We start from the raw sequence: 56,282 nt of genomic DNA, 5'->3' as shown, positions 1-56,282 counted from the left end.
GGTCGTGCGTGTGGAAACCCCACGCGGCGAGCGCCATCGCGGCGATCTCGAACAGCTTCACGTAGCGGATGATCCGCGTCTTCTCGAACTTCTCCGCCAGCTGGCCGGCGGTGGCCGAGAACAGGAAATACGGCAGGATGAACAGCGCCGGTGCCAGGTTGGTGTACAGCGACACCTCGCGGTCCGGCAGCCCCATCTGCACCGCCGCCAGCATCACCATCGCGTTGCGGAACGCGCTGTCGTTGAACGCGCCCAGCGCCTGGGTCCAGAAGAACGGCGCAAAGCGGCGCTGGCCGAGCAGGGCGAATTGGCTCATGCAGGTCCCGTGGGAAAACGCCGGCGCCTAGCCTAGCAGCCTGTCGGACTTTGCTGGTCGAGGCGAGAAGTCGGCTGTGCGAGGACAGATTTTCGACGTTTCGTCGGCCCATAGTGGTTCTATGGGTCGGCGAGGCGGCGGAAATAGGGACCGCACAGCCGGATTCGCAGCCCGGTCGAGCAAAGCCCGACAGGCTGCTAGCGTGAATGGACCACCGCACGCGCCGTGATCGGTGCGGCACCGGCAAGAGCGGGAGCCATCTGCCTGCATGCGCTCGGCCGGAGCATGCGAGCCGCCTGGCAGCCCGCGTGTGGCGACGGCGGCGATGGTGCACTCGACAAGCCTCATCGCGTGTCGCCGCCCAACGCCGGAGTCGGTGCTGTCGGCCTTTCCCGCGCGCTCATGCGGACGGGCACGGCCGCAGGCGCAGGCACGCCGACCTCAGTGTCGGTGCAGCGCGCGATGCGCGATGTCGCGGCGGTAGAAGGCACCGTCGAAGCGGATCTTCGCCGCCGCCGCGTAGGCGTTCTCGCGGGCGGCGGCGATGTCCTTGCCCAGCGCGCAGACGGTGAGCACGCGGCCGCCGGCGGTCACGGCGCGACCCTGTGCATCGAGCGCCGTACCGGCGTGGAATACCCTGGCCTCCGGCGCCAGCGGCGCATCGAGGCCTTCGATCACGTCGCCGCCCCTGACCTTGCCCGGGTAGCCGCCGGCCGCGATCACCACCCCCAGCGAGGGGCGCGGATCCCACTGTGCCCTGGTGTGATGCAGCTCGCCGTCGAGCGCCGCGTCGATCAGCTCCACCAGGTCGGACTTCAGGCGCAGCATGATCGGCTGCGTCTCCGGATCGCCGAAGCGCACGTTGAACTCGATCACCTTCGGGTTGCCGGCCGGGTCGATCATCAGTCCGGCGTAGAGGAAGCCGATGAACGGCGCGCCCTCGCCGGCCATGCCGCGCAGGGTCGGCTCGATCACCTGCCGGAGGATGCGCTGCTCCACCTCGGGCGTGACCACCGGCGCGGGCGAATACGCGCCCATGCCGCCGGTGTTGGGGCCCAGGTCGTTGTCGTCGCGGCGCTTGTGGTCCTGGCTGGAGGCCATCGGCAGCGCGTGGCTGCCGTCGCTCATCACGATGTAGCTGGCTTCCTCGCCGTCGAGGAACTCCTCGATCACCACCCGTGCCGAGGCGTCGCCGAACGCACGTCCACCGAGCATGTCGTGCAGCGCCTGCTCGGCGTCGGCCAGGGTCAGCGCCACCACCACGCCCTTGCCGGCGGCCAGGCCGTCGGCCTTGATCACGATCGGCGCGCCGTGCTCGCGCACGTAGGCCAGCGCGCGGTTCAAGTCGGTGAACACGGCGTAGCGCGCGGTGGGGATGTTGTGGCGCAGCAGGAAATCCTTGGCGAAGGCCTTGGAGCCTTCGAGCTGCGCGGCGATCGCGCGCGGGCCGAAGATGCGCAGCCCGGCGGCGCGGAACCTGTCCACCACGCCGGCCACCAGCGGCACCTCGGGACCGACCACGGTCAGCCCGACTTTCTCGGCCTTGGCCAGCGCGAGCAGGCCGGCGATGTCGTTCGCCGCCACGTCGGCGTTGCGCACGCCACGCTCGTGCGCGGTGCCGGCGTTGCCCGGCGCCACGATCACCTCGTCGACCCGCGGCGACTGCTTGAGCTTCCACGCCAGCGCGTGCTCGCGCCCGCCGTTGCCGATGACCAGAACCTTCATGCCTGCTCCGAAATGCCGAAATGCCCCACGCGCCCGCGGCGCAGGCGCGCATTGTAGCGGCAGGGCCGGCGTCGGCCGCCGTGCGAGAAGGGGTTGGCTCAGCCGCGCGCGGCGAGCAGGGCCAGCAGGGCTGCACGCGGCAGCTTGCCGGTCTCGTTGCGCGGCAACGCGTCGACGAGGCGCAGCGGGCGCGGCAGGAACAGCGGATCGATCGCGCCGCGCAGCGCATCGAGGATCTGCGCCTCGCCGAGACCCGGCGCCACCGCCAGCGCGGCGATGCGGCGCACGCCACAGGCGTCCGGCTCGTCCAGCTGCAGCACCACGCCGTCGCGCACGCCGGGGATGGCGAGCAGGCGGTGGGTAAGGTCGCCCAGCGAGGCGCGCTTGCCGGCGATCTCCAGCAGGTCGGCATGGCGGCCGCACAGGCGGAACGCGCGACCGTCCTCGTGCAGCGTGACCAGGTCGGCCAGCACCACCGGCGCGGCCAGTTGCGGCGCGTGGACCTGGGTACCGTCGGGCTGCGGGTGCAGGGCGACATCCTCGTACAGCTGCCACAGCTCGCACGTCGCCGGCCGCCGGCTGGCGAACACGCAGGTTTCGGTGGAACCGAACACTTCCAGCAGCGGCGCGCCGTAGCGCCGCTCGGCCTGCGTCGCCAGTTCGATCGGCATCGGCGCGGTGGCCGACAGCATCGCGGCGAGCGGCGGCAGCGTCACGCCGGACTCCACCAGCGCACGCAGATGCACCGGCGTGGTCACCAGCACGCGCGGCGCCGGCACGGCGGCCAGCGTGGCCGCCACGTCGGCCGGGAAGAACGGCCGGCTGCCGCACACCGCCACGTCGCCGAGCAGGGGCAGCAGCACCGACATCTCCATGCCGTACATGTGCTGCGGCGGCACGGTGGCGACCACGTTGAACGGACCGTCGACGTGCTCGCGCAGCAGGCGCAGGTTGCCCGCGTTGCTGACGTGGAAGCTGCGCCAGGTCTTCACGTGGGCGGCCGGCTGGCCGGTGGAACCGGAGGTATAGCCGATCGCCACGATCTGGTCGGCGTCGATCTGCGGCCATTCGGCGGGGCACGCATCGGCCCGGGCCGACAGCGGCGGCAGGCGGTGGTAGTGCGGCGGCACCGGATCCAGCGCCAGCTCGCCCAGCGCGTAGCAGCCGGGGTGTGCGGCCATCACCTCATCGATGGCGCGCGGTGCGCGCGAGGACGGCAGCAGGTTGGTCTGCCCACGCAGCACGATGGCACTGAATGCCACGAGGAAGGCGTAGCGGTCCTCGCACAGGTTCACCGCGGCGCAGGCATGCGGCAGCCGGTCGGCCACGTGCTGCACGTCGGCCAGGAACGCGCGCGCGCTGACCGGCGCACCGTGGCGCCAGGCCACCGTGCGAACGCCGGCGGCATCGGCCACCAGCAACGGAAGCTGTGGCAGCGGTTGCGCCTCGCGCGCAGGCGTGTCGAAGAAGACTGTGGCCAAACCGGAGACTCCCGCGATCCCTGCCGCCAAGCGGCGGCGTGTGCGCAGCATCCCCCGGCCGGCCGAAGCCAGCATGAATGAGATACGGCGCGTGATCCCGCCCGTTTCGCCCCGTGGCCGCCTGCCGGCGCCCCGACGCGCCCCCGCGGGCGATCAGGGGCGGATGATAGCGCCGGTGAGGGCGTCGCGGATGGGGCAGGGCTGCCCGGCGCCGCCCAGCGGCGCGGCGAGCAGGCCGTCCAGCGCATCGCCGAAGTAGCCGGTGACCTCCTGCGGCGAGCGCGCCGGCGCCTGACTGTGCGGGTTGGCGCTGGTGGAGACCAGGGCGCCGCCGAACGCGCGGCACAGCGCCGCAACCGTCGGGTGGGCGCTGACGCGCACCGCGATGCCCTCGTGCGCCCCGGCCACCCAGGCCGGCGCGGCGGCCGCGCGCGGGAATACCCAGGTGTGCGGTCCGGGCCAGCTGGCCCGCACGGCGTGCAGTTGCGCGTCGCTCACCTGGTCCAGCGCGAGGTAGCGTTCGATCTGCTCGAAATCCGCCGCAACCAGCAGCACGCCCTGCTCGGCCGGCCGCTGCTTGAGTGCGAACACCCGCTCGAACGCGGCCAGATCCTGCGGATCGCAGCCCAGCCCGAACACCGCCTCGGTGGGATAGGCCAGCACGCCGCCGGCACGCAGCAGTTCCGCCGCGCCCTGGATCTCGCCGGGGCCGTAGCGATGCAGCAAGGCGATCAGCCCTCGCCGGCGCGCGCGGCCGCCTTCTTCACCGCGGCTTTCCTGGTGGCGGTCTTCTTGGCCGCGGTCTTTTTTGTCGTGCTCTTCTTGGCGGCGCTCTTCTTGGTGGCGGTTTTCTTCGCCGCCGTCTTCTTCGCGGTCGGTTCTTTCTTCGCGGCCGCCTTCTTGGCCGCGGTCTTCTTGGCGAAGCGGCCCTTCTTCACCGGTGCGGCGGCGAGCAGTTCCAGGCATTGCGCCTCGGTGAGGTCCTTCGGCTCCACGTCCTTCGGGATGCGCGCGTTCTTTTCGCCGTCGGTGATGTAGGCGCCGTAGCGGCCGTTGAGCACCTGCACGCCGTTGCCGAAATCGGTGATGACGCGGTTGGCGAGCATCTCCAGCTTCTCGGCCACGATCTGCAGCGCGCGCGGCAGCTCGATGGTGTAGGGATCGTCCTCGGGCTTGAGCGAGGCATAGGTGCTGCCCTGCTTGACGAACGGCCCGAAGCGGCCCACGCCCACGCTCACCTCGTCGCCATTCTCCGCCTGGCCGAGCTTGCGCGGCAGCTTGAACAGCTCGATCGCCTGCTCCAGCGTGATCGTGTGCATGCTCTGGCCCGGGCGCAGGCTGGCGAACTGCAGTTTCTCGTCGCTGTCCTTGTCGCCGATCTGCGCATACGGCCCGTAACGGCCCAGGCGCACCGACACCGGCTTGCCGCTTTTCGGATCGACACCCAGCTCGCGCGCACCGGTGGCCTCGCTGCGGTCGACCGATTCTGTCTTCTCGTCCACCTGCTGCTTGAACGGCTGCCAGAAGCGCTCCATCAGCGGCACCCAGGCCTCTTCGCCACGGCTCACTGCATCGAGTTCGTCCTCGAGCTTGGCGGTGAAGTCGTAGTCGACGTAGCGGGTGAAGTGCTGCACCAGGAACTTGCCCACCGCGCGACCGACGTCGGTGGGCTTGAAGCGCCGCGCGTCGAGCAGCACGTATTCGCGGTTGAGCAGCACCTGGATGATGCTGGCGTAGGTCGACGGTCGGCCGATGCCGTATTCCTCCAGCGCCTTGACCAGGCTCGCCTCGGAGAAGCGCGGCGGCGGCTCGGTGAAGTGCTGCTCGGCCAGGATGTCCTTGAGCGGCACCGTTTCGCCGGCCACCAGGCGCGGCAGGCGGCGGCCTTCGTCCTCGTCCTCGGCGGCCTTCTGGTCGCGGCCCTCCTCGTATACGGCCATGAAACCCGGATCGATCACCGTGGTACCAGTGGAGCGGAACGAGGCGTCACCGCCGGCAACGTCCTTCAACGCGAACTCGACCGACACGGTGTTGAGCGTGGCGTGGATCATCTGGCAGGCGACGGTGCGCTTCCAGATCAGCTCGTACAGCTTGCGCTGTTCGTCGCTGAGGAAGCCGGCGACCTCGCGCGGCGTGCGCAGCGCGGAGGTGGGACGGATCGCCTCGTGCGCCTCCTGCGCATTCTTGGACTTGGTCTTGTACACCTGCGCGCCGTCGGGCAGCGCCTTGGCGCCGAACTCGCGCTCGATCACCTGACGCAGCTCGGCCACCGCGTCGTCGCCGAGCATGGTGGAGTCGGTACGCATGTAGGTGATCAGGCCGACGTTGCCTTCGCTGCCCAGCGCCACGCCCTCGTACAGGCCCTGCGCCACCTTCATGGTGCGGCTGGTGGAGAAGCCGAGCTTGCGCGCGGCCTCCTGCTGCAGCGTGGAGGTGGTGAACGGTGGCGACGGCCGGCGCTTGCGCTCCTTCGAGCCGACTTCGCTGACGGTGAGGCTGCCGCGGGCCGCTTCCTTCAGCGCGGCGCGCGCGGTCATCGCGTCGTGTTCGTTGGTGAGGTCGAACTGCTCGAACTTCTTGCCGTTGAGCCTGGTGAGGCGCGCGCTGAAATCGCCCTCGGCGTGCCTGAGCTGGGCCTCGACGCTCCAGTACTCGCGCGCCACGAACGCCTCGATCTCCTCCTCGCGCTCCACGATCATGCGCAGCGCCGGACTCTGCACGCGGCCGGCCGACAGGCCCCGCTGCACCTTGCGCCACAGCACCGGCGACAGGTTGAAGCCGACCAGGTAGTCCAGCGCGCGGCGCGCCTGCTGGGCGTCCACCAGGTCGTGCGACAGCTGGCGCGGCGCGGCCACCGCCGCCTTGATCGCCTTGGGCGTGATCTCGGAGAACACCACGCGGTGCATGCGCTTGCCCTTGTCCAGGCCGCGCTCCTTGAGGATCTCGCTGATGTGCCAGCTGATCGCCTCGCCCTCGCGATCCAGGTCGGTCGCCAGATAGATGTCGTCGGCCAGCCTGGCGGCTTTGGCGATCGCGTCGACGTGCCTCTCGTTGCGCTCGATCACCTCGTACTTCATGGCGAAACCGTGCTCGGGATCGACCGCCCCCTCCTTCGGTTTGAGGTCACGCACGTGGCCGTAGGAGGCCAGGACGTGGAAGTCCTTGCCGAGGTATTTGTTGATCGTCTTGGCCTTGGCGGGCGACTCGACGATGAGCAGGTTTTTTGCCATGTGGCGGGGAGTTCCAGGGAGGAAATTACCGTCGGCAGGCGACGGACACATATATCTAGGGATGCTCTGATCAACTAGGCGCAGGCGTCACCGGCTCTGTTTGTTCACAGGCCACAGGGGTGACGGCGAAGGCAGACTGGACATCTGTCGAGTCGGCACACCGAAGGCCTGTGGACAAACAGAGCCGGCCCCAACCCGTTGAATCTCATAGAGAAGGGGTGATGTCCCAAAGGCTGTCATGCTGCGCCGCGCGGCTTGGACAGACGGCCAGTCTGCCCGGCGCCCCGCGCCACACCCTGCCAGCCTTTGGAACATCATGCCGCCTACGCCTAGTTGATCAGATCATCCCTAGTTGAGCCACGTTGCCGCGACGACTGTCAAGCCGAACCGCACGGAACTGAGGCCTGGCGCGGCTTCGCTCAGCCCGCCAGACGCTGGTAGCGGTTGCCGGGCAGGGTGCCGACGCGTCCTTCCAGCTCCAGCATGAGCAGCATCGAGGACAGCTCGGCGGCCGGCTGGCCGGTGCGCGCGACCAGCTCGTCCAGCGGCACCGGATCGTGACCCAGCGCATCGAGCAGGCGCCGGTACTGCGGGTCCGCGTGGCCGTGCGGGCCGGACCCGCCGACGCCGGCATCGGCGGGTGCCGCCGCCAGCCGCAGCGCCAGTTCCGCCCCCAGCGCCCGCGCGGCCGGCGCCAGCGCCTCCACCACCTCGCCCGGCTCCTCCACCAGCCGCGCCCCGTCGCGGATCAGCCGATGACAGCCGCGCGCGAGCGGGTTGTGGATGGAACCGGGCAGGGCAAACACCTCGCGTCCCTGCTCGCCGGCCAACCGTGCGGTGATCAACGAACCGGACTGCAGCCCCGCCTCGATCACCAGCGTGCCGAGCGAAAGGCCGGCGATGATACGGTTCCGCCGCGGAAAATGATCGGCCCGCGCCGCGGTGCCGGGCGGAAACTCGCTGACCAGCGCGCCGCCGGCCGCGATGCGCCGGGCCAGCGCATGATGCTTGCGCGGGTAGACGCGATCCGGCCCGGTGCCCACCACCGCGACGGTGGGCAGGCCGGCATCGAGCGCGGCCAGGTGCGCGGCGCCATCGATGCCGTCGGCCATGCCGCTGGTGACCAGCAGGCCCGCCTGCCCCAGCGCCCGGGCAAAGGCGCGCGCGTTGTCCAGTCCCGCGGGACTGGCGCGGCGCGCGCCCACGATCGCCACCTGCGGATGCAGCAGCAGCGCCGCGTCGCCGGCCACGAACAGCGCCACCGGCGGCTGCGGGATGGTCTCCAGCGGCGGCGGGAAGTCCGCCTCGATGCAGCGCAGCAGCCGATGCCCCGGCTGTGCCAGCCAGGCCATATCCTCGGCCAGGCGCGCCTCGTCGGGCCGGTCCAGCCAGCGGCGGGCCGCCTCGCTGGCGTTGCCCGGCTGCCGGTGCACCGCAGCCAGTGCGTCGCCCATGCGGCCGGCATGTTCGGCCAGAAGCTCGCGCAGGCCGCCGGGGCCCAGCCCCGGGGTGCGCAGGGCGATGAGCCAGTCGCGCAGATCGTCGGCATCGTTCATGCGCCGAGTCTAAAGGCGCCGGCCAAACAGAAACGGCGCGGCAGCACCGCGCCGTCCTGTGGGTTTCGTCCGATCCGCGCCCTATTCGGGCATGCGCAGCGTGTCGCCGCGATGGACCGGCCGCAGGCTGTCCATGATCAGGCCGTAGCTGACCCGGTCGAAGGTGCGGAACACCATCACGTGGCCCACGAACTCCTCCGGCAGTTTGACGTGCGGGGAGGTGCCGCGATCCCAGCTGTTGCCGGCCACGTCGTCGGCGATGGTCTCGCCCGGCTGCCACACCGCGTAGGTCTGGCCGTTCTCGGCGCCATCCTGCTTGCCGATCGACAGCGCCACCACCTGGCGCTTGCCGGCCGCATCGAGCGCGTCGGCAAAGGCGATCACGCGGGCGTGCGGCGGCACCGACTTGGGCGCGTGCGGGTAGAAGTACGGGTCGTACGGATGGTCGTCGACCGGCATCACGCGGTCGCCCTTGCGGATTTCCATGGTGGAGTCGAGCAGCAGCAGGGTCGACACGTCGCCGGTGCGCAGCGTCTCGGCAGTGCCGATCACCGACACCTCCACGCCCAGGTCGTCACCGCGGCCGTAGTGGCCGTCGTGGCGGAAGTCTTCCGACCACGGGCTGCGCACCATCGAGACGTCGGAGTCCAGCATGTGGCCGACGATGCCGCTGTCGGCGTCGCCCTTGTCGTCCTGCTCGTATCCGCGGAACGCATGGGTGGGGCGCACGATCGCCCAGCGCTGGCCGGGCTCGGCCTGCAGCTTGCGCACGTACAGGTTCTGGCCCGGCGTGCCGCGCAGGCGGGCCTCCTCCATGCCGACGACGTAGGGCGCCGAGCTGACGTCCTCGGACTTCATCACCCGCATGTCCTTGAGGAACATGGCCAGTTCGGACAGCGGAATGGCCGGCACGGCATCCTCGCTGGAATGCACCCCGGGCTCGAGCTTGAGCGTGGGTCCGTTGATGAAGGACAGGTTGAGCACGTCGCCGGGATAAATGAGGTGCGGGTTCTGCACCTGCGGGTTGGCCTGCCAGATTTCGGGCCACAACCAGGGCTTGGAGAGGAACTTCGCCGAGATATCCCACAGCGTGTCGCCGCGGCGGACCGTGTAGGTATCCGGATGGCTGGCCCGCAGCTGCGCGCCGGCGGCATAGACGGCAAACGTAACCAGCATGCCGGCCAGCAGCCCGATGGACTTCTTGATCATAAGCGGGAATCCCCCTCCCCCGGTGCAAGCGCGAGTGTAGCCGAACCGTTAACCCGTGCAACCGGAGCCAGTTGGCAAAACTGTCTGCCTTACGCGGGCTTGCCGACGTACAATGAACCGCATTCTAGGGATGCTCTGATCAACCAGGCGTAGGCGGCATGATGTTCCAAAGGCTGGCAGGGTGTGGCGCGGGGCGCCGGGCAGACTGGCCGTCTGTCCAAGCCGCGCGGCGCAGCATGACAGCCTTTGGGACATCACCCCTTCTCTATATTCAACTTGTGGGGGCCGGCTCTGTTTGTCCATAGGCCTTCGGTGTGCCGACTCGACAGACGTCCAGTCTGCCTTCGCCGTCACCCCTGTGGCCTGTGAACAAACAGAGTCGGTGACGCCTGCGCCTGGTTGATCAGAGCATCCCTAGATCGCGTCCGGGTTGGGTTTCGCAACGATGCCCACAGTTCCGGCACCGAGGTGAACCCATGACCGTACTCCACATCATCGAATTCCCCGACCCCCGCCTGCGCCTCCGCGCCGAGCCCGTGCGCGTGTTCGACGCCGCGCTCAGGCAGTTCGTCGCCGACATGTTCGAAACCATGTACGCGGCCAACGGCGTGGGCCTGGCGGCCACCCAGGTGGCGGTAAGCCAGCGGGTGCTGGTGGCCGACATGAGCGACGCGCGCAACCAGCCGCTGGCGCTGATCAACCCGCAGATCCTGGAGAAGACCGGCTCGCAGGTCTACCAGGAAGGTTGCCTGTCCTTCCCCGGCATCTTCGCCGACGTCACCCGCGCGATGACGGTGAAGGTGAAGGCGCACGACGTGGACGGCGAGGAAGTGGTGATGGAGTTCGAAGGCCCGCTGGCGGTCTGCATCCAGCACGAGATGGATCACCTCGAAGGCAAGGTGTTCGTCGACTACCTGTCACCGCTCAAGCGCACCATGCTGCTCAAGCGCATGGAGAAGCAGCGCAAGCAGGCGGCCAGCGCTTGAGCGGGGCGTCCCCGCTGCGCATCGTCTTCGCCGGCACGCCCGAATTCTCCGTCCCCTGCCTGGCGGCCTGCCGCGCCAGCGGCGCCGAGGTGGTGGCGGTCTACACCCAGCCCGACCGCCCCGCCGGCCGCGGCCGCAGGCTCACCCCCAGCCCGGTCAAGCAGGCCGCGCTTGAAGCCCACATCCCGGTCGAACAGCCCGAGTCGCTGAAGGATGCCGTCGCCCGCGAGCGGCTGGCAGCGTATGCGCCCGACCTGATGGTGGTGGTGGCCTACGGCCTGATCCTGCCACGCAAGGTGCTGGCCATTCCCCGGCTGGGCTGCTGGAACGTGCACGCCAGCCTGCTGCCGCGCTGGCGCGGGGCCGCGCCGATCCAGCGCGCGATCCTGGCCGGCGACGGCGAGAGCGGCGTCGCCCTGATGCAGATGGAGGCCGGCCTGGACACCGGCCCGGTGCTGCTGGAACGGCGCACGCCGATCCACCCCGACGACACCGGCGGCAGCCTGCACGACCGCCTGTCGCAACTTGGCGCCGAGGTGCTGGCCGAGGGCCTCGGGCGCGTGCTCGCCGGCGACATGCTGACACCCGTGCCGCAGCCGGAAGCGGGCGTGACCTACGCGCACAAGCTCGACAAGGCCGAGGCGCGGCTGGATTTCAACCGTCCGGCGCGCGAACTGGAGCGCCAGGTGCGCGCCTTCGATCCGTGGCCGGTGGCCGAAGCGGCGATCGCCGGCGAGCCGCTGCGGGTGTGGTCGGCGCGGGCGCTCGATGTCGCCCATCACAGCGCGCCGGGCAGCGTGCTGGCCGCCGGTCGCGACGGCATCGACATCGCCTGCGCCGAGGGCGCACTGCGCATCACCGCGCTGCAGCGCGCCGGCGGCAAGCGCATCGGTGCGCTGGACTACCTCAACGCCCGCCCCGACCTGCGCCCGGCGCGATGAAGCCCGATACCCGCGCCCTCGCCGCCAAGGGCCTGGCCGAGGTCGCCCTGCGCGGCGCCTCGCTGCGCGAGGTGATGGAACGCAGCGCACCGAAGCTGCCCGACCCGCGCGACCGTGCCCTGCTGATGGCATTGCTGAGCGAAGGCGCGCGCTGGTGGCTGCGCTTCGACGCGGCGATCGACACGATGCTGGCCAGGCCGATCCGGCACAAGGATCCGGCCATCCACGCCCTGCTGGTATTGGGCCTGGTGCAGCTGGAAATCCTTGAGCTCAGCGACTACGCGGCGGTGGCCGCCACGGTGGAAGCCACGCGCACGCTCAAGCGCCCCGCGCTGGCCGGCATGGTCAATGCCGTGCTGCGCCGCTGGCAGCGCGAGCGCGACGCGCACATCGCCCGTCTCGATGCCCAGCCGACCACCCGCCACGCGCATCCCGCCTGGCTGGCCGCCGCGCTTGCGCGCGACTGGCCGGCGCAGGCCGAGGCGGTGATGGCCGCCGACAATCGCGAGCCGCCGCTGATGCTGCGGGTGAACCGCCGGCGCAGCGAACGCGGCGCTTTCATCGCCCGGCTGCAGGCCAGCGGCCACGAGGCGCACGCGCATCCGTGGATGGCCGATGCGGTGGTGCTGCCGCACAGCACCGACGTGACCCGGCTGCCCGGCTTCGACGAGGGTGCCTTCGCGGTGCAGGACGGCGCCGCGCAGGTCGCCGCCGACCTGGCCGACCTGCGCGACGGCCTGCGCGTGCTCGACGCCTGCGCCGCGCCGGGCGGCAAGGCCTGCCACCTGCTGGAGCGCGCGCGCATCGATCTCACCGCGCTGGAGTTCGACGCCAAACGCGCCGAACGCATCGGCGACAACCTGATGCGCCTGCGGCTGGATGCCAGGGTGGTGATCGGCGATGCGGGCGCGCCGCCGCCGGCGTGGAAGCAGCAGCCGTTCGATCGCATCCTGGTCGACGCGCCCTGTTCGGCCACCGGCGTGTTGCGCCGCCGCCCCGACGTGCGCCTGCACCGGCGCGAGAGCGACATCGCCGCGATGGGCGTGCAGCAGCGGCGCATCGTGGCCGCGCTGTGGCCGCTGCTGGCACCGGGCGGGCGGCTGGTCTACATCACCTGCTCGGTGCTGCGCACGGAGAACGAGGCGGTGATGTCCGAACTGCTTGCGGCGCATCCCGATGCCGAGCTCGTGCCGTTCACGTTGCCGGTGGGGCAGGCCGCCACGGTCGGCTGGCAGATCCTGCCGGGCGACGGCGACCTCGACGGCATGTACTACGCGGTGCTGCAGAAAAAGGCCTGACGCAAGAATCCGCGATCGACCGCGCTGCACACGCGGCTATGCTTGATCCGATCCCCCTCCCCACCCGCCCGATGGAACGCCGCGTCGTGAAACCGCCCACCGCCCTCTCCCGTGCCCGCCCGCTGTGGCTGTCCAGCGACCGCGCCGAGCTCCTCTGGGGCGGGCTGTTCGCGCTGTTCGTGCTGGGCGTGGGCCTCGGCCTGCGCGATCCGTGGCCGTCGGACGAGCCGCGCTTCGCGCTGGTCGCGCGCTGGATGGTGGAGCACGGCCAGTGGTTGTTCCCCCATCGCGGCCACGAGCTGTATCCGGACAAGCCGCCGGTGTTCATGTGGACCCAGGCGCTGGCGTACTTGCTCACGCGCAGCTGGCGCATCGCCTTCCTGCTGCCGTCGCTGCTCTCGGCACTGGGCGCGCTGGCGCTGACCTACGACCTCGCCCGTCGGCTGTGGAACCACCGCAGCGCGCTGCTGGCGGCGCTGTCGCTGCTGGTGACGGTCCACTTCACCTACCAGATGCGCAATGCGCAGATCGACCCGCTGCTGCTGGGCTGGATCACCCTGGCCAACTACGGCCTGCTGCGCCACCTGCTGCTGGGACCGTGCTGGCGCTGGTTCTGGATCGGCTGCTTCTTCGCCGGCGTGGGCGTGGTGACCAAGGGCGTGGGCGTGCTGGCACTGCTGATGCTCATTCCCTTCGCCTTCGCGCGCCGACGCGGCTGGCGGCAGGTGGCCCGCTTCGAGGGCAGCGCCGGCCGCTGGGCGCTGGGCGCGCTGGCCTTCCTGCTGCCGGTGCTGGCGTGGCTGGTGCCGATGGTGCTGATCGCATGGGCGGACGGCGATCCGCAGCACGCCGAGTACGTGCAGAACATCCTGTTCGGGCAGACCGTGCATCGCTACGCGACGCCGCCGGGGCACCTGGCGCCGCCGTACTTTTTCCTCGGCATCGTCGCGGCGGACTGGCTGCCGCTGTCGCTGCTGCTGCCGTGGGCGCTGCCGGCGTGGTGGCGACGGCTGAGGCGGCGCGACGCGCGCTACCTGCTGCCGCTGGGCTGGATCGTGCTGGTGCTGGTGTTCTTCTCGCTGAGCCCGGGCAAGCGCGACGTCTACATCCTGCCCGCCCTGCCGATCTGCGCGCTGGCGTTGGCGCCGCTGCTGCCGGGGTTGCTGCGCCGCCGCGGCGTGCGTGCGGCGGTGTTCGCGCTGACCCTCGCGCTGAGCGGCGTGCTCGCGCTCGCCGGCGCGCTCGCCGTGACGCGACATCCGGCGTGGTCGCTGCGGCTGGAACAACATCTGGACCCGCGGATCTGGTGGCTGCTCCTCGCCATCGGCCTGGCCGGCCTGGTGATTGCGGCCATCACCCGCGTGCGCCGCGCGCCGCTGGGTTGGCTCGCCTTCGCCACGGTGCTGTGGAGCATGTACGGCCTGTGGGGCTACCCGCTGCTCAACGGCGACCGCTCGGCGCTGGACGTGATGCGCAAGGCGCGCGGCATCGCCGGCGCGCAGGCCACCATCGGCCTGGTCGCCTGGAAGGAACAGAACCTGCTGATGGCGCAGGGCCCGGTCACCGAGTTCGGCTTCCTCAAGCCGTGGCCGCAGCAGCTCGCCGACGCCTCGGCGTGGTTGCGGGCCGATCCCGCGCGGCGCTGGCTGTTCAGCCTGGATGCGGCGATGGGCCGGTGCGTGGACCGCAGCAAGGCCATCCACGTCGGCCATGCCAACCGCCGCGAATGGTGGATGTTCCGCGCCGACGCACTGGTACCCGGATGCGTGCCCGGCGCCGACCCGGCACCGGCCGACACGGGCAACGGCATCGACTGAGAAAGCCTCTCGATTCACGCGGTGGATATTGCGATTGCAGAAGGCCAGATGAACAAGCTCCCCACAGGGACCTGGAATCGCACCTAGATGCGTCACTCAGTGGATAGCATCGAACGGATGCGCACGAAGCAGATGCCCACGACCAGCGCCAGTCCGGCACCGCACGCGCGGGCCATGGCGCTGGACTGGCTGCTCGCCGTGCTTCCGCTCGGCTTTGCGATGTCCTCCCGCCTGAAGATCGTGCCGATGGCCGTGCTGGCTGTGATCGGTGCGGCACGCCTGCTGCGCGATCCCGCGACACGGCGGATCGCCTGGGGCGCGCGCTGGGTGATTGCGGCGGTGAGCCTGCGACTGGTCTACGACATCGGCAACGTCCTTGCGCACCGCCTCGGCTGGGCGCCGCTGGACCTGCCGTCGCAGACGCTGGCGTTCATCGCGATCGCTGCGGTGTTCGCGCGGCCCGTCGACCGGCGCATCCTCACTGCCGGCACCGGCGCGACCGCCGTGGTGCTCGGCCTCGCCTGCCTCTACCAGCGCTACGTCATGGGCGTCGATCGCCCTTACGGGCTCAATGGCGGTGAGTGGGCGGCAATCGAGTTCGCGATGTACCTGCTGGTGATGGTGCTGCTCTCGCTGCTGGAAATGATGCGCCCGCAGAACACTCGCGGCGCGCGTTGGCTGCACGGCGCGGCCGCGATGCTGGGCCTGTATGGCGCGATCCTGACGCAGAGTCGTGGCCCGCTGCTGGCCTTCGGCCCGGTATGTTTCGCGCTGGTGCTGTGGTCGGGCTGGCAGTCCGGACACTGGCGCCGCGCCGCGCTGACGCTGGGATGCGTCGTCGCCGGCATGCTGGTGGTCACGCTCTCGCTGCAGCGGGAGATGGTCATGCGGCTGGCGGCGGTACCGCACGAAATGACCACGCTCTCGTCGCAGCACACCCATGGCGCGATCCGCGAACGGCTGGAAATGTGGACCGTGGCGTGGCGCGCGTTCGAGACCCATCCGCTCGCCGGCATCGGACTGGACCAGTTCGGCACCTATGTGCAGCAGCAGGCGGCACAGGGACGGGCCAGCGCCGCCATCGCGCGTTACGTGCATCCCCACAGCGAGTATTTCGAATCGATAGTCGCCGGGGGGCTGCCGGCGCTCGTCGTGCTGGGGCTGTTTCTCGGGGTTCCGCTGGGCTTTTTCCTGCGCCGGCTTTGCGATTCGGATCCGGCCATCCGCTTCGCCGCCGCCGGGGGCGCGGCCACGGTGGCGCTGTACGGTCTCTGTGCGTTCAGCGACAACGTGTTTTATCGGGCGATGCCGCATTCGCTCTATCTGTTCATCGTGCTCGGGGGAGCGATGGACATCAGCCGGCGAACGGCACATCCAACACCTCCGGACCACTAGCACATGGCTCGCATCCAACTTCTCGCCTGGGACAATCGACGCGGCCTGACGCACGACATGGAACTGCTCGCCGGTGCACTGGCGGCGCTCGGGCACAGCGTGCAGGTGACCCCGCTGGGACCGCGTCGTCACGACGGCCGCTGGCGAAGCCTGTGCATGCGCGCGCAGATGCTGCGGCACCGGCTTGCGACCGGCGAATCCACCTCGTACCTGTATGACGTGAACATCGCGCTGGAACACGTGCGGCCGCCGTTCTTCGATCTGGCGCGACGCAACGTGCTGGTGCCCAATCCGGAATGGTTGTCGCCGCGCAGCCAGCGCTATCTCGGCCGTTTCGACGCGATCCTCTGCAAGACCGAGCACGCCCGCGCGCTGTTCGACGCCGAGGGCTACCCGACCATGCGCATCGGCTTCGACAGCCACGACAGCCATCGCCCGCAGGTGCGCAAGCAACGGCGTTTCCTGCACCTGGCGGGCGCCAGCCCGCTGAAGGGCACGCGACGCCTGGTGGCGCTGTGGCAACGGCACCCGGAATGGCCGGCGCTGCTGGTGCTGCAGTCCGGCCATGAGCCCGTCGTGCCGTTGCACGGCGAACACGCCAACATCGAGATCCGCCGCAGTTTCATCGAGGATGCCGAGGAACTGCGCCGCCTGCAGAACGAGCACGCCTTCCACGTCTGCCTTTCCGAAACCGAAGGCTGGGGGCATTACATCGCCGAAGCCATGAGCTGCGGCGCCGTGGTGGTCACCTGCGACGCGCCACCGATGAACGAACTGGTGCAGCCCGACCGCGGCCTGCTGGTCGCGGCGGCCCGTTCGCGGCGGTTCAACATGGCGCAGCTCTACACGTTCAACGAAGCGGCGCTGGAGGCGGCAATGGATCGCGTCAGCACCATGGCCGATGACGAGATCGCCGCCATCGGCGCGCGTGCGCGACAATGGTTCGAGGACAACCGGCGATCGTTCGCCGGGCGCGTGGACGCGGCACTGCGCGCCCTGCTGTGAGGCGGATCAGCGCAACGCCGGCGGCGGCGCCGCGAACTCGGCCAGGTGCTGCTCCAGGCCGTCCGCACAGCGGATCGCGCCCGAGGCGCGGGTGGCGGCAAGCACGCGGTCATTGGGGTTGTCCACCACGTTCTTGCGCGTGCGGTGCCAGAGGTGGAAGGCCAGCGCACTGAAGCGCACGTCGCGGCGCAGCAGCCCGGCGTGGAAGGCGCGCGCCACCAACTCGGTGTCTTCGCGACCCCAGCCGGTCATCGCCTCGTTGAAGCCGTTGAGGCGGATCAGGTCGTCGCGCCAGAAGCCCATGTTGCAGCTCTTGATGCCGCGCTGACGCTGCCCGGGACGGGCGTACAGGCGCGCCAGCCACGGCATCCGCAGCGTGTGCCGGCGGCGCTCGATGCCGCGCTCGAAAAAGCCCAGCCCGGTGCGCTGCCCGGCCAGCATGCGGGCGGTGAGCGCCTCGTCGGTGAGCACGCGCGATCCCTGCACTAAGCAGCCCGGCCGCGCGAAGGCGCGATGATCGGCGATGAAGTGCCGCTCGGCCACCATGTCGCCGTCGAGCAGGATCACGTAGTCGCCCTGCGCCGCGGCGATGGCGCGGTTGCGCGCGCGGCTCATGCGCGCGCCGTCGTCCGGCTGCCACAGGTGGACCAGCCGCACCGGGTAATCGCGCGCCATGGCCTGCAGCAGCGCGCGGGTATCCTCGCGCGAGCCGTCGTCGGTCACGATCACCTCGAACGGCAACTCGCCCTGCGCCGCCAACGCGCGCAGCACCAAAGCCAGCGCCTGCGGCCAGTTGTAGGTGATGACGGCCACGCTGATGCGCATCAACTCAGGCCCTTGAACTCCACGGGCAACTCTCTGCGGCGACGCCACGCTGACCACAGGATCGACAGCGACCGCTCCACGTCGAGCCACCACGAACCATGACGCATGCGCACCAGCGATGCGTAGCGGCGCGTCTCACGCCAGCTCGGCAGTGGCTTGGTCTTGAACTCCTGCTTGGCGAAATCGACGCAGCGCGAATCCAGCCCGATCGTGCGGGCATAGTGCTCGATCAGGCAGCGGGACCGAAAGCGGTTGAGATATTCGTTGGCCGGCGTACGGTTGCCCCACCAGCCGTTGTTGCCGTGGATGCGATAGCGCACGCAGCCAGTGGGCTGGTAGTACTTGCGCCCGCCCAGCACGCTGGTGCCGAATACCAAGCAGTTGTCGGCCGACAGTCGCCACGCTGTACCCAGATGATTCGGCAGGTCGAGCGTGCGCTGCGCCCAGGGCGTGCGCAGTGCCAGCGCCGAGGTAGGCGCGCCATACCAGTGCGTGAGCATGTACGTGCTGGCCACGGTGTATCCCAAGTCAAGCGCGCGATCGGCGTAGCGCATGCGCGCGCTCTGCTGGCCGAACAACTCCAGGTCAGAAAAGACGAAATCGACGTCGGCGCGCGCGTCGAATACCTCGCCCAGCCGCGCCAGGTGCTCCGGCTGCCAGCAGTCATCGGCGTCGAGGAAACACACCACATCGCCCAGTGCCTGCGCCAGGCCGCGCCGGAATGCCGCCAGTTGGCCGGCGTTCTCGCCCATCACCAGCGTGACGCGCGGATTGCTGCCGTAGCGCTCGGTCAGCAGGGCGGGCGAGCCGTCGGTGGAACCGTCATCCACCACGATCACTTGCAGCGGGGCACGCGTCTGCGCAAGTGCGCCGTCTACCGCTTCGCACACGAATGCGCGGTAGTTGTAGTTGGTGACGACGACCGAAAACCGTACCTTGGCCGTCATACCGCGGCGTCCTGTGCAAACAGCCGGCGGAAGTAGGCGATGGTCTCCTTGAGGCCGTCTTCCAGCGCCACGGTTGGCTCCCAGCCCAGCTTGTCGCGGGCGACCGTGATGTCTGGCAGGCGCTGGCGCGGGTCATCGGCAGGCAGTGGACGATGCACGATGCGCGATCGTCCGCCGACCAGCCGAAGCACCAGTTCGGCCAGTTCGATCATGGTGAATTCTACCGGGTTGCCGATGTTCACCGGGCCGGTGAAGCCACGCTCGGTGTCCATCATGCGAAGCATTGCCTCGACGAGGTCGTCGACGTAGCAGAAGCTGCGCGTCTGCAGGCCGTCGCCGTACAAGGTGATGTCCTCGCCGCGCAGCGCCTGCACGATGAAGTTGCTCACCACGCGACCGTCGTTGGGGTGCATACGCGGACCGTAGGTGTTGAAGATGCGCACCACCTTGATGTCCAACGCATGCTGGCGATGGTAGTCGAAGAACAGCGTCTCGGCGCAGCGCTTGCCCTCGTCGTAGCAGCTGCGGACGCCGATGGGATTGACCCGCCCCCAGTAGTCCTCGCGCTGCGGGTGCACTTCTGGATCGCCATACACCTCACTGGTGGATGCCTGCAGGATGCGCGCCCGAAGGCGCTTGGCGAGCCCCAGCATGTTGATCGCCCCGTGCACCGAGGTCTTGGTAGTCTGCACCGGATCGTGCTGGTAGCGCACCGGCGAAGCCGGGCAGGCAAGGTTGAAGATGCGATCCACCTCGACGTAGAGCGGGAAGGTCACGTCATGGCGCAGCAGTTCGAAACCGGGTCGTTCCAACAGGTGGGTGATGTTGCGCTTGCTGCCGGTGAAGAAATTGTCCGCACACAGCACGTCGTGACCCGCGGATATCAGGCGATCGCAAAGGTGCGAGCCGAGAAATCCGGCTCCACCGGTGACCAGAATTCGGTTCATGAGGGCCCTAGAAAGGAGGAGCAACACATATGGACATTACTTCTGGCCTATATTCTCTCATGCCGTGCAGTCGGCATCTGCGTTGCTCTTGACACCTGCGGCATCGACAGTTCAGTGGAGATTCCGGCAGCACGAAGCAGGCATTCCCCTAGAATCGCTCCATGTCCAGGCTCCCGCTCACCCTTGTCGTCATCACCCACAACGAAGCGCATACCATCGCCCGCTGCCTCGATTCGGTGCCCTTCGCGGCCGAGAAACTGGTGGTGGACTCCGGCAGCGACGACGACACGGTGGCGATCGCCCGCGCCCACGGCGCCCGCGTGGTGCACCAGGACTGGCTGGGTTTCGGGCCGCAGCGCAACTTCGCCACCACGCAATGCGCGCACGAGTGGATCCTGGCGCTGGACGCGGACGAGTCGCTGACGCCGGCGCTGGTGGCCGAACTGGAAAGCAGGCTGCCGGCCCTGATGGCCGGCGACGCCCCGGCCGCCTGGCTGCGCCGGCGCACCATCTACATGGGTCGGCCGATGCGCTGGTATCGGCCGTCGGTCGGCGAGAAGCTGGCACGGCTGTACCACCGCGAGCGCGCCCGCTGGACCGACGCGCGGGTGCACGAGTCGCTGCGCTTCGAGGGCAGTGCGCCCACCTTCGACGCGCCGTTCGACCACGTCAACAACCCGACCCTGCCGCACAAGCAGCTCAAGGTGCTGCGCTACGCCGAGCTGAAGTGCCGCGACTGGCTGGACAAGGGCAGGCCGGTACGGATGTGGCAGGCGCCGTTCGTCTACACGCTGGCCTTCGTCAAGGACTACGTGTTCCGCCTCGCCATGCTGGACGGCTGGCGCGGCTTCCTGATCGCGCAGACCGCCGCCAGCTACGCGCTGTACAAGCGCATGCGCTACTACGAGATGCGCCACAACCCGGCGTCGGTGGCCGAGGCCGAGGCGATCCTCAAGCGCCATCGCATCGACCGCTGAAGCCGGCCGCGCATCGGCAAGCGGATCGCCGCGCCGTAAGCTATGCGCCTCGCACAAGTCCGGCGCCCGCGATCATGCCCAAGCACTACCTCCTGTACGGCTCCGAGCGCTACGCGCTGGCGATCCTGCGCCCGCTGCAGGACGCGATCCGCGCCCGCGGCGACGAGACCGCCTGGTTCTTCGACGGCCCCGGCGCGGAAGACCTGGTCGAGGGCGAGCGGCTGCTCACGGTCGAGCAGGTTCGCCAGTGGAAGCCGATCGCCGTACTCACCCCGGGCAACCACCTGCCGCACTTCTTCCCCGGGGTGAAGGTGGAGGTGTTCCACGGCTTCGACGCGGGCAAGCCGCGGCACATCTACATCCGCGGCTTCTTCGACCTGTACTGCACCACCGGCCCGCGCGACACCGCGCAGTTCCAGGCACTGGCCGACCGGCTCGGCCACTTCGCCGTCACCGAGACCGGCTGGCCGAAACTCGACCCCTTCATGCGCGAGATCGCCGGCCCGCTGCCACCGGTGCGCACGCCGCCGGTGATCCTCTACCACTCCACATTTTCACCGTCGTGGAGCGCGGCCGAGACGCTGTACGAGGAGGTGAAGCGGCTGTCGCGCGACGGCCGCTGGCGCTGGATCGTCACCTTCCATCCGAAGATGAATCCCGAGACCCGCGCCAAGTATCGGGCACTGCAGAACGAACACCTGCGCTTCGCCGAGGACGACAACATCCTCGACCTGTTCCCCCAGGTCGACATGATGTGCTCGGACACCTCCTCGGCGCTGAGCGAGTTCCTGCTGACCGGCAAGCCGGTGGTCACCTTCAACAACCGCCGCCCCGGGCCGCAGCTGATCGACATCCACGACGCGAAGGATTTCGAGCCGGCGATCGAACGCGCGCTGGCCCGGCCGCCGGAGCTGATGCAGGCGATCGCGGATTTCGGCGCGGCGATCCATCCGTACCGCGACGGCCGCTCCAGCGAGCGCGTGCTGGAGGCGATCGATGCGTTCCTCGCCCGTGGCGGCCGCAACCGCAAGCGCAAGCCGCTGAACCTGTGGCGCAAGTTCAGGCTGCGCCGGCGCATCGGTTACTGGGGCCCGGCGCGCGTGCGCTGAGCCGGGCGTCCACCGCGCACGGCTAGAATGCGGCCTGACCCTGCCACGAGGCTGCCCGTGACGCCCAATGCCTATCGCCGTTCCGAACATCTGCGCGCCCTGTGGCCGTGGCTGCCGCTGTGGACGGCGGCCGCGCTGCTGGCGATCTTCGCGCATGGGCCGATGCCGCTGTTTTCCACCCGCACGCTCGCCGTCGCTTGGGAGATGTGGAACGGGGGCCATTGGCTGGTGCCGCACGTCAACGGCGCGCCGTACAGCGAGAAGGCGCCGCTGCTGTTCTGGATGATCCACGCCGGCTGGTTCGCGTTCGGCGTCAGCGACGTGTGGCCGCGCGTGCTCGAGGTGATCTTCGGCGGCGCGCAGCTGGTGCTGGTGGCGGCGATCGCGCGGCGACTGTTTCCGGAGCGGCCGTGGGTGGCCTCCGCCACGCCGTGGATGCTGCTGTCGCTGAGCTACGCGTTCCTGTTCGGTCTGCAGATCATGTACGACGTGCTGCTGGCGGTATGGGCGCTGGCCGCGTTGCTGTGCCTGGTGCCCACCGCCCGCCGCGCCGAGCCGCGCTGGCTGCTGTTCGGCCTGTGCATCGGCTTCGGCCTGTTGACCAAGGGCCCGGTGATGCTGCTGCACGTGATGTTTCCGTGGCTGCTCGGGCCGCTGTGGAGCGACTGGGCCAACCGGCACCGCGCACGCTGGTACGGCCGTGGCCTGCTCGGCGTGCTGCTCGGCGCCGGCATGCTGCTGGCATGGGCGCTGCCGGCCGGCTTCAGCGGCGGCGAGGCGTACCGCCAGCGGCTGTTCTTCACCCAGACCGCCGCGCGCGTGGTCGACGGCGTCGCGCCTGCGGCCGACCTGCAGAGCCACGCCCGCCCGGTGTGGTGGTACCTGCTGGCGCTTCCGGTGCTGCTGTTCCCGCTGAGTGCCTGGCCGCGCGCCGTCGCCGCGCTCGCCATGCTGCGCCGGCCGCTGCCGGCCGGCATCCGCTTCGCACTGTGCTGGCTGCTGCCGGCGTTCGTCACCTTCTCATTGATCAGCGGCAAGCAGCTGTACTACCCGCTGCCAGAACTGGGCGGCGGCTGCCTGCTGCTGGCCGGCGCCATCGCGCTGCTGCGCGAGCAGCATCCTCGACTGGCCGCCAGCGGGTGGCTGGGCACCTGGCCACTGGCCCTCGGCGGCATGCTGCTGGCGGTGTTCCTGTTCGTGCTGCCGACGCTGGTGGCCGACCACCGGCTGCACGGCGAGTGGTTCGACGAGGTCGTCGGCTACAGCCGCTACTTCGCCATCGTGTTCGCGCTGCTGGGCGCGCTGCTGCTGCTGCGCGGGCGCGGCGAGATGCGGCGGCTGGCGGTGGCGGGGCTGGTCGGCACGCTGGCGTTCAATACGTTGTTCACGCTCACCGCATGGCCCAGGTACGACCTCACGCCCTCGACCGAGCTGCTGGCCGCGGTCGAAGCCGAGCAGCGCCCGATCGGCTACGTCGGCGCCTACGACGTGCAGTTCCATTTCGCCGCGCGGCTGACCCGACCGATCACCGAGATACGCGGCGAGGCGGCGATCGCCGCGTTCGCCCAGGCGCACCCGGACGGGGTGATCGTCACCCATCCAGGCAAGCTCACCGCCGCCGATCGCCGCTACGCGCTGCTGGTGCAGCCGTTCCGCTCGTCGTGGATCGTGATCTGGTCCGCTCCTGTCCTGGCCGATCTGCAGGCCGGCCGCCAGCCGCCGGAGCCGACCGCGCCCACCCGCATCTACCCGGCGCCGCTGCGGCCGTGACCGCCGCCGACCGCATCGCGGCCCTGCGCGCCCAGTGCGGTGGGCCGCGCGACGGCGCACTGCTGCGCTATTCGCTGGGCAGCGCGCTGCTGGACGGCGGCGATCCGGCCCATGCACGCGAAGAACTGCAGCGCGCGGTCGAGTTCGACCCGCGCTACTCCGCCGCCTGGAAGGTGCTGGGCAAGGCCTGCCTCGCCCTGCACGACCAGGACGGCGCTGCCGCGGCATGGCGGCAGGGCATCGCCGTGGCCAGCGAACGCGGCGACCAGCAGGCGGCGAAGGAAATGACCGTCTTCCTCAGGCGGCTGGCGCGCTAGCAGCCTGTCGGACGTGCGTGGTCGAGGCGAAAGCCCGTCTGCGTGAGGGCAGCTGTTCGACGATGCGCCGGCCCATGGCGGCCCCATGGGCCGGGAAGCGGCGGAAATATGCACCGCGCAGAAGGATTCGCAGTCCGACCGACTCAAGTCCGACAGGCGGCCAGGACGGCCAAGGGGATCAGTCGACCGCGACGCGGCCCGGGCCGTCGTACGGGCTCACCAGCCCGTCGGCCGAAAACCGCTTGTACTGCCACTGGTACTGCGCAAAGGCCTGCTCCACGCAGGTTTCCACGCCGCGATTGAGCGCGGCGCAGGCGACCGCCAGGTCGGCATCGGCCAGCCCGGCCGGCGCCGGCAGCAGCTGGATGCGGAAACCCGCCCCGCGCGGCAGCCGCTCGGCGAAGGCGAACAGCACGGTGGCGCCGGTACGCGCGGCCAGTCGCGGCAGCAGCACCATGGTCAGCGCGTCGCGGCCGAAGAACGGCGCGATCTCGCCGTCGCCCGCGCGCGGCTTCTGGTCGGGCAGGATGCCCACCGTGCCGCCGGCCGCCAGCCGCTTGTACAGCGTGCGCACGCCGGCGCCCTCGGCGCGCACCTGCTCGGGCGCCAGCGCACCGCGCACCTTGCGCAGCAGCTGCTCGATCGCGGCGATCCGTGGCGGCCGGTAGAGAATGGCCATCGGCGTGCGGCTGCACAGCCAGTAGTTGAGCAGTTCCCAGCAGCCCAGATGCGGCGCGGCGATGATCACCCCCTTGCCGCCGGCCAGCGCCGCGTCGAACAGTTCGGCGCCGCGCACCTCGCGCACCAGTTGCAGCGCGCGCCCGGCACCGCCGCCCCACACCTTGATGATCTCGGTCACCGACTTGCCGCCCTCGGCCATCGCCTCGCGCAGCAGCGCGCGGCGGGCCGCCGCATCGAGCCCGGGGCGGGCGATCGCCAGGTTCACCGCGGTGACATCGGCGCTGCGCGCGCCCAGCGCCAGCAGCAGCCGGCCGATGCCCGCACCCAGCGCGTGCAGGGCGCGCAGCGGCAGCAGGGCCAGCAGACGCAGCAGGAGATGGATCAGGTAGATGTCGGCACGCATCGCGCCAGTCTAGTCGAAGCTCCTCGAAGCTCCGCCGCCGCCCGCTGCCGGCGCAAGGCGATCGCGATAAGCTGCAGCACCCGTTCCGGAACCCCGCATGATCGCCCTGATCCAGCGTGCCGCCAGCGCGCATGTGTCCGTCGACAATCAAACCGTGGGCGCCATCGGCCCGGGTCTGCTGGCCCTGGTGGCGGTGCAGCCGCACGACGGCGAGCCGCAGGCGCAGCGCATGCTGCAGCGCCTGCTCGGATACCGCGTGTTCGCCGACGACGCCGGCAGGATGAACCGCTCGCTCGCCGACACCGGCGGTGGCCTGCTGCTGGTGAGCCAGTTCACCCTGGCCGCCGACACCCGTTCCGGCATGCGACCGAGTTTCACCACGGCCGCCGCGCCCGAGCACGGCCGGCACTGGTTCGAGCGCCTGGTCGAGCTGGCCCGCCTGGCGCATCCGCGGGTGGAAACCGGCCGTTTCGGTGCCCATATGCAGGTGCATCTGGTCAACGACGGACCGGTCACCTTCCGGCTTGAAAGCTGATGGCCCGCCCGCCCGCACCTCCGTGTCATGGCGCAATCTGGCGCGATTCTTGCTGCCCGATCCACTTTCGCAGCCCACTTGAAAACTGGTCAAAAAAGCAGCACATCGCTATACTGATCGGTTCCTGCATCCGCGGCGGTAGGTATGAATAGCAAAGCTCCCGAGCAACAGTCAGAAATCAAGGCGCTCATCTCCAAGGGTCTGGAGCAGGGCTACCTGACCTATGCGGAAATCAACGACCACCTGCCCGACGACATCGTCGATCCGGAGCAGATCGAAGACATCATGGCGGTGCTCAAGGGCGTCGGCATCGAAGTGCACGACGCCGCGCCGGACGCCGATCCGCTGGCCGACAAGGCCGGCAGCAGCACCGACGACGAGGCCGCCGCCGAAGAGGCGGTGGCGCTGCTCTCCGCGGTGGACGCCGAAGTGGGCCGCACCACCGATCCGGTGCGCATGTACATGCGCGAGATGGGCACGGTCGAGCTGCTCACCCGCGAGGGCGAGATCGCCATCGCCAAGCGCATCGAGGAAGGCCTCGGCCAGGTGCAGACCGCGCTGGCCAGCTTCCCGCTGACCATCGAGCTGCTGCTGGAGGAGTACGACCAGCACCTGGACGGCAAGCGCCGCCTCAGCGAGATCCTCGCCGGCTTCCTCGACCTGGAAGCCGCCGCCGACGCCGCCCTCGCCGAAGCCGAGGAAGCGGCCGCGAACCGCGTGGAAGAAGAGGGCGAGGAGGAAGAGGAAGAGGACGCCACCGCCACCGAGGAAGAGGAAGCCGGCCCGACCGGTCCGGACCCGGAGGAGGTCAAGCGCCGCATGGAACTGCTGCGCGACTACTACGCCAAGTTCCAGAAGGCGGCCCCCAAGGCCACCAGCATCACCGACAAGAAGATCGTCAAGCTGCGCGACCAGATGGCCGAGGAGTTCCTCAAGCTCAAGCTGCCGTCCGCGCTGATCGACAGCTTCGTGCGCAAGCTGCGCGAAGTGGTCGGCGACATCCGCCACCACGAACGCGTGCTGATGGACATCTTCGTCAAGCAGGTGAAGATGCCCAAGGCCGAGTTCCTCAAGACCTTCCCCAGCAACGAGGGCAACCTAGAGTGGGCGGCCGAGCTGGGCCGCAAGCGCCAGAAGTGGTCGCCGAACGTCAAGGCCCACAAGGACGCGATCGACGCCGAGCAGGAGAAGCTCGCCGCGATCGAGCGCAAGCTGTTCCTGCCGCTGACCGACATCAAGGACATCAACCGCGCCATGAGCGTGGGCGAGGCCAAGGCCCGCCGCGCCAAGAAGGAAATGGTCGAGGCGAACCTGCGCCTGGTGATCTCGATCGCCAAGAAGTACACCAACCGCGGCCTGCAGTTCCTCGACCTGATCCAGGAAGGCAACATCGGCCTGATGAAGGCGGTGGACAAGTTCGAGTACCGCCGCGGCTACAAGTTCTCGACCTACGCCACCTGGTGGATCCGCCAGGCGATCACCCGCTCGATCGCCGACCAGGCGCGCACCATCCGCATCCCGGTGCACATGATCGAGACGATCAACAAGCTCAACCGCATCTCCCGCCAGATGCTCCAGCAGTTCGGCCGCGAGGCCACGCCGGAGGAACTGGCCAAGGAGATGGACATGCCCGAGGACAAGATCCGCAAGGTGCTGAAGATCGCCAAGGAGCCGATCTCCATGGAAACCCCGATCGGCGACGACGAGGACTCCCACCTGGGCGACTTCATCGAGGACGGCAACGCCAGCTCGCCGGTCGACTCGGCCACCGAAACCGGCCTGATGGAAACCGTGCGCGACGTGCTCGCCGGGCTCACCCCGCGCGAGGCCAAGGTGCTGCGCATGCGCTTCGGCATCGACATGAACACCGATCACACGCTGGAAGAGGTCGGCAAGCAGTTCGACGTCACCCGCGAACGGATCCGCCAGATCGAAGCCAAGGCGCTGCGCAAGCTGCGCCACCCCAGCCGCTCGGAACAACTGCGCTCGTTCCTCGACCTGGAATAGGCATCGTCACCTTTGTAATCCACAACGGCCGCGCATGCGGCCGTTGTCATTTCAGGACGTGCTCACGGTGGTGGGTGTCCTTGTTCTTGCAGCCCGCGAACAGAATTTTCGCTGCCGACCCGCCAGCAGCTTTCGGCACACTACACATTTTCGTCTGGATTCCATGCTGCGGCCATCATCCGAAAAAACGGAGCCTGCAGCACGATTCGTTGCTACCATGCGGGTATGGGCCTGTAGCTCAATGGTTAGAGCAGGGGACTCATCGAAAGGTGCCACCGCGGCGTAATCCGCGGCTGGGATCGGGATGAATTCAGGGAAACCTCAGCGGCGCAACGCGGCCGGTGGCAACCCTGAGCCAAGCCGCCGGTACACCGGCGGAAGGTGCAGAGACTACCTGAGGGCTGCAGTGCCCTTGATCACAGGCTCGAGCGTCCCGCGCCCCACCCGTACGCGCATCACTGCGTCGCACGGCGGGCGAAGAGATAGTCCGCGCCGAGGGGAAACCTTCGGAACAAGCGAATCCCTTGGTTCCAGGTTCGAGCCCTGGCAGGCCCACAAATACGGTGCTACCCATGCAAGAGAGGCTTTTCGCGGCCGGAACGCTGGTGGGCCCATGACCTCCCCACCTGATCCCGGTCAAGGCGGAGCGCGCGGACACCGGCGACAGTGCGCGGCATGGAAACCATCGCCGCCGCCCCCATCGAACCGCCGACCTTCGACGCCGCGCTGATCGCCCGCTACGACGTCAACGGTCCGCGCTACACCAGCTATCCGACCGCGCCGCAGTTCCGCACCGACTTCGACGAAGTCGCGCTGCGTGAAGCGATCCGCGACTCCAACGAGGAGCCGATCCCGCGTCCGCTGTCGCTGTACGTGCACGTGCCGTTCTGCATGAGCCCGTGCTTCTACTGCGGCTGCAACCGGGTGATCACCCGCGACGTGGGCAAGGCCGACCGCTACCTGGAGCGGCTGGTGCGCGAGATCGAGCTGGTCGCGCCGCTGTTCGACCGCGACCGCCCGGTGCGCCAGCTGCATTTCGGCGGCGGCACGCCCAACTTCCTCGACCTGCCGCGCATGCACGAGCTGATGGAATCGCTGGCGCGGCACTTCAGTTTCGCCCGCGACGAGCGCCGCGAGTACGGCATCGAGATCGACCCGCGCTTTGCCGATGCCGCCTACGTGCGCGGGCTGGCCAAGCTGGGCTTCAACCGCATCTCGGTGGGCATCCAGGATTTCGATCCCGCCGTGCAGGCGGCGGTGAACCGCATCCAGAGCGTGGCGCAGACCGCCGAGGTACTGCACGCGGCGCGCGAGGCCGGCTTCGTCTCGGCCAGCGTGGACCTCATCTACGGCCTGCCGCGGCAGACGCTGGGCGGCTTCGACCGCACCCTCACCGAGGTGGTCGCGCTGGCGCCGGATCGGGTGGCGGTGTACGGCTACGCGCACCTGCCGGCAATGTTCAAGGCACAGCAGCAGATCGAGGCGGCCGAGCTGCCCGATCCGGCGACCCGGCTGGCGCTGTTCGGCCGCGCGCTGGAGCGGCTCACCGCGGCCGGCTACGTCTACATCGGCATGGACCACTTCGCCCGCGCCGACGACGAGCTGGCGCGGGCGCAGCGCGCCGGCCGGCTGCAGCGCAATTTCCAGGGCTACTCCACCCACGGCGACTGCGACATCGTGGGGCTGGGGGTGAGCGCGATCGGCCGTATCGGCGACAGCTACAGCCAGAATGCGCGCGACCTCACCGGCTACTACGCCGCGCTCGACGCCGGCCGCCTGCCGGTGGCGCGCGGCCTGCACCTGGACGAGGACGACGTGATCCGCCGCGCCGCGATTGGCGAACTGATGTGTCACTACGAGCTGGACATGGCCACCTTCGGCACGCGCCACCGGCTGGTATTCGCCACCTATTTCGCGCAGGCCCTGGAGCGCCTGCGCGCGCTGGCCGACGACGGCCTGGTGACGCTGGATGACCGCATGATCCGGGTGACTTCGCGCGGACGCCTGCTGTTGCGTATCATCGCCATGTGCTTCGATGCGTACCTCGATGACGACGCATCGCCGACACGCTACTCGCGCGCCATCTGACCCCACGCCACCGGATGTCACCCACGATGCGCCCCAGTCATCGGGCAGGCCGCCTGCCCGATCCGCCCAGCCCGATCGCCGACGACGGCGACGAGGTCCACTTCTGCCGCACCTGCGCCTTCGCCGGCGCCTGCATCGCGGTGGGCTACGGCAAGCCCGAGCTGGAATCGTTGCACTGCCTGGTCGAGCACGTCGGACCCTACCGCAACGGCGACCACGTGTTCCGCACCGGCGATCCGTTCCGCGCGATCTTCGCGGTGCGCGCCGGCACGGTGAAGACCTGCCTGGTCGACAAGGACGGCCGCGAGCAGGTGCTGGGCTTCTACCTGCCCGGCGAAGTGATCGGCCTCAACGCGATCTATCCGGAGCATTTCCCGTGCGATGCGGTGGCGCTGGAAAACACCCAGTTCTGCCGCTTCTCCTTCCCCGCGATGAGCGCGCTGGCCGCGCGCATGCCGGCCGTGCAGCAGCACCTGTTCCGCCTGCTCAGCAAGGAGCTCGGCACCGCCAGCCTGCTGGCCGGCGACCACAGCGCGGACGAGCGCATGGCCGCCTTCCTGTGCGACCTCGGCCGCCGCTACGCGGCGCGCGGCTTCTCCGGCACGCGCTTCGCGCTGAGCATGTCGCGCGGCGACATCGCCAACTACCTGCGCCTCGCCGCCGAGACGGTGAGCCGCGTGCTGACCCGCTTCCGCAACCAGCACCTGATCACCATCGAGGGCCGCGAGCTGGAACTGCTCGACGTGAAGGGCCTGGAGAAGATCGGGCAGAACCTGCTGGCCGATTAGGCTCGCCGTTTGCAGCGAGTCACTGACCGACCTCTCGGCCGGTGTCAGGGCCAGTCGGGCCTTGGCTCCGGCCGCACGGCAAGAGCCGCAGCGGCGAGGCGCGTCAGGACGAACGAGTGGCTTCTGAGGAGCGCTCCGCCGGCGGCGGCTCGATGGCCTCCGGCGGTATCCCGCCACCCTCCTTCATGCCCTTCCTGAATTGGCCGATGGCCGCGCCAAGGTCGCTGCCGGCGTTGCGCAGCTTGCCGGTGCCGAACATCAGCACCACCAGGACAAGCAGTACGACCCAGTGCCAGATACTGTCCAGTCCAAACATACGGTCACCTCGTGTTCTTTCTGCCCGCGGCGGAGGATGGTGGAACGAGGATGGTGGAACAGAGACGCACGCCTTCGCGCGTGCGCCGTTCATCGGTGGACTCCGCCGACCGCCCGGCGGGCCGCGGCATCCATGATCATGCCGGCTCCGGCGGGCGGGCCGCCCATGTGCGGCGGCAAGGCCCGGGCGGCATCGCCGACGGCCATGCATCGTCCGCCCGCCGCCTCGGCGGCAGCCACGCGGACCGGGCAACGGTAGTCGAGCGAAGACACCAGGTCCGTGGTGACCTGATCGAAGCGAAGCACCTGGCCGCCGTGCGCCTGCACGAAAGCCGCGGCGGCGGCGGGTGTGGCGAACGGCGCCAGGGTCGGACCCATTGAGCCGGGCAGCGGTTGCCAGGCCACGTAGGCGGCACTGCGTGCGTCGATGAAGCTGGCCGCCGCGTGCGACGGGTGCTGCCAGTCGATGCGCGCGCTGTCCTGCACGAACAGGCCCCGCAGGCGCGCCTGGTTTTCCGGCTGCAGCACGTAGGCGAAGAAATCGCGGGTGGAGTCAAATATCAGCGGTCTGGCGCGACCGGCCAGCCAGGCCTCGGCGCGCGGTCCCGGCGAGCCTTTCAGGTACATGCCGCAGACGGCGCAGACGTCGTCGTCATGCGTATCCACGGCATGCTGCGCGACGCCGGGGCTGTCGCCGCAGGCGGCGAGCAGGGCCAGCAGCATGACGGTGCCAAGCACCCGTGGGGCCGTTCGCCAGAAGTTGTGCAGAAAGGAAACCATGCTCACCTCAGACCTCCTTGCGCCGGAACAACAGCATCGCCCCGCCAAACGGCGTCACCACCCACAGCAGCAGCACCGCGTACAGCACGACCGGCGAATAGACGGCATGGGCCGTCATCCCCAGCAGCAGCTCGTTGCCGGCACCGTCGCCCAGCGCGGTGAGATTGATCAGCCGGAACACGTCGACCGGATTGAGCAGCAGCAGGTAGGGGTACAGTGCCTGTTCCAGCGGATTGCCGCCGCTGATCACCAATACCGCCAGCAGGCCCAGGTCGAACAGCACCACGGTGGCCAGCCAGACCACCAGCGCCAGCCCGGCGGCGCGGGACTTGTCGGCGGTCTGCACGCTGATCAGGCAGGCCAGCCCGACGAAGCTGGCGCCGAGCAGGGATGCGCTGAGAATGAAGCTGCCGATCTGCAGCCATGCCTGCAGCGTGTGCGCCAGCGGCTGCATCAGCTGCATGATCGCCACCGCGAGGCCGAAGCCGCCCAGGGTGGCCGCCGCCAGCGCACCGCAGTGACCGACGAACTTGCCCGCCACCAATTGCCCGCGCGCCAGCGGGTAGCTCAGCATCAGCAGCAGGGTGCCGTTGTCGCGCTCGCCCACGATGGTGTCGTAGGCGATCAGCAGGCCGATCAGCGGGATCACGAACGCACCCAGCGTGGTCAGGCTGGCCAGGGTGGATTCGAACGAGGTGAAGCCGACCTTGCCGGCCGCCGCGCCGCCGAACCAGGCGATACCCAGCGCGAGCACGGCGAACAGCACGGCGACCGCCAGCGTCCAGCGGTTGCGGAAATCGTCGCGGAATTCCTTCTGCGCCACCACGAGAATCGGGTTCATGGCATCGCCCTCCGCCCGCGCCGGGATCCGGCGCCGAGCCAGTCGTACAGCTGCGCCAGGCTCGGTTCGCGTACGTCGACGTCGAGCACCGCCGGCTCGGCCAGCAGCGCGTGCAACGCCTGCATCTTGGCGGCGGGCGCCACCTCGCATTCCAGCCGGCCGTCGGCACGCGGCGCGAACGCCAGGTCCCGTGAGGACAACCGCGCCAGCAGCGCCGCCGGCTCGGCCGCACGGTCGGTGCGGATACGGATGCAGCTGGGCAGCGCCGCCCGCTCGCCCAGTTGCGCCACGCTGCCGGCCGCCAGCAGCTCGCCCTCGCGCAGGATCAGCGCGCTGTCGATGTGCGGCTCCAGTTCCGCCAGCAGGTGCGAAGAGATCAGCACGCAGCGGCCGGCCGCGCGCAACTCGTCGACGATCTGGTAGAGCTCGCGGGTGGCCTGCGGATCGAGGCCGGTGGTCGGCTCGTCCAGCAGCACCAGCTCCGGCGCGGCGAGCAGGGCCTGCGCCAACCCCAGGCGCTGGCGCATGCCCTTGGAATAGGTGCCGATGCGCCGGTCGGCGGCATGCGCGAGGCCGACCCGTTCGAGCAGTTGCGGTGCCTGGCTGCGCGGTGCGTGCTTGAGCCTGGCCAGGTAGTCGAGCAGTTCGCGGCCGCTGAGGTTGCCGTAGAACGCGGCGCTCTCGGGCAGGTAGCCGATGCGCTGACGCAGCGCGTGCGCATGCGCGCCCCACGGCTGCTCGCCGAGCACCGTGAGATCGCCGCCGCTGGGCTCGATCAGGCCGAGGATCAGCTTGATCAGGGTCGACTTGCCGGCGCCATTGTGGCCGAGCAGGCCAACCACGCGGCCTTTCGGCACCACGCCGGTGATGCCGCCGAGTGCGGCGAGCGGGCCATAGCGCTTGGCCAGCGCGGTGAATTCAATCGCGTTGGGCATCGGGGCGGGCCGGCAGGAGGGGAGGTTGCATGAGTGGGTGGCTGTCCTCGATCGAGGGTGGCGTGAAGACCGGAAACGCGCGCTGCACGTAGCGCAGCAGCAGGATCGACGGGCTCGACATCAGCGTGCGCGCGGTCGGGTATTTCCACAGCAGCACGTCGACGCCGTCGTTCGGGCGGTAGGGAATGTCGCCGATGCCGTCGGCGTTCATGTCCCAGCCGAGGTAGTCGCTCCAGAAGTTGCCGCGGCCACGCGCGGACCATTCCTCGGCGATGTTCTGCACGTATTTCACCTGCACCCGGTTGGCCTTGAAGGCATTGCCGTAGACCCGGTTGTGCTCGGAGCCGGCGGTCATGTGGATGCCGATCTGCGCGTCGGCCAGCAGGTTGTCGCGGATGCTGTTGAACTGCGACAGGTAGACGAACATGCCCTTGCCGTCGGCGCCCTCGATCAGCGCATCGCGCGCGTCGTGCTGGCCGCGGACGCCGCGCACCTGGTTGCCGGCGATCTCGCTGTAGGAGATGTAGTTGAGCAGGAAGCCGTAGGAGCGCTCGTCCAGCGCGATGTTGTCGCGCACCGTCAGGTGCGCGGAGGACATCAGCGCGTAGCCGGCCACGCTGTCGCGGCTGACGTTGCCCGCGACCGTGTTGTCGTTCGAATACATGTAGTGGATGCCGTAGCGCACGTCGCGGATGCGGTTGCGCGCGATGACGTTGTGCGGGCTGACGTAGACGTAGATGCCGTCGCGCGAGCCGGCGATGTCGTTCGCCTCGATGCTGCAGCCGGTGTCGTTCCACAGGTGGATGCCGTCGCCGCGGTCGGGCACGCGCAGCGTGGTCATGCCGCGGATGGTGTTGCGCTCCACGCGGACGCGGGTGGCGCCGTCCAGGTAGATGCCGAACAGGCTGTGCTCGATGCGGTTGTCCGCGATGGTCACGTCGACGCTGCGACGCTCGACGAAGATGCCTGCGTCGGTCGCGGTGAGATCGGTGCCGGAATGGCGCAGGGTCAGCCCGCGTACGGTGACCTGCGAGCCGCCGATGCGCAGCACGTCGCCGCGGCCGCCGCCGTCCAGGATGGCGCCCGGCTGGCCCAGCAGGGTGATCGGCTTGTCCAGCACCAGGTTCACCCGGTGCACGCCAGGTGGCACGGTGACCGTGCTGCCCGGCGGCGCCGCCGCCACCGCTTGCAGTAGCGGATCGTCCGCGGCGGCGAGTGGCGGCGCAGCGGTGCCCGCTGCCGCTGCCGCCAGCAGCAGCGCGGCCAGCAGCATGGGGACAAGCGGGCGCCGGTAGTGCGCGTTCAAGAACGAGGTCCTCGCAACGGAAACCGGGATCGCCGCGCCGGGTGGCGCGGCGATCCCAGCACGGGTCAGGCTTCGACCAGCATCCGCCCGCTCATCTCCATGTGCAGGGCGTGGCAGAAGAACGTGCAGTAGTACCAGTACACGCCGGGCTTGTCGGCGGTGAAGGTGACCGACGAGGTGGCGCCGGGGCTGATCTCCATGTTGATGCCGTGGTTGGCGATGCTGAAGCCGTGGCTGACGTCCTCGACCTGATCGATGTTGGTCACCACCACGGTCACCTCGTCGCCCTTCTTGACCGTGAAGCTGCCCAGGCCGAACACCGGCGCGGCACTGGTCATGTAGACGAACACCTTGCGGCCCTCGCGGATGACCTTGCTCTCGCCCAGCACGTTGACGCCGTGGCGCTTGGCCATCGCCACCGTGTCGGCGAAGTACGGGTCGTCGCGTTCCCACTTGCGCTTGATCTTGTCGACCAGCAGGCGGCGGTGCAGCAGCACCACGTCATGCGGCTCGGGATAGACCGGACCGTCGGCGACCAGCTTCATCGCCTCGCCGGAGATGTCGATCAGCTGGTCGTTGTCCGGATGCAGCGGGCCGGTCGGCAGGAAGCGGTCCTTGGAGAACTTGTTCAGCGACACCAGCCAGCGACCATCGGCATCGCGCGTCTCGCCCATCGAGGTATGGCAGTGGCCGGGCTGGTAGGCGACATCGAGCTTCTGGCGCAGGTAGTTCACCTTCTTGCCGGCGTGGGCGTCGATCGCGTCCTGGATGTTCCACTTGGCGATCTGGCTGTCGATGAACAGCGTAGTGTAGGCGTTGCCGCGGCCGTCGTAGGCCGTGTGCAGCGGGCCCAGGCCCAGCTCCGGCTCGGCCACCACGGTGTCGCGCGGGTCCTTCAGCTTGCCGGCGAACCAGTCGTCGACCAGCGCCCAGCTGATCACCGTCACGGTCGGCGAGAGCTTGCCGTTGGCCACCAGGTACTTGCCGTCCGGGGTGGCGTTGACGCCATGCGGGTTCTTCGGCACCGGGATGTACAGGGTCAGCGGCGAACCGTGGCGGCCGTCGAGCACCGGCACCCTGGAGTCGCCGATGGTCTTGAAGTCGCCCTTCTTGACCGCCGCCTCGATGCGCTCGATGTTGAACACCACCACCCAGTCGCGCTCGGCCTGCATCTCGCTGGGCAGGTCGATGCCCTTCTCGCTGTTGTAGCAGCTGGAGGCGGAATACTTGCCGGTGTAGTCGCTCTCGGTGTTGTCCAGGTTGCCGTCGACGATGATCTGCCAGGCCAGTTCCATGGTGTCGCCGTCGATGGCGCTGTACATGGTCTGGTACTTCTTCGGGTCGTCCAGGTCGCGGCCGTCGTTCGGCGACGGGATGATGTACTCGCCGTTGGCGAACACGTAGCCGGTGCGCGGTACGCGCTGCACGCGCAGACCGTGGATCGCCTGCACGTTCGGCACGTGGGTGATCCGGTCGCAGCGCATCACGTCGCAGCGGATGCGGGCGACGCGCGTGTTCGCCTTGTCGTTGATGAAGATGTAGCGGCCGTCGTAGTGACCGTCGGTCTGGCTCATGTGCGGGTGGTGGCAGTCGCCGCCGGGCGGGAAGCTCTCGCCGAGCACCCGCTTGCTCTCATTGGTGATGCCCCAGCCGATGGTGAAGTCGGGGTTGAACACCGGGATGCGCATCAGCTCGCGCATCGAGGGCACGCCGACCAGGCGCACCTCGCCGGACTGGCCGCCGCTCCAGATGCCGTAGTACTCGTCGAGCTGGCCGGGGGCGACGTGATCCTCGGGCATTGCGCCCTCGCTCCCGCTCTTGCCTGCAACCTCGCCTTGCGCCTCGTGCGTCGGTTCGTGCTTCCCGTCGTGGCCGAGCCGGCCCAGGGCGAAGCCGCCGGCCAGCCCGCCGGCGAGACCGGCCAGCGCGCTGGTCTTCACGAAATTGCGGCGTGCGGGATTGCCCGGTTCATCGCCCCGGGCGGGCTTGCCGGTTGCCGCCGGGCCTGGCACACCGGATCGGTCGGGCTGTTTGTTCGAATCGTCATGCATGGCGTTCCATCCTCATCGCAGTGGGCGGGGTCAATCGAAGGCTTTCGCCGGTTTGGGCGCGGCGGGTGCCGTCGCGTCGGTCATCGTCGTCACTGCCGTCGGCAGCGGCCGCGCAGCGCGCTCGCGCTTCTTGCGGCGCTCGACCAGCGGCGGGCACTTGTGGTCGTTGGCGTGCGTCACCTGGCAGTCCAGGCAGTAGTGGCACTCGTTGAAATTGATCTGGCCGATCGAGTTGATCGCCTTGACCTCGCACTCCACCGCGCAGATCTGGCAGGGGCGGCCGCATTCACGCCGGCGGCGCAGCCACTCGAACAGGTGGAAGCGGCCGGACACCGCCAGCCCGGCGCCCAGCGGGCAGACGTAGCGGCAATAGAACTTGTTGTTGAAGGCGGACACCGCGATCAGCGCCACCGCGTACAGCACGAAGCCCCACGAGCGCGCGAAATGCAGGTTGATCGCGGTCTTGAACGGCTCGACCTCGGCGTAGTGCTCGGCCATGTTGAGCGACTGCAGCGACAACCCGAACAGCCCCAGCAGGATGACGTACTTCAGCGCCCACAGGCGCTCGTGCACGTACGATGGGATCTCGAACTGCGGCACGCGCAGGCGTCGCGCCAGCTTGTTGACCAGCACCTGGATCGCGCCGAACGGGCACAGCCAGCCGCAGTACACGCCGCGGCCGATCAGCAGCAGGGTCACCGCCACGAACACCCACAGGATGAACACCAGCGGGTCCATCAGGAAGGTGGACCAGTTGAAGCCGTGCAGCACCGAGTGGATGAAGGTGAGGATATTCACCACCGACAGCTGCGCCAGGGCGTACCAGCCGATGAACACCGCCGTGTAGACAAGGAAGCCCACGCGCACGCGTTCGAGCAGCCGGGGGTATTTCACCAGCCAGTCCTGGAACACCAGGATCAGCGAGAGCACCGCGAGGCCGGCGCAGAGGATCGCGATGTCGATGCGCCGCGCGTGCCAGATCTTCTTCCACAGCGGGGCGTCGGCCGGCAACGCGCCGTCCGCGGCAGCGGACGGTGACGCTGCCGGCTGCGAGGTATACGCCGGCGGCATCTGGTAGCTGGCGGTGAAGGTGTGGTAGATGCTCTTCAACGGCCCGATCTGACGGTTCACCATCAGCTGCAGCGTCCACGGACGGGTGGGATCGAAGCCGACGCCGCTGCTGCGCACGACGAAGATCGCCTTCTCGTCGAACCGCGGCATGCCGCCCAGGCGAGGGTCGTCCAACGGCATCAGGTCGCTGTCGTGAAACAGGAACAACTTGCCGTCCTGCATCACGTGGACACGGTCGAAGATACCGCCACGCACGTAGCCCAGGCCCTTGAACGAATAGATGCCGTTGGCCATCACCGCGATGGCCTCGTCGCCGGGCTTCAGCCGCTGCATGAGCTCGCGGTAGCCGGCCTCGCCCAGCAGGTTCCTGCCCACCGTGGGCGGCGTGACGTCGCCGTAGTAGAGGTCGATGAAGGTGTCCCTGGCGCTGCCGACCGCCGGCGCGGTGGGATCGTCGGTGAGGCCGCTTTCCGGCTGGCCCTTGAACGCCTCGGTGACCTGGCCACGGGTCAGACGCAGCCGGCGCAGGGCGCCGTTGCCGGTCAGTGCCTGCCAGTTCGCGGGCGCGAAGTAATCCTTGCGCACGCTGGCGGCGCCGGTCCCGCCCGCCACGGCGCCGGCGACCAGGTGGCGCGACACCGCCACTTTCAGCGCCGAGTTCATGATCGTCTCGTTGGCGACCATCGAGGTGACCGTGGCGCTGCTGATCGCGTCGATCCGCACGCTGCCGGTCCCACCACCGCCGACCACGATGCGGTCGGTGACCCGGTGCCCGACGTAGCGGGCGACGAAGTTGTACAGCTTCTGCACCGGGATGCCGACCAGCAGGATCGGCTCGTGCTGTTCCAGCACCTTGGCGTCGATGATGGTGCCCTGGGTGTCGATCGCCACCAGCAGGTTGATCGGCGCGCCGGAGTACGCCGGCACCGGCGCCACCATCACCGACTCGAACACGTAGCCGATGACCTTGTCGCCCTCGTACACGGCCGCAGCCGGCGGATCGCCTTCGATGTCGCCGAAGCGGGTCGCCGTGGGAAAGGAGGCGCGCACGTCCGGATGCTTGCTGTCGATCCCGGCCCGGGCCGCCAGCGGCAGCAGGGTGAGCAGCAGCAGAAGCAGCAGCTCGCGCATCACGCGATCTCCGCGCAGCCGGCGATCAACGGCAGGTCGCGCGAGCGCCAGCGCCGCTCGCCGGTACGCGAGAACGCCAGCCACTGGTGGTTGTGCGTCGCCATCAGCGGCTTCAGCCGCGGCAATTCGAGCGAGTGCGCCGCCGTGCTCATGCTGTCGGCAACGATCGACCGCTCCGCCATCACGGTCACGCCCGAGTAGCTGGCGGGCGAGTAGCCGGTGCGCGGGTTGATGATGTGGTACAGGCGCCGGTCGGCGGAAAAGAACACGCGGTAGTTGCCGGAGGTGGAGATCGCCGTGTTGCGTACCTGCACTACCGCGGCCACTTCGTCCACGCGGTGTGGATCGACGATGCCGACGTTCCAGTGGCGTTCGGGGTCGGCGCCACAGATCGCGCGGATGTCGCCGCCGGCGTCGATCAACCCGTATTCGATGCCGCTGGCCTTGAGTGCGGCGATACCCTGGTCGACCACGTGGCCCTTGGCGATGCCGTCGAGGGTGATCGCCATGCCCGGGTGCAGCAGGCGCGCCTCGCGCCCGTCGAGCATGATGCCGCGGTAGTCGACCAGGCGGTCGCGGGTGCCGACGTCGTGCCGCTCGGCGACGGTCAGGGTGACCGGCTTGCGCAGCGATTCCAGGTAGCGCAACACCGGCAGTACGCTGACGTCGAACGCGCCCTCGGTGCGTACCGACACCGCCAGCGCGTGATGCAGCACCTCGTGCAGGTCGTCGGGCAGCTGCGCCAGGTGACCGTCGCGATTGAGCCGCGACAGCGGGCTGGCGGGATCGAAGCGGGTCAGCACCGCGGCGGTCGCCGCCATGCGCGCGAACGCTGCCTCGATGGCGATGCCGGCCGCCTCGACGTCGTCGCTCATGCAGGTCACCGCGACCGAGGTCTGCATCAGCGTGCGCTCGCGTCGCACTTCATACAGGTTCTGCTTGCGCTTGATCACCACCCAGCCCGCACCGGCGAGGAACCCGCCGGCCACCGCCAGCGCGCCGGCGGTCTTCAGCCAGCGGCGGCGTTGCGGCGATTCGAGTTCGGCGGGGCGGTCGTGCGCGGACATGGTATTGATCTCTCGTGCGGGGTCGGGGGCCATCGGGATGGGCGGGAGGTGGCTCAGGCGGCGTCGGTCGCGGGTTCCGCCTCGGTCGATCGCCCGTCCACATCCGGACGGACGCCCAGCCGCCGCTGCAGCGCAGGGCTGGTGGTGGTGTATTGCAGGTGCACGGACTCGTCGGGATACAGGTGTGCGCGGGCCGCAAAGGCGCACAGCGCGGCCTCGTGGAAGCCGGACAGGATCAGCTTCTTCTTGCCCGGATAGGTGTTGATGTCGCCGACGGCGAAGATGCCGGGCACCGAGGTCGCGAAGGTGGCCGTATCGACCAGCAGTTGCTGGCGCTCCAGCGCCAGACCCCAGTCGGCGATCGGCCCGAGCGCCGGATGCAGGCCCCAGAACACCAGCAGGTGTTCGGCCTCGATGCGCTGGACCACACCGCTGCGGGCGCGCACGCGCACCGAGTGCAGCACGTCGTCGGGCGCTTCCAGGCCGACGATGTCGCCCTCGAAGAATTGCATCCGGCCCGCCTCGCACAGCGCATGCATCCGGGCGACGCTGGCTGGCGCCGCGCGAAACGCCGACGTGCGATGCACCAGCACCAGGCTGCGCACCCGGTCAACCAGCGCCAGCGACCAGTCGAGCGCGGCGTCGCCACCGCCGGCGATGACGATGTCGTGGCCCTCGAACAGCTCCGGCCGGGTCACCTTGTAGTGCAGCGTACGGTCCACCAGCGCAGCGGCTTCGGGCACGTTGAGCGTGCGTGGCGCGAACGCGCCCAGGCCACCGGCGATGATCACCGTGCCGGCGTCGAACACGGTTCCGGTGCTGCTGTGCAGCTGGAAGCGGCCGCTCTCCATGCGCTCGACGGCGATGACCGTCTCGCCGAAATGGAACTGCGGCGCGAATGGCCGGATCTGCTCCTGCAGGCGGTCGATCAGCTCGCGGCCGCTGCATACGGGTACGGCCGGGATGTCGTAGATCGGCTTGTCCGGATACAGCTCGACGCACTGGCCGCCGGGCTGCGGCATCGAGTCGACGACGTGCGCCCGCAAGCCGAGCAGGCCCAGTTCGAATACCTGGAACAGCCCGACCGGGCCGGCGCCGATCACCACTGCGTCGCAACTGGGCATTTTTCGTTTCCCGGATTCCATGCCGGCATGCTGCCCGCCCGGCGACGGCGGCCGCTTGATTTGCGTCATCTTGAGACCGATCCGGCACGCGGCCGGATGTCGCAGCGGCACGCGACCGCTGTCTGCGCCGCTGCCACCGCGCTGCGCGCAGTGGGTCGTGCGCCTGATACAGATCACGACAGCGCCGGCAGCGTGCTGCGAGCATGGCCTCCCCTGAGCCGAGATGTCCCATGCGCGATTCCCGATTCCCTTCCCGTCCGGAAGCACTGGCGCAGTTGCCGGCGCTGCTGGCGGCCGCGCCGCACCGACTGCTGTTCCTCGCCGGTGCGCTGGCGGTGCTCACCAGCATGACGTGGTGGACGCTGCAGCTGGCGTCGCTGCGCTACGGCTGGGCGCACTGGCCGCAGCCTCCGGTGCCGCCGGGGTGGGGGCATGCGCTGTTGACGGTGTACGGCATGCTGCCGCTGTTCATGTTCGGCTTTCTGCTGACGGTGTTTCCACGCTGGCTGGATCGTCCCGCGCTGCCGCGCAGGCGCTACGTACCGGTGGCCAGTGCGGTGTTCGGCGGCTACCTGCTGGCGCATGCCGGCCTGCTCGGCAGCCTGGCGCTGCTGCGCGCGGGCGTGCTGCTGATCGGCGCGGGATACGCGATGGCGCTGGTGACGCTGGCGCAGGTGCTGCATGCGTCGACGGCGCGACAGCAACACGCGTGGTCGTGCCTGGCCGGCGTGGCCGTGGGCGGCGCGGGACTGGCCGCCGGACTGGCCGCGCTGTTCGGCGCGCCGCCGGCTGCGATGACACTGGCGCTCCGGCTCGGTGTGTTCGGCTTTCTGCTGCCGGTGTACTTCAGCGTGTGCCACCGGATGATTCCGTTCTTCAGCGGCAACGCGATCGCCGGCTACCGCCCGTGGCGGCCGCGCTGGAGCCTGCCGCTGGCATGGGCGCTGCTGACCGCGCACGTGGCGCTGGAGCTGGCCGGCGCCGATGCCTGGCGCTGGCTGGCGGACGCGCCGCTGGCGCTACTGTTCGGTGCGCATGCGCTGGCGTGGCAACCGTGGAGGGCGCGCCGCCCCGGTCTGCTGCTGGCACTGCATCTGGCGTTTGCCTGGCTGCCGCTCGCCTTCGCCCTGTACGCGTGGCAGAGCGCGTGGCTGCTGGCGAGTGGACGGATGGTGCTCGGCCTGGCGCCGCTGCACGTGCTGACCATCGGCTACTTCGGCTCGATGCTGGTGGCGATGGTGACGCGCGTGACCCAGGGGCATTCCGGCCGCGCGCTGCAGATGGGCACGCTGCCGTGGGTGTGCTTCGCCCTGCTGCAGGGCGTGGTGGTGCTGCGCGTGCGCGCCGAACTGGGACCGGACGGCTATCGCTGGCTGGTGCTCGCCGCGGCCGGTTGGCTGATCGCCTTCGCGCCGTGGGTGCTGCGCTCGGCGTGGATCTACCTGACCCCGCGCGTGGACGGCAAGCCGGGCTGAGAGGGCGCACCGGCGCGGCGGCTTGTCGCAGCCCGTGCGCAAGCCCGCCGGAACTGACCTGCGTCAGGGGCGCCGGCCGCCAAAGCCCTAACCTGCCTGTACGGAAACGAAGGGGATAGATCATGTCGAGAACGTTGCGCACCTTGCTGGCCGCGGCCAGCGTCCTGGCGATCGCCGCCTGCTCGGGCAAGCCCGAGGCCATGACCGGCGCCGGAGTCACTGCATCGCCTGCCGCCGCGGCGGCGCCGGCCACCGCTCCGGGCGACTTCGGCCCGCCGCAGGGCGCGCCGATCCACGCGGTGCTCACCAGCCCGCCAAACGTGCCGCCGCCGATCCACCGCAACTACCCGGCCAAGGTCATCGTCGACCTGGAAGTGATCGAGAAGGAGATGCCGATCTCCGAGGGCGTCAGCTACACCTACTGGACCTTCGGCGGCACCGTGCCGGGCAGCTTCATCCGCGTGCGCCAGGGCGACACGGTGGAGTTCCACCTGAAGAACTCGCCCGACTCGAAGATGCCGCACAACATCGATCTGCACGGCGTCACCGGCCCGGGCGGCGGCGCGGCGTCGAGCTTCACCGCACCGGGGCACGAGTCGCAGTTCACCTTCAAGGCGCTCAACCAGGGCGTGTACGTGTACCACTGCGCCACCGCGCCGGTGGGCATGCACATCGCCAACGGCATGTACGGACTGATCCTGGTCGAGCCGCCGGAGGGCATGCCCAAGGTCGACCACGAGTATTACGTGATGCAGGGCGACTTCTACACGGTGGGCAAGTACCGCGAGAAAGGTCACCAGGCGTTCGACATGGACAAGGCGATCGACGAGCGCCCGACCTATGTGCTGTTCAACGGCCACGAGGGCTCGCTCACCGGTGACAAGGCGCTCACCGCCAAGGTCGGCCAGACGGTGCGCCTGTTCGTCGGCAACGGCGGTCCCAACCTGGTGTCGAGCTTCCACGTGATCGGCGAGATCTTCGACACCGTGCGGCAGGAAGGCGGCACGGTGGAGCAGCACAACGTGCAGACCACGCTGATCCCCTCCGGCGGCGCGGCGATGGTCGAGTTCAAGACCCAGGTGCCGGGCAGCTACGTGCTGGTGGACCACTCGATCTTCCGCGCCTTCAACAAGGGTGCGCTGGGCATCCTCAAGGTCGACGGCCCGGAAAACAAGGCGATCTACTCGGGCAAGGAGGTCGACTCGGTCTACCTCGGCGATCGTGCCGAACCGAACCTCACGGCGGTCAGCACGGCGGCCAGGGCGAATGCCGCCGGCACGCTGAGCAAGGCCGACCAGATCGCCGCCGGCAAGCAACTGTTCACCGGCACCTGCTCGGTCTGCCACCAGGCCAACGGGGCCGGCCTGCCCGGCGTGTTCCCGCCGCTGGCCAAGTCGGACTACCTCGCCAGGCAGACGCGCGAGCACCTGATCGGCATTCCGCTGCACGGGCTCACCGGCAAGGTCACCGTCAACGGCACCGAGTACGACTCTGTGATGCCACCGATGACCCAGCTCACCGACGACGAGGTCGCCAACATCCTCACCTACGTGCTCAACAGCTGGGACAACCCCGGCGGCCAGGTGAGCAAGGACGAGGTGGCCAAGGTGCGCGCGCAACCGCCCGTCGCCCCCGCGGCGGAGCATTGAGACGATGCGTGCCGGCGCGCTGCTGATGGCGCTCGCGGCGCTCGCCGCGGCACCCGCCGCGGTGAGCGCCGCCGACTACCGGCCGCTGCCCGGCGGGCGCTTCGCCAGCGTGGTGCCGGCCGACGGCAAGGACGCGCCGGCGCAGGTGGCGCCGTTCGCCCTGCGCAGCGAGCCGGTGACCAACGCCGAGTTCCTCGCCTTCGTCATCGCGCATCCGCAGTGGCGGCGCGATCGCGTGGCGCCGATCTTCGCCGACGGCCGCTACCTCTCGCACTGGGCCGCCCCGGACGCGCTCGGCGCCGAGGCGCTGCCGCGCCAGCCGGTGACCCGGGTGAGCTGGTTCGCCGCGCAGGCCTACTGCGAGAGCGAGCACGCGCGGCTGCCGCGCTGGTACGAGTGGGAGATGGCCGCCGCCGCCGATGCCACCCGCGCCGACGCGCGCGGCGATCCGGCCTGGCGCGAGCGCGTGCTGGACTGGTACAGCCGCCCCTCCTCGCACGCGTTGCCGGCGATCGGCGGCGCCGCCGACCTGCACGGCGTGCGCGACCTCAACGGCCTGGTGTGGGAGTGGGTGGACGACTTCAACGCCCTGTTGGTGGGCAGCGACAGCCGCGACCAGGACGGCGCGGACAAGCTGAAGTTCTGCGGCGCCGGCGCGATCAGCCTGCAGCAGAAGGAGAACTACGCCACGCTGATGCGGGTGGCGATGCTGTCCGCGCTGAAGGCGGTCGACACCACGCCCAACCTCGGCTTCCGCTGCGCGCGGCCGCTGGCGAGTGCGCCGTTGGACGCATCACTCCCGGCCGCTGTTCCCGAGCGTGGCGCAGCGCCGTCGAAGGACCACCATGCCGCGCGCGCGGCATCCACCGCCCTGCAAGTGAGCACTCCATGAACCTTCGCATCGCGTTTCCATTGTCATGCGCCCTGCTGATCGGACCGGTCGTGTGCGCAGCGGCCGCCGCGAACACCCCGCTGCCCGGCGACTCGGTCTACCAGCTCGCCGCCACCCTCACCGACCAGGACGGCCACGCCACGGCGTGGTCCGCGCGCCGCGGCACGCCGCAGATCGTGAGCATGTTCTACGCCTCGTGCACGATGGTCTGCCCGATGATCATCGACACCATGAAGGCCACCCGCCGCGCCGCCGGCGACCCGGCCGGGCTGGGCCTGCTGGCAATCAGCTTCGACCCGGCTCGCGACGACACCGACGCGCTGCGTCGCTACGCCGCCGCGCACCGGCTGGACCTGCGCTGGTGGACGCTGGCGCGCGCCACGCCGGGCGACACGCGCTCCATCGCCGCCCTGCTCGGCGTGCAGTACCGGCCGCTGCCCGACGGCGACTTCAACCACTCCAGCGTGCTGCTGCTGCTCGATGCGGACGGCCGCATCGTGGCGCGCAGCACGATCATCGGACGCACCGATCCGGCCTTCGTCACCGCCGTGCGCCAGCTTGCCGGGGCACGCCCATGAACATCGCCTCTCGCGCCCTCCTTCTCGTCCTGCTCGCGCTGCCGCTCGCCGGCGTGGCCTTCGCGCAGCACGCACACCACGCTGCGCCCGGTGACACCGCACCGGTTCCCGCGCCGGCCGCGCGCTGGCCCGCCGACGCGGCGTTGCAGGGCGGCATGGGCCGCATCCACGTCGCGCTGGAGGAACTGCGCCACTACGAGATGGGCCATATGGACGCCACCATGGCGCTGGACCGGGTCGGCCTGATCGAGCAGGCCGCCGCCGACATCTTCGCGACCTGCAAACTGCCGGCAGAGCGCAACGCCGTGCTGCATCGCATGCTGGTGCCGCTGCTCGCCGCCGCGCAGAAGCTCAAGGCCGACCCCGACGACATCGCACAGGTGCAGGCGATGCGCGACGCGCTGGCGGATTACCCGCACTACTTCGCCGACCCGGGCTGGACCGCAGCTGCCGCACATTGACCGCCGCAGTGCGCGGACGCTGATCCAGGTCAGGGTGCGTCGGGCACATCGGTGCCACGCTGGACATGCCTTCCCCCACTGCAGACATGCCGCATGGCCCGCTGGCATCCCTGGATCGTCCTTGTCCACCTGAGCTGTGCGATCGTCTTCATCGGCGCCGTCGCCTTCGAAGTGTTCGTACTCGACGCGCTGCACGGCCGCCTCGACAACGCCACCGTGCAACGCGTGGAAGCCATCGTGATGGAGCGCGCACGGCGTTTCATGCCGTACGTGGTGGCCACGCTGTTCGTCACCGGCGGCCTGCTGTTCGAGCTGCGCTGCGGCGGCCTGTCGTGCATGGGCTCGCGCTTCGGTGTCTGGCTGGGACTGAAGGTGCTGCTGGCGCTGGGCGTGCTGGCGGTATTCATCGGCGCGGTGCGCGCCGGCAGGCACGGCGGCATGGATCCATGCCGTTTCCGCCACACGCATCGCATCGTGCTGGTCCTGATGGCGGCCATCGTGCTGCTCGCCAAGACCATGTTCGTGCTGTAGCCACACCGTTCGAGGAAATCCGCACATGGTCGACACCATCCAGGCCTGGCAATGCATCGGCTGCGGCCGCGTCGAGGCGCCGCAGACCTGCATCGGCGTGTGCCGCGACCGCAAGGTGATGCTGGTGGGGCTGGAGGATTACGAACAGGCGCGCGCCGACGCCGATGCCCTGCGCGCCCGCCTCGCCGAGGTGCATGCGCAACTGCAGCGTTTCGCCCTGGCCACGCCGCACGAAGGCCGCTGGGACGCGGCCTGGCAGGCGCTGCAGCTGCAGTTGCGCGCGGTGCTGCTGACGCTGGCGGACGTGCCGCCGCCGGGTACCGGCCAGGAGCGTGGGCCGTAGAAACGTCACGGCGGAGGGCTTTGCAGCCCGAATGGCTTCTACGGCCCACGCTCCTGGTGCGGTGTTGCCTGCACCTATCATGGCGCACGCCGATACGGCCACAGCACGGTGCGCGATGAAGATCCTGGTCGACGAAAACATGCCGCTGGCACGCGAACTGTTCGCCGACTTCGGCGAGGTGGTCACGCGGCCCGGTCGCGGTCTCTCGCCCGGCGACGTTCGCGACGCGGACGTGCTGCTGGTGCGCTCGGTCACCCGTGTCGACCCATCGCTGCTTGCCGGCTCGCGCGTGCGCTTCGTCGGTACCGCCACCATCGGCACCGATCACGTGGATGTCGACTGGCTGCGCGCCCGGGGCATCGCCTTCGCCAGTGCGCCGGGCTGCAACGCGATGTCCGTGGTGGACTACGTCAGCAGCGCGCTGCTGGAACTGGCCGACCGCCACGGCTTGCCGCTGTCGGGCAGGCGCGCCGGCATCGTCGGGCTGGGCAACGTCGGCTCGCGGCTGAGAACCCGCCTGCTGGCGATGGGGCTGGAGGTGCTCGGCTGCGACCCGCCGCTGGCCGACGGAGGCCGGACCGGGCTGGTCGACCTGGATGCGATCGCCGGCTGCGACATCGTCAGTTTCCACACCCCGCTGGTGTGCGACGGCGCGCACCCGACCCGGCACCTCGCCGATGCCGCGTTCCTGGCGCGGCTGAAGCCCGGCGCGATCCTCATCAACACCGCGCGCGGGGCGGTGGTGGACAACGCCGCGCTGCTGGCGGCGCTACAGCGGCGCAACGACCTGCACGCGGTACTCGACGTGTGGGAAGGCGAGCCGCGGCTGGATCGCCGGCTCGCCGCGCGGGTCGACCTGGCCACGCCGCACATCGCCGGCTACTCCTACGACGGCAGACTGCGCGGTACCTGGATGCTGTACGAGGCGTTCTGCGCCTTTCTCGGCCGGGCGCCGGCGGCGACGCTGGATGCCCTGGTACCCGCCACCGCCCGGTGCGTGCTGGACATCGCGCAATTGGCGCCGCGCCGCGCGCTGGACCTGGTCCGCGCGACCTGGCGCATTGCCGACGACGACGCGGCCCTGCGCGCCACCCTGGAGGCCGACGAGGATGCCCGCGCCGCGGCGTTCGACCGGCTGCGCAAGCAGTATCCGCTGCGCCGCGAGTTCGCCACGGTCGAACTGGCGCACGCGCAGCGGCTCGCCGCGCACCTGCCGGCGAACGAACTGGCGCTGCTCGGCGCACTCGGCTTTGCGCCTGTGCATTGAAGACCGCGCGTGCCGACGCGCTTCCATCGGCGGCTGGCACGGCTGACCTGGATCAGTGCCGCGCCGCGCCACCTGCGCTGCAATGGCGCCATGCCCGACGAACTCGACCTGCGCCATCTCCCCGCGCCCGAACCCATGCTGCATGCGCTGGCCGCTGCCGCCGAACTGGCGCCGGGCGCCACGCTGACGATCGTGGCGCCGCGGTTGCCGCGTCCGCTGCTGCTGGAGCTGGCCATGCTCGGCTTCGACGCCGAACCGGAAGCGCCCGCGGCCGACGGCAGCGTGCGGGTGCGCATCCGCCATCCGCGCGATGACCAAGCTGCGGCTTGAGCAGGCGCCGGCAGCCATGCTGCCGCTGCGCTTCCTGCTGGCCATGCCGTGCTGGGGCATGGTCGGCGGCCTGCTGCTGATGGTGGATGCCGATGCGGCCCTGCGCGTGCGCTGGCATCCGGACACGCTGGCGCTGGTGCACGTATGGACGCTCGGCGTGCTGGGCAACGCGATGTTCGGCAGCCTGCTGCAGTTCCTGCCGGCCGCCGCGGGTACGCGCCTGCGCGGCGTGCGCCAGACGCCGTGGCTGCACGCCGCGTGGAATCTCGGCGCGCTGCTGCTGGTGGTCGGGCTGCACCGCGGCGACCGCGTGGCGCTGGCCACGGCGGGCGTACTGCTGCCGCTGGCCTTCCTGTGGCTGGGCGCGGTGACCCTGCCCGGTCTCGTCATGGCCGCGGGTGAGCGGCTGCTGCGCGCCGGGCTCGGCATCGCGCTGGGCTACGGCATGGCGACCGCCCTGGCCGGGGGGCTGCTGGCCTGGCTGCGTGCCGGCCATCGTCCGTGGCCGCTCGCCATCGTGGACGTGCACGCCGGGTTCGGCGTGCTGGGCTGGATGACCCTGCTGCTGGCCGCGGTGGCGCGGGTGGTGCTGCCGATGTTCCAGGGCACCGGCCGGGTCGCGGCACCGCTGCAGGCGACCTGGCTGGCCGGCGTGGCACTGGCGCTTCCGCTGGCCGGTGCCTGGCACCTGCACCGGCCTGGCGGCATCGCCTGGCCGGTGACAGTCGCGGCGGGCGGCGGCGCGTTCGTGCTGGCCGCGCTCGCCCTGCAATGGCCGATCGCGCGGGAGCGGCGGCACGCGCTGTACCAGCACTGGCGGCTCGGCCTGCTGGCCCTGGCGGCGGCCACGATCGCGCTGGCGGGTGGCGCGGGGATGCTGGCCGGCACACTGGCGCTGGGTATCGGATGGCCCCTGCTGGTCGGTTCGATGGCGCTGGAGATCGTGCCGTTCATCGTCTGGATCGACCTGCGCCGCCGGGTTCCACGAGGCACGCGGATCCCGGGCGTGCAGCGGCTGCTGGAAGAGCGCCGCAAGCGTCAGGTGCTGGCCGTGCAGGGCGGCGCGGCCGCGCTGCTGCTTGTCGCCGTGCTGTGGCCACGGCCGGAACTGGCACGGCTGGCCGGCGCCGCGCAGGTGGCAGCATGGGCGCTGCACGGGTTCACCCTCGCCGGATCACTGCGCGCAGCGCGCGGTTTTCTGCACCGCGCGGGGTCCCCGGTCACCACCACGGATTGCGCTGGGGAATCCGTCGATGCTGCCTGAACGCCTTGCCCTGTCGCACGCCCGTCACGCCATCGATGCCGTCGACGACAGCCTGCTGGTCATGCTCGCCATGCGCCGGCAGCTGGTCCGCAGCGTGGCATGGCTCAAGCCCCGCGCCGGCTTGCCGATGCGTGACCCGGCGCGCGAGCGGGCGGTGCGCCAGCGCGCCGATGTGCTGGCGCGGAAACTGGGCGTGCCGACAGCCACCGCAGCCCGCCTGCTCGACCTGGCGATCGCCGACGCCTGCGTGCAGCAGGGCATGGCGGCTGACCTGGATCAACGCGGCAACCGTGCACAAGCAGGCATGCTCGGCGGCATGAACCCTTCGATCGATCGCGAACGCGCCACACCCATGCTGCGCCTGCTGCCCCCGCCCCGGCGCCTCGCGCCGCTGTTGCGGGTCGTCCCCCGGCGCTGGCAGAACGCCATGCTGGAACGGGCGATGGCCAGCGTGCTGGCCGCCCCGCTGGCGGACCATGCGCTCGACTTCATGGCCGGACGCCGGCTCGGGATCGAGGTCACCGACCTGGGGCTGCACTGGGTACTCACCCTGCGCGAAGGGCGCCTGGCGACTGTCGGCGGCGGCGCCGAAGCCTGCGTGCGCGGCAGCGCCACCGACCTGCTGTTGCTGGCCAGCCGGCTGGAAGACGCCGACACGCTGTTCTTCCAGCGTGCGTTGGTCCTCACCGGCGATACCGAACTGGGCCTCACCGCGCGCAACCTGCTCGATCGGCTGCCGTGGGAGCAGGTGCCGCTCGGACTGCGCATCGCGCTCAACCGCGGGGCGCGGCTGGCCCGTGCGGCACGCGACGCACGGCGCAACGCCGCCTGACCGCAAGGATCGTCATGTCTGCCCGAACCGTTGCCACCGCGCCCGCCTGGCGCGACGGCCTGGAACACGAGTACGCCGCGCTGATCGAGCGGCTGGAACCCCTCGTTCCCTGCCTGGAATTGCCCCTGCACCTGCCGTGGATCGACGCCATCAACGCGCTCAAGCGTGAGCGGGGCGCGGTGATCATGGCGCACAGCTACCAGTCGCCGGAGATCTTCCACGGCGTGGCCGACATCACCGGCGACTCGCTGGCGCTGGCGCAGGCCGCGGCCGACTGCGCGGCCAGCCTGATCGTGCTGTGCGGCGTCCATTTCATGGCCGAGAGCGCCAAGATCCTCGCGCCGCGGAAGACCGTGCTGATCCCCGATCCGCAGGCCGGCTGCTCGCTGGCGTCCTCGATCACCGCCGCCGACGTGCGCGCCCTGCGTGCGCAATACCCGGGCGTGCCGGTCGTCAGCTACGTCAACACCTCCGCCGCCGTGAAGGCCGAGTCCGATGCCTGCTGCACCTCCGCCAACGCCGTGCAGGTGGTCGAGGCGATGGGCAGCGCGCAGGTGATCTTCCTGCCCGACCGCTATCTGGGCAGTCATGTGGCCACGCAGACGCAGGTACGGCTGATCCTGTGGCACGGCCAGTGCGAGGTGCACGAGAAGTTCACCGCGCAGGAGGCACGCCATGCGCGCGAGCGCTTCGGCGCCAAGCTGGTGGCGCATCCCGAATGCCCGCCCGAGGTGCTGGCCGAGGCCGATTTCGTGGGTTCGACCAGCGCCATGGGTCGCTGGCTGGAGCGCGAGCAGCCCGAGCGCGTGGCGCTGATCACCGAATGCTCGATGGCCGACAACCTGCGCATGCGCTTCCCGGCGACCCAGTTCATCAAGCCCTGCAACCTGTGCCCGCACATGCAACGCATCACGCTGCCTGCCATCCACGCCGCATTGCGCGGGACGCAGCACGCGGTCGAGGTGCCCGCCGACGTCGCCGCGCGGGCCCGTCACGCGCTGGAGCGCATGTTGGCAGTGGGCCGGCACGAGGCCGCGTGATGCGCGCGGAGGCACCGGTGCTGATCGTCGGCGCGGGCGTCGCCGGGCTGGCCACCGCGCTCGCCGCCGCGCCCCGGCCGGTGCGCCTGCTGTGCCGCGCGCACGATGGCTGCGGCAGCGCCAGCGCACTGGCGCAGGGGGGCATCGCCGCGGCCGTGGACGCGGCCGACGGCCCGGCGGCGCACGCGCACGACACGCTGGTCGCCGGAGCGCACCACAACGACGAGGCCGCCGTGCGCTGCCTCACCGACGAAGCGCCGCGCACCGTGGCCTGGCTCGCCGCGCAGGGCGTGGCGTTCGATCGCGACGCGGACGGCCGCCTGCAACTGGGCCGCGAAGGCGGGCACGGCGCGGCGCGCATCGTGCACGCCGGCGGCGACGGCACCGGCGCGGCCCTGATGCAGGCCCTGCGCGCGCAGGCACAGCGTGCCACGCACATCCAGTGGCGCGGTGGCGTGGATGTCGATGCGCTGCGCTGGCGCGACGGCCACGTGGTCGGCCTGCTCACCCGCGACGAACGCGGCCGCGGGGAAACCCACGACGCGGCGCATGTCGTGCTCGCCACCGGTGGCATCGGCAGCCTGTTCGGCCGCACCAGCAACCCGCCCGGCGCGGACGGTGCGGGCCTGGCGCTGGGCCTGGCCGCCGGTGCCGCGGCGCGCGACCTGGAATTCATGCAGTTCCATCCGACCGCGCTCGATCTGCCCGGCCGGCAAAACCTGCCGCTGATCACCGAAGCATTGCGTGGTGCCGGTGCACGCCTGCACGACGTGCACGGACACCCGCTGATGAAGGATCTGCACCCGCTGGGCGATCTCGCACCGCGCGACGTGGTCGCACGGCGCGTATGGCAGGCCTGCCGTGAGGGCGGCGCCTGGCTCGACGCCACCGCCGTCACCGACTGGCCGCAGCGGTTTCCCGGCGTGCTCGCCGCCTGTCTGGCACACGGCATCGATCCGCGCACCGGATCCATCCCCGTGACGCCCGCGGCTCACTTCCACATGGGCGGGCTGGCCACCGGCCTGGATGGCGATACCGGCATACCCGGCCTGCACGCGGTGGGCGAGGTGGCCTGCAACGGCGTGCATGGCGCCAACCGGCTCGCCAGCAATTCGCTGCTCGAAGGCGTGGCCTGCGGGCGCAGGCTGGGCACGCGACTGGCCACGTTGGCGGGGCCGTTGCGCGGGCAGGGTACGGCTCGCTGGATCGAGCGTGGGCCGGCACTGGATGCCGGGACATTGGCAGCCCTGCGCCAGCTGTTGTGGACGGCGGCCGGCCCCCGGCGCGACGCCACCACCCTGCGTGACGCCCTGCGCACCTGCGCGGCCTGGCACGGCTGGCAGGCACGACTGGGCGAAGCCGTGCTGCTGGCCGCCCTGCGCCGCACCGACAGCCTGGGCGCGCACTGGCGGCGCGACGCGACCGTGGCCGCATGACCCGGTCAGAGGCGGTCGGGGCCACGGCCCGTGGCCCATGCGCACCCCCAGCCGCGCTGCGCTTGATGCGCATCAAGGCCGCCGCCCCGGCGGCCATCCAGACTGTTCGCTCCTCCACTGAAGCCTTTCCCATGACACGTCCTTCCTCGTTCGACCGGGAGCAACTGCTGGCCTGTGCCCGCGGTGAGCTGTTCGGCCCCGGCAATGCCCGCCTGCCCTCGCCGCCGATGCTGATGTTCGACCGCATCACCCACGTCGACGACCACGGCGGCGCGCACGGCAAGGGCGTGCTGCGCGCCGAGCTCGACATCCACCCGGCGCTGTGGTTCTTCGGCTGCCACTTCGACGGTGACCCGGTGATGCCGGGCTGCCTCGGGCTCGATGCGATGTGGCAGCTGTCCGGCTTCTTCCTGCCATGGCTGGGCGAGCCCGGCCGCGGCCGGGCGCTGGGCGTGGGACAGGTGAAGTTCTCCGGCCAGGTGCTGCCGAGCGCGAAGCGGGTGCGCTACGAGGTCGACGTGCGCCGCGTGATGCGCGGCAAGCTGGCGCTGGTGGTGGCCGACGGCAAGACCTTCGTCGACGACCGCCTGATCTACGTGGCTGCCGACATGCGCGTGGGCCTGTTCCGGTCCACGGAGGGCTTCTGATGCGCCGCGTGGTGGTCACCGGACTCGGCATCGTCTCGTGCCTGGGCAACGTGGCCGATACCGTGGCGCGCGCGCTGCAGGATCTGAAGAGCGGCATCCGCGCGATGCCCGAGTACGCCGCGCGCGGCCTGCGCAGCCAGGTGGCCGGCGTGCCGCAGCTCGACCTGGACGCGGCGATCGACCGCAAGCTGCGCCGCTTCATGGGGAATGCGGCAGCCTATGCCTATGTGGCGATGCGCGCGGCGATCGGCGATGCCGGCCTGTGCGACGAACAGGTGCGCCACCCGCGTACCGGCGTGGTCGCCGGTTCCGGCGGCGGTTCGGCGCAGTGGCAGATCGAGACCGCCGACCTGCTGCGCGACAAGGGCGTGCGCCGCGTCGGTCCGTACATGGTGCCGCGCACGATGTGCTCCACGGTCTCCGCGTCGCTGGCCACCGCGTTCGGCATCCTCGGCCTGAGCTACTCGATCGCCGCCGCCTGCGCCACGTCGGCGCACTGCATCGGTGCGGCGGCGGACCTGATCCGGCACGGTGCGCAGGACGTGGTGTTCGCCGGCGGCGGCGAGGAAGAGCACTGGGGCATGACCGCGCAGTTCGACGCGATGGGCGCGCTCGCCAGCCATCGCAACGACGTTCCCGCGGTCGCTTCGCGACCGTACGACGCGCAGCGCGACGGCTTCGTCATCGCCGGCGGCGGCGGCATGCTGGTGCTGGAGGACTACGACCACGCGCGGGCGCGCGGCGCGCACATCCACGCCGAGCTGGTGGGCTACGGCGTCACCTCCGACGGCTGCGACATGGTCGCGCCGAGCGGCGAGGGTGCCGTGCGCTGCATGAAGATGGCGCTGGCCGGCGTCGCGCGGCCGGTCGACTACCTCAACACCCACGGCACCGCCACGCCGCTGGGCGACATCGTCGAGCTGCATGCCGTGCGCGAGGTGTTCGGGGAGGCGATGCCGCCACTGTCGTCGACCAAGGCGCTGACCGGGCATGCGCTGGGCGCCGCCAGCGTGCACGAGGCGATCTACAGCCTGCTGATGATGCGCGATGGCTTCATGGCGGGATCGGCCCACATCGACGCGCTCGACCCGCGCGCCGAAGGCTTTCCGATCCTGCGCGCCAGCCGCGAGGCGCGCCTCGACACCGTGATGTCCAACAGCTTCGGCTTCGGCGGCACCAACGCCAGCCTGGTGTTCGCCCGGGTATAAGGCAGCCCGGGCCGGGTAGGAGCGCACCCTGTGCGCGAAATGCTCTTGGCTTTGATGTCGATCAGGAGCAAAAGCATTTCGCGCACAGGGTGCGCTCCTACCGCAAGGCATCCGCCCGTTGCCTTGCGGGATGGTTTCGGCTGTCCGTGCGGGGCGGCCGGAACATCGTTCAGCCCACCGGGCGCATGCCCGGTTCGCCGTGCCAGTAGCCGTTGCGGGCGCCGAAGCGCGGTGGCGGCTGCGGCGAGTGGCGGGCGAGGTCGAAGTGGGCCAGCACGTCGGCCATGCCTTCGGCTTGCGGGTACAGCCGCAGCACGTCCACGCCCAGCTCGCGCAGCGCCGGCAGTTCGGGGCCGAGGTCGGTGATCTCCTCGCCCTGGACCTGGATGCCGTTGATGCGCAGGAACGGCCGTCCCTCGCGCGTGGCCAGCGGCAGGCCGTCGGGATAGTCGATGCAGCGGAAGCCGCACTGGTCCTTGGCCAGATCCAGCGCGCGGGCGGTGAAGCAGCGTGCCGAGTAGGCCAGCGGCAGGCGGCCGAACGCGATCACCTCGAGCTCCGGCATCGGCCGGCCTTGCGCCTGCATCGCATCGCGCAACTCGGTCAGCAGGGCGTGGCCCTGCTCCACGCCCGGCACCCAACGGCGCAGGCCGTCGTCCATCAGCATGGACAGGGCCTGGTGGTTGTAGACGTTGAGGGTGGGACCGGCGACGAACGGCACGCCGCGTTCGCGGCACAGTTGCACCGCCGACAGGTCGTTGGCCTCGATCCAGCAGTGGCCGTTCTCGACCATCCGGGTCAGCGCGCCGAGTTCCGATTCGGCCTCGACCAGCGCCAGCGACGACAGCACCGCCTGCTTGCCGCTCTCGCCCAGCTCCCCGGCCAGCGCGATCCAGTCGCGGGTCGACAGTTCGCGGCGCTTGCTGCACACCGTCTCGCCGAGGTAGAGGATGTCGACCGGCCATTGCGCCGCCTCGCGGTAGAACGCCAGCGTGCGTTCGCGCGGCCAGAAATACTGCAGCGGGCCCAGACTGAGTTTCATCGCGTCTCCCGGCTCAATGCCAGTGGCGGTGGTAGGGGCCGAGCGTGGTCTGGTGACCTTCGGCGTGCTTCGACAGCGACTGTCGCCAGCCCGGCCGCAGCGACCAGTCCTGCGGCGCCGCGCGGTAACGGTCCAGCGCGTCGCGCCAGGTGCGGGTGACCGAGCCGACATACGCCACGCCGCGCTGGCGGCCCTCGATCTTCAGCGCCGCCACGCCGGCCTGCGCCAGCCGCGGCAACAGCTCCAGCGTGTTCAGGCTGGTCGGCTCTTCCAGCGCATGGAAGGTTTCGCCGCCGACTTCGAAGCGGCCCTT

Annotated in this window: 51 protein-coding genes (2 of these 51 only partly in view); 29 read left to right on the top strand and 22 right to left on the bottom strand. The window is 70.0% G+C overall.

Going from position 1 to position 56,282, the window contains the following annotated elements; all coding sequences use genetic code 11:
• From ACO2Q2_RS11215 to ACO2Q2_RS11185, 7 genes are all read right to left on the bottom strand, one after another.
• Positions 1–316, bottom strand: the start of a protein-coding gene (locus ACO2Q2_RS11215) for an MFS transporter (RefSeq protein ID WP_423255862.1). It extends 1,559 nt beyond the left edge of the window; the window shows 316 of its 1,875 coding nt (coding positions 1–316); it begins with the start codon at positions 314–316; its stop codon lies off the left edge, out of view.
• Between the two features lie 441 nt (positions 317–757).
• Entirely contained in the window at positions 758–2,041 is a 1,284-nt protein-coding gene (gene purD / locus ACO2Q2_RS11210) for a phosphoribosylamine--glycine ligase (protein WP_423255861.1), read from the bottom strand.
• Positions 2,042–2,139: 98 nt separating this feature from the next.
• The gene (locus ACO2Q2_RS11205) at positions 2,140–3,573 is read right to left on the bottom strand and encodes an AMP-binding protein (RefSeq protein WP_423255860.1); all 1,434 of its coding nucleotides are present in this window, start codon (positions 3,571–3,573) and stop codon (positions 2,140–2,142) included.
• A gap of 102 nt (positions 3,574–3,675) precedes the next feature.
• The gene (locus tag ACO2Q2_RS11200) at positions 3,676–4,248 is read right to left on the bottom strand and encodes an L-threonylcarbamoyladenylate synthase (protein WP_423255859.1); all 573 of its coding nucleotides are present in this window, start codon (positions 4,246–4,248) and stop codon (positions 3,676–3,678) included.
• A gap of 5 nt (positions 4,249–4,253) precedes the next feature.
• The gene (locus ACO2Q2_RS11195; protein ID WP_423255858.1) at positions 4,254–6,752 is read right to left on the bottom strand and encodes a DNA topoisomerase I; all 2,499 of its coding nucleotides are present in this window, start codon (positions 6,750–6,752) and stop codon (positions 4,254–4,256) included.
• 419 nt (positions 6,753–7,171) lie between these two features.
• On the bottom strand, positions 7,172–8,308 hold the full coding sequence (gene dprA, locus ACO2Q2_RS11190) for a DNA-processing protein DprA (protein WP_423255857.1): 1,137 nt from the start codon (positions 8,306–8,308) through the stop codon (positions 7,172–7,174).
• An 81-nt stretch (positions 8,309–8,389) separates the two neighbouring features.
• Entirely contained in the window at positions 8,390–9,517 is a 1,128-nt protein-coding gene (locus ACO2Q2_RS11185; protein WP_423255856.1) for a LysM peptidoglycan-binding domain-containing protein, read from the bottom strand.
• A gap of 476 nt (positions 9,518–9,993) precedes the next feature.
• Here ACO2Q2_RS11185 and def point away from each other — a divergent pair, with 476 nt between their 5' ends.
• The 6 genes from def (at position 9,994) to ACO2Q2_RS11155 (ending at position 16,959) form a co-directional block, all read left to right on the top strand.
• A complete protein-coding gene (gene def, locus ACO2Q2_RS11180) occupies positions 9,994–10,503 on the top strand; it encodes a peptide deformylase (protein WP_423255855.1) in 510 nt (169 codons plus the stop codon).
• A complete protein-coding gene (gene fmt, locus ACO2Q2_RS11175; protein WP_423255854.1) occupies positions 10,500–11,444 on the top strand; it encodes a methionyl-tRNA formyltransferase in 945 nt (314 codons plus the stop codon). The genes def and fmt overlap by 4 nt, the downstream gene beginning before the upstream one ends.
• The gene (rsmB, locus tag ACO2Q2_RS11170; RefSeq protein WP_423255853.1) at positions 11,441–12,742 is read left to right on the top strand and encodes a 16S rRNA (cytosine(967)-C(5))-methyltransferase RsmB; all 1,302 of its coding nucleotides are present in this window, start codon (positions 11,441–11,443) and stop codon (positions 12,740–12,742) included. The genes fmt and rsmB overlap by 4 nt, the downstream gene beginning before the upstream one ends.
• 86 nt (positions 12,743–12,828) lie before the next feature.
• Positions 12,829–14,559, top strand: a complete 1,731-nt coding sequence (locus tag ACO2Q2_RS11165; RefSeq protein ID WP_423255852.1) for an ArnT family glycosyltransferase — start codon at positions 12,829–12,831, stop codon at positions 14,557–14,559.
• 117 nt (positions 14,560–14,676) lie between these two features.
• Positions 14,677–15,954, top strand: a complete 1,278-nt coding sequence (locus tag ACO2Q2_RS11160; RefSeq protein ID WP_423255851.1) for an O-antigen ligase family protein — start codon at positions 14,677–14,679, stop codon at positions 15,952–15,954.
• A gap of 3 nt (positions 15,955–15,957) precedes the next feature.
• Positions 15,958–16,959 (top strand): glycosyltransferase, encoded by a 1,002-nt coding sequence (locus ACO2Q2_RS11155; RefSeq protein WP_423255850.1) that lies wholly within the window; start codon positions 15,958–15,960, stop codon positions 16,957–16,959.
• Positions 16,960–16,965: 6 nt separating this feature from the next.
• On the opposite strand, the gene ACO2Q2_RS11150 is transcribed toward ACO2Q2_RS11155, so the two are convergent.
• The 3 genes from ACO2Q2_RS11150 to ACO2Q2_RS11140 are packed head-to-tail and all read right to left on the bottom strand — an operon-like array spanning position 16,966 to position 19,678.
• Positions 16,966–17,784 carry a glycosyltransferase gene (locus tag ACO2Q2_RS11150; RefSeq protein ID WP_423255849.1) on the bottom strand — a complete coding sequence of 273 codons (819 nt, stop codon included), beginning with the start codon at positions 17,782–17,784 and terminating at the stop codon, positions 16,966–16,968.
• Positions 17,784–18,731: a glycosyltransferase family 2 protein gene (locus ACO2Q2_RS11145; protein WP_423255848.1), complete on the bottom strand. Its 948-nt coding sequence runs from the start codon at positions 18,729–18,731 to the stop codon at positions 17,784–17,786. The genes ACO2Q2_RS11150 and ACO2Q2_RS11145 overlap by 1 nt, the downstream gene beginning before the upstream one ends.
• Positions 18,728–19,678: a UDP-glucuronic acid decarboxylase family protein gene (locus ACO2Q2_RS11140; RefSeq protein WP_423255847.1), complete on the bottom strand. Its 951-nt coding sequence runs from the start codon at positions 19,676–19,678 to the stop codon at positions 18,728–18,730. The genes ACO2Q2_RS11145 and ACO2Q2_RS11140 overlap by 4 nt, the downstream gene beginning before the upstream one ends.
• A 161-nt stretch (positions 19,679–19,839) precedes the next feature.
• On the opposite strand from ACO2Q2_RS11140, the gene ACO2Q2_RS11135 reads away from it, so the two are divergent.
• From ACO2Q2_RS11135 to ACO2Q2_RS11120, 4 genes are all read left to right on the top strand, one after another.
• Complete coding sequence (locus ACO2Q2_RS11135; RefSeq protein WP_423255846.1) at positions 19,840–20,655, top strand: glycosyltransferase family 2 protein; 816 nt, start codon at positions 19,840–19,842, stop codon at positions 20,653–20,655.
• 74 nt (positions 20,656–20,729) lie between these two features.
• Positions 20,730–21,764 (top strand): CDP-glycerol glycerophosphotransferase family protein, encoded by a 1,035-nt coding sequence (locus ACO2Q2_RS11130; RefSeq protein WP_423255845.1) that lies wholly within the window; start codon positions 20,730–20,732, stop codon positions 21,762–21,764.
• Positions 21,765–21,791: 27 nt separating this feature from the next.
• Positions 21,792–23,534: an ArnT family glycosyltransferase gene (locus tag ACO2Q2_RS11125; RefSeq protein ID WP_423255844.1), complete on the top strand. Its 1,743-nt coding sequence runs from the start codon at positions 21,792–21,794 to the stop codon at positions 23,532–23,534.
• On the top strand, positions 23,531–23,851 hold the full coding sequence (locus ACO2Q2_RS11120) for a tetratricopeptide repeat protein (RefSeq protein ID WP_423255843.1): 321 nt from the start codon (positions 23,531–23,533) through the stop codon (positions 23,849–23,851). The genes ACO2Q2_RS11125 and ACO2Q2_RS11120 overlap by 4 nt, the downstream gene beginning before the upstream one ends.
• A 178-nt stretch (positions 23,852–24,029) precedes the next feature.
• Here the strand turns inward: ACO2Q2_RS11120 and ACO2Q2_RS11115 are convergent, their stop codons facing one another.
• The gene (locus tag ACO2Q2_RS11115; protein WP_423255842.1) at positions 24,030–24,935 is read right to left on the bottom strand and encodes a lipid A biosynthesis acyltransferase; all 906 of its coding nucleotides are present in this window, start codon (positions 24,933–24,935) and stop codon (positions 24,030–24,032) included.
• Between the two features lie 97 nt (positions 24,936–25,032).
• On the opposite strand from ACO2Q2_RS11115, the gene dtd reads away from it, so the two are divergent.
• The 4 genes from dtd to ACO2Q2_RS11095 all read left to right on the top strand — a co-directional run bounded on the left by dtd (position 25,033) and on the right by ACO2Q2_RS11095 (position 30,353).
• Positions 25,033–25,470 (top strand): D-aminoacyl-tRNA deacylase, encoded by a 438-nt coding sequence (gene dtd / locus ACO2Q2_RS11110; RefSeq protein ID WP_423255841.1) that lies wholly within the window; start codon positions 25,033–25,035, stop codon positions 25,468–25,470.
• Positions 25,471–25,614: 144 nt separating this feature from the next.
• A complete protein-coding gene (gene rpoD / locus ACO2Q2_RS11105; protein WP_423255840.1) occupies positions 25,615–27,477 on the top strand; it encodes an RNA polymerase sigma factor RpoD in 1,863 nt (620 codons plus the stop codon).
• 675 nt (positions 27,478–28,152) lie between these two features.
• Entirely contained in the window at positions 28,153–29,565 is a 1,413-nt protein-coding gene (gene hemN / locus ACO2Q2_RS11100) for an oxygen-independent coproporphyrinogen III oxidase (RefSeq protein WP_423255839.1), read from the top strand.
• A 26-nt stretch (positions 29,566–29,591) separates the two neighbouring features.
• Complete coding sequence (locus tag ACO2Q2_RS11095) at positions 29,592–30,353, top strand: helix-turn-helix domain-containing protein (protein WP_423255838.1); 762 nt, start codon at positions 29,592–29,594, stop codon at positions 30,351–30,353.
• A 103-nt stretch (positions 30,354–30,456) separates the two neighbouring features.
• Here ACO2Q2_RS11095 and tatA read toward each other — a convergent pair whose 3' ends face one another.
• The 9 genes from tatA to ACO2Q2_RS11050 all read right to left on the bottom strand — a co-directional run bounded on the left by tatA (position 30,457) and on the right by ACO2Q2_RS11050 (position 40,974).
• Positions 30,457–30,669, bottom strand: coding sequence for a twin-arginine translocase TatA/TatE family subunit (tatA, locus tag ACO2Q2_RS11090; protein WP_423255837.1), 213 nt, complete (start codon positions 30,667–30,669; stop codon positions 30,457–30,459).
• A gap of 89 nt (positions 30,670–30,758) precedes the next feature.
• Positions 30,759–31,448, bottom strand: coding sequence for a nitrous oxide reductase accessory protein NosL (locus tag ACO2Q2_RS11085; protein WP_423255866.1), 690 nt, complete (start codon positions 31,446–31,448; stop codon positions 30,759–30,761).
• A gap of 7 nt (positions 31,449–31,455) precedes the next feature.
• Positions 31,456–32,289 carry an ABC transporter permease gene (locus ACO2Q2_RS11080; protein ID WP_423255836.1) on the bottom strand — a complete coding sequence of 278 codons (834 nt, stop codon included), beginning with the start codon at positions 32,287–32,289 and terminating at the stop codon, positions 31,456–31,458.
• On the bottom strand, positions 32,286–33,224 hold the full coding sequence (locus tag ACO2Q2_RS11075) for an ABC transporter ATP-binding protein (protein ID WP_423255835.1): 939 nt from the start codon (positions 33,222–33,224) through the stop codon (positions 32,286–32,288). Before ACO2Q2_RS11075 ends, ACO2Q2_RS11080 begins: the two co-directional genes overlap by 4 nt.
• Positions 33,208–34,530, bottom strand: coding sequence for a nitrous oxide reductase family maturation protein NosD (locus tag ACO2Q2_RS11070; RefSeq protein ID WP_423255834.1), 1,323 nt, complete (start codon positions 34,528–34,530; stop codon positions 33,208–33,210). Before ACO2Q2_RS11070 ends, ACO2Q2_RS11075 begins: the two co-directional genes overlap by 17 nt.
• Positions 34,531–34,595: 65 nt before the next feature.
• Positions 34,596–36,581, bottom strand: coding sequence for a TAT-dependent nitrous-oxide reductase (gene nosZ, locus ACO2Q2_RS11065; protein WP_423255833.1), 1,986 nt, complete (start codon positions 36,579–36,581; stop codon positions 34,596–34,598).
• A 30-nt stretch (positions 36,582–36,611) separates the two neighbouring features.
• Positions 36,612–38,783 (bottom strand): 4Fe-4S binding protein, encoded by a 2,172-nt coding sequence (locus tag ACO2Q2_RS11060; protein ID WP_423255832.1) that lies wholly within the window; start codon positions 38,781–38,783, stop codon positions 36,612–36,614.
• Positions 38,783–39,850 (bottom strand): FAD:protein FMN transferase, encoded by a 1,068-nt coding sequence (locus tag ACO2Q2_RS11055; protein ID WP_423255831.1) that lies wholly within the window; start codon positions 39,848–39,850, stop codon positions 38,783–38,785. The genes ACO2Q2_RS11060 and ACO2Q2_RS11055 overlap by 1 nt, the downstream gene beginning before the upstream one ends.
• Positions 39,851–39,903: 53 nt before the next feature.
• The gene (locus tag ACO2Q2_RS11050; RefSeq protein WP_423255830.1) at positions 39,904–40,974 is read right to left on the bottom strand and encodes an NAD(P)/FAD-dependent oxidoreductase; all 1,071 of its coding nucleotides are present in this window, start codon (positions 40,972–40,974) and stop codon (positions 39,904–39,906) included.
• A gap of 230 nt (positions 40,975–41,204) precedes the next feature.
• Between ACO2Q2_RS11050 and ACO2Q2_RS11045 the strand changes: the two genes are divergently transcribed.
• The 15 genes from ACO2Q2_RS11045 (at position 41,205) to fabB (ending at position 54,927) form a co-directional block, all read left to right on the top strand.
• Positions 41,205–42,449, top strand: a complete 1,245-nt coding sequence (locus ACO2Q2_RS11045) for an NnrS family protein (protein WP_423255829.1) — start codon at positions 41,205–41,207, stop codon at positions 42,447–42,449.
• Positions 42,450–42,571: 122 nt separating this feature from the next.
• Entirely contained in the window at positions 42,572–44,098 is a 1,527-nt protein-coding gene (nirK, locus tag ACO2Q2_RS11040) for a copper-containing nitrite reductase (RefSeq protein WP_423255828.1), read from the top strand.
• A gap of 4 nt (positions 44,099–44,102) precedes the next feature.
• A complete protein-coding gene (locus ACO2Q2_RS11035; protein ID WP_423255827.1) occupies positions 44,103–44,990 on the top strand; it encodes a formylglycine-generating enzyme family protein in 888 nt (295 codons plus the stop codon).
• On the top strand, positions 44,987–45,568 hold the full coding sequence (locus ACO2Q2_RS11030) for an SCO family protein (protein ID WP_423255826.1): 582 nt from the start codon (positions 44,987–44,989) through the stop codon (positions 45,566–45,568). Before ACO2Q2_RS11035 ends, ACO2Q2_RS11030 begins: the two co-directional genes overlap by 4 nt.
• Positions 45,565–46,029 (top strand): DnrO protein, encoded by a 465-nt coding sequence (locus ACO2Q2_RS11025; protein WP_423255825.1) that lies wholly within the window; start codon positions 45,565–45,567, stop codon positions 46,027–46,029. The genes ACO2Q2_RS11030 and ACO2Q2_RS11025 overlap by 4 nt, the downstream gene beginning before the upstream one ends.
• 93 nt (positions 46,030–46,122) lie before the next feature.
• Complete coding sequence (locus ACO2Q2_RS11020; RefSeq protein WP_423255824.1) at positions 46,123–46,560, top strand: hypothetical protein; 438 nt, start codon at positions 46,123–46,125, stop codon at positions 46,558–46,560.
• 25 nt (positions 46,561–46,585) lie between these two features.
• Positions 46,586–46,903 (top strand): hypothetical protein, encoded by a 318-nt coding sequence (locus ACO2Q2_RS11015; RefSeq protein ID WP_423255823.1) that lies wholly within the window; start codon positions 46,586–46,588, stop codon positions 46,901–46,903.
• A 115-nt stretch (positions 46,904–47,018) separates the two neighbouring features.
• On the top strand, positions 47,019–48,170 hold the full coding sequence (gene pdxB / locus ACO2Q2_RS11010; RefSeq protein WP_423255822.1) for a 4-phosphoerythronate dehydrogenase PdxB: 1,152 nt from the start codon (positions 47,019–47,021) through the stop codon (positions 48,168–48,170).
• Positions 48,171–48,179: 9 nt separating this feature from the next.
• A complete protein-coding gene (locus ACO2Q2_RS11005) occupies positions 48,180–48,500 on the top strand; it encodes a DUF2249 domain-containing protein (protein ID WP_423255821.1) in 321 nt (106 codons plus the stop codon).
• A complete protein-coding gene (locus ACO2Q2_RS11000) occupies positions 48,481–49,764 on the top strand; it encodes a hypothetical protein (protein WP_423255820.1) in 1,284 nt (427 codons plus the stop codon). The genes ACO2Q2_RS11005 and ACO2Q2_RS11000 overlap by 20 nt, the downstream gene beginning before the upstream one ends.
• Positions 49,754–50,596 carry a ubiquinone anaerobic biosynthesis accessory factor UbiT gene (gene ubiT / locus ACO2Q2_RS10995; protein ID WP_423255819.1) on the top strand — a complete coding sequence of 281 codons (843 nt, stop codon included), beginning with the start codon at positions 49,754–49,756 and terminating at the stop codon, positions 50,594–50,596. Before ACO2Q2_RS11000 ends, ubiT begins: the two co-directional genes overlap by 11 nt.
• Before the next feature lie 14 nt (positions 50,597–50,610).
• Entirely contained in the window at positions 50,611–51,636 is a 1,026-nt protein-coding gene (gene nadA, locus ACO2Q2_RS10990; protein WP_423255818.1) for a quinolinate synthase NadA, read from the top strand.
• Positions 51,636–53,072, top strand: a complete 1,437-nt coding sequence (locus ACO2Q2_RS10985; protein WP_423255865.1) for an L-aspartate oxidase — start codon at positions 51,636–51,638, stop codon at positions 53,070–53,072. The genes nadA and ACO2Q2_RS10985 overlap by 1 nt, the downstream gene beginning before the upstream one ends.
• A gap of 131 nt (positions 53,073–53,203) precedes the next feature.
• Positions 53,204–53,719 carry a 3-hydroxyacyl-[acyl-carrier-protein] dehydratase FabA gene (gene fabA / locus ACO2Q2_RS10980; protein WP_423255817.1) on the top strand — a complete coding sequence of 172 codons (516 nt, stop codon included), beginning with the start codon at positions 53,204–53,206 and terminating at the stop codon, positions 53,717–53,719.
• Positions 53,719–54,927, top strand: a complete 1,209-nt coding sequence (gene fabB / locus ACO2Q2_RS10975) for a beta-ketoacyl-ACP synthase I (protein WP_423255816.1) — start codon at positions 53,719–53,721, stop codon at positions 54,925–54,927. Before fabA ends, fabB begins: the two co-directional genes overlap by 1 nt.
• A 169-nt stretch (positions 54,928–55,096) precedes the next feature.
• Here fabB and ACO2Q2_RS10970 read toward each other — a convergent pair whose 3' ends face one another.
• Positions 55,097–55,969 (bottom strand): U32 family peptidase, encoded by an 873-nt coding sequence (locus tag ACO2Q2_RS10970; RefSeq protein WP_423255815.1) that lies wholly within the window; start codon positions 55,967–55,969, stop codon positions 55,097–55,099.
• Positions 55,970–55,982: 13 nt separating this feature from the next.
• Positions 55,983–56,282, bottom strand: the 3' end of a protein-coding gene (gene ubiU, locus ACO2Q2_RS10965) for a ubiquinone anaerobic biosynthesis protein UbiU (protein WP_423255814.1). Its footprint extends 699 nt past the window's final position; 300 of the gene's 999 nt are visible here — the last part of the coding sequence; its start codon lies beyond the right edge, outside the window; its stop codon occupies positions 55,983–55,985.

Origin of the sequence: Dyella sp. KRB-257, from assembly GCF_049445995.1 — a bacterium.
Taxonomy (GTDB): domain Bacteria; phylum Pseudomonadota; class Gammaproteobacteria; order Xanthomonadales; family Rhodanobacteraceae; genus Dyella_A.
This window is presented reverse-complemented; position numbering and strand designations above follow the sequence as displayed.

What these genes read in the sequence shown, in the direction of transcription:
- purD (WP_423255861.1), bottom strand. Translation starts at nt 2,041, where the DNA reads ATGAAGGTTCTGGTCATCGGCAACGGCGGGCGCGAGCACGCGCTGGCG.
- ACO2Q2_RS11205 (WP_423255860.1), bottom strand. Translation starts at nt 3,573, where the DNA reads ATGCTGCGCACACGCCGCCGCTTGGCGGCAGGGATCGCGGGAGTCTCC.
- ACO2Q2_RS11195 (WP_423255858.1), bottom strand. Translation starts at nt 6,752, where the DNA reads ATGGCAAAAAACCTGCTCATCGTCGAGTCGCCCGCCAAGGCCAAGACG.
- dprA (WP_423255857.1), bottom strand. Translation starts at nt 8,308, where the DNA reads ATGAACGATGCCGACGATCTGCGCGACTGGCTCATCGCCCTGCGCACC.
- ACO2Q2_RS11185 (WP_423255856.1), bottom strand. Translation starts at nt 9,517, where the DNA reads ATGATCAAGAAGTCCATCGGGCTGCTGGCCGGCATGCTGGTTACGTTT.
- def (WP_423255855.1), top strand. Translation starts at nt 9,994, where the DNA reads ATGACCGTACTCCACATCATCGAATTCCCCGACCCCCGCCTGCGCCTC.
- rsmB (WP_423255853.1), top strand. Translation starts at nt 11,441, where the DNA reads ATGAAGCCCGATACCCGCGCCCTCGCCGCCAAGGGCCTGGCCGAGGTC.
- ACO2Q2_RS11160 (WP_423255851.1), top strand. Translation starts at nt 14,677, where the DNA reads ATGCGCACGAAGCAGATGCCCACGACCAGCGCCAGTCCGGCACCGCAC.
- ACO2Q2_RS11155 (WP_423255850.1), top strand. Translation starts at nt 15,958, where the DNA reads ATGGCTCGCATCCAACTTCTCGCCTGGGACAATCGACGCGGCCTGACG.
- ACO2Q2_RS11150 (WP_423255849.1), bottom strand. Translation starts at nt 17,784, where the DNA reads ATGCGCATCAGCGTGGCCGTCATCACCTACAACTGGCCGCAGGCGCTG.
- ACO2Q2_RS11145 (WP_423255848.1), bottom strand. Translation starts at nt 18,731, where the DNA reads ATGACGGCCAAGGTACGGTTTTCGGTCGTCGTCACCAACTACAACTAC.
- ACO2Q2_RS11140 (WP_423255847.1), bottom strand. Translation starts at nt 19,678, where the DNA reads ATGAACCGAATTCTGGTCACCGGTGGAGCCGGATTTCTCGGCTCGCAC.
- ACO2Q2_RS11135 (WP_423255846.1), top strand. Translation starts at nt 19,840, where the DNA reads ATGTCCAGGCTCCCGCTCACCCTTGTCGTCATCACCCACAACGAAGCG.
- ACO2Q2_RS11130 (WP_423255845.1), top strand. Translation starts at nt 20,730, where the DNA reads ATGCCCAAGCACTACCTCCTGTACGGCTCCGAGCGCTACGCGCTGGCG.
- ACO2Q2_RS11125 (WP_423255844.1), top strand. Translation starts at nt 21,792, where the DNA reads ATGCGGCCTGACCCTGCCACGAGGCTGCCCGTGACGCCCAATGCCTAT.
- ACO2Q2_RS11115 (WP_423255842.1), bottom strand. Translation starts at nt 24,935, where the DNA reads ATGCGTGCCGACATCTACCTGATCCATCTCCTGCTGCGTCTGCTGGCC.
- dtd (WP_423255841.1), top strand. Translation starts at nt 25,033, where the DNA reads ATGATCGCCCTGATCCAGCGTGCCGCCAGCGCGCATGTGTCCGTCGAC.
- rpoD (WP_423255840.1), top strand. Translation starts at nt 25,615, where the DNA reads ATGAATAGCAAAGCTCCCGAGCAACAGTCAGAAATCAAGGCGCTCATC.
- hemN (WP_423255839.1), top strand. Translation starts at nt 28,153, where the DNA reads ATGGAAACCATCGCCGCCGCCCCCATCGAACCGCCGACCTTCGACGCC.
- ACO2Q2_RS11095 (WP_423255838.1), top strand. Translation starts at nt 29,592, where the DNA reads ATGCGCCCCAGTCATCGGGCAGGCCGCCTGCCCGATCCGCCCAGCCCG.
- tatA (WP_423255837.1), bottom strand. Translation starts at nt 30,669, where the DNA reads ATGTTTGGACTGGACAGTATCTGGCACTGGGTCGTACTGCTTGTCCTG.
- ACO2Q2_RS11085 (WP_423255866.1), bottom strand. Translation starts at nt 31,448, where the DNA reads ATGGTTTCCTTTCTGCACAACTTCTGGCGAACGGCCCCACGGGTGCTT.
- ACO2Q2_RS11080 (WP_423255836.1), bottom strand. Translation starts at nt 32,289, where the DNA reads ATGAACCCGATTCTCGTGGTGGCGCAGAAGGAATTCCGCGACGATTTC.
- ACO2Q2_RS11075 (WP_423255835.1), bottom strand. Translation starts at nt 33,224, where the DNA reads ATGCCCAACGCGATTGAATTCACCGCGCTGGCCAAGCGCTATGGCCCG.
- nosZ (WP_423255833.1), bottom strand. Translation starts at nt 36,581, where the DNA reads ATGCATGACGATTCGAACAAACAGCCCGACCGATCCGGTGTGCCAGGC.
- ACO2Q2_RS11060 (WP_423255832.1), bottom strand. Translation starts at nt 38,783, where the DNA reads ATGCGCGAGCTGCTGCTTCTGCTGCTGCTCACCCTGCTGCCGCTGGCG.
- ACO2Q2_RS11055 (WP_423255831.1), bottom strand. Translation starts at nt 39,850, where the DNA reads ATGTCCGCGCACGACCGCCCCGCCGAACTCGAATCGCCGCAACGCCGC.
- ACO2Q2_RS11050 (WP_423255830.1), bottom strand. Translation starts at nt 40,974, where the DNA reads ATGCCCAGTTGCGACGCAGTGGTGATCGGCGCCGGCCCGGTCGGGCTG.
- ACO2Q2_RS11045 (WP_423255829.1), top strand. Translation starts at nt 41,205, where the DNA reads ATGCGCGATTCCCGATTCCCTTCCCGTCCGGAAGCACTGGCGCAGTTG.
- nirK (WP_423255828.1), top strand. Translation starts at nt 42,572, where the DNA reads ATGTCGAGAACGTTGCGCACCTTGCTGGCCGCGGCCAGCGTCCTGGCG.
- ACO2Q2_RS11035 (WP_423255827.1), top strand. Translation starts at nt 44,103, where the DNA reads ATGCGTGCCGGCGCGCTGCTGATGGCGCTCGCGGCGCTCGCCGCGGCA.
- ACO2Q2_RS11030 (WP_423255826.1), top strand. Translation starts at nt 44,987, where the DNA reads ATGAACCTTCGCATCGCGTTTCCATTGTCATGCGCCCTGCTGATCGGA.
- ACO2Q2_RS11025 (WP_423255825.1), top strand. Translation starts at nt 45,565, where the DNA reads ATGAACATCGCCTCTCGCGCCCTCCTTCTCGTCCTGCTCGCGCTGCCG.
- ACO2Q2_RS11020 (WP_423255824.1), top strand. Translation starts at nt 46,123, where the DNA reads ATGGCCCGCTGGCATCCCTGGATCGTCCTTGTCCACCTGAGCTGTGCG.
- ACO2Q2_RS11015 (WP_423255823.1), top strand. Translation starts at nt 46,586, where the DNA reads ATGGTCGACACCATCCAGGCCTGGCAATGCATCGGCTGCGGCCGCGTC.
- pdxB (WP_423255822.1), top strand. Translation starts at nt 47,019, where the DNA reads ATGAAGATCCTGGTCGACGAAAACATGCCGCTGGCACGCGAACTGTTC.
- ACO2Q2_RS11000 (WP_423255820.1), top strand. Translation starts at nt 48,481, where the DNA reads ATGACCAAGCTGCGGCTTGAGCAGGCGCCGGCAGCCATGCTGCCGCTG.
- ubiT (WP_423255819.1), top strand. Translation starts at nt 49,754, where the DNA reads ATGCTGCCTGAACGCCTTGCCCTGTCGCACGCCCGTCACGCCATCGAT.
- nadA (WP_423255818.1), top strand. Translation starts at nt 50,611, where the DNA reads ATGTCTGCCCGAACCGTTGCCACCGCGCCCGCCTGGCGCGACGGCCTG.
- ACO2Q2_RS10985 (WP_423255865.1), top strand. Translation starts at nt 51,636, where the DNA reads ATGCGCGCGGAGGCACCGGTGCTGATCGTCGGCGCGGGCGTCGCCGGG.
- fabA (WP_423255817.1), top strand. Translation starts at nt 53,204, where the DNA reads ATGACACGTCCTTCCTCGTTCGACCGGGAGCAACTGCTGGCCTGTGCC.
- fabB (WP_423255816.1), top strand. Translation starts at nt 53,719, where the DNA reads ATGCGCCGCGTGGTGGTCACCGGACTCGGCATCGTCTCGTGCCTGGGC.
- ACO2Q2_RS10970 (WP_423255815.1), bottom strand. Translation starts at nt 55,969, where the DNA reads ATGAAACTCAGTCTGGGCCCGCTGCAGTATTTCTGGCCGCGCGAACGC.